At 76.1% G+C, this 55,030-nt stretch carries 61 protein-coding genes and 1 pseudogene (1 of these 62 cut by a window edge); 25 read left to right on the top strand and 37 right to left on the bottom strand.

Annotated features, from left to right (window positions below):
* The 6 genes and pseudogenes from KVT14_RS10955 to KVT14_RS10930 all read right to left on the bottom strand — a co-directional run.
* Positions 1-28: the 5' portion of a GNAT family N-acetyltransferase gene (locus KVT14_RS10955; protein WP_217615686.1), read on the bottom strand. Its footprint begins 551 nt before the window's first position; only the first 28 of its 579 coding nucleotides appear in the window; it begins with the start codon at positions 26-28; its stop codon lies off the left edge, out of view.
* Positions 29-243: 215 nt separating this feature from the next.
* A complete protein-coding gene (locus tag KVT14_RS10950) occupies positions 244-486 on the bottom strand; it encodes a hypothetical protein (RefSeq protein ID WP_306795768.1) in 243 nt (80 codons plus the stop codon).
* Positions 487-782: 296 nt separating this feature from the next.
* Positions 783-2,564, bottom strand: a complete 1,782-nt coding sequence (locus KVT14_RS10945; protein WP_217615685.1) for a DUF222 domain-containing protein — start codon at positions 2,562-2,564, stop codon at positions 783-785.
* 196 nt (positions 2,565-2,760) lie between these two features.
* Positions 2,761-3,168, bottom strand: a pseudogene (arr, locus tag KVT14_RS10940) (NAD(+)--rifampin ADP-ribosyltransferase); the annotation flags it as partial.
* 43 nt (positions 3,169-3,211) lie between these two features.
* A complete protein-coding gene (locus tag KVT14_RS10935) occupies positions 3,212-4,108 on the bottom strand; it encodes an oxidoreductase (protein WP_217615684.1) in 897 nt (298 codons plus the stop codon).
* A gap of 39 nt (positions 4,109-4,147) precedes the next feature.
* Positions 4,148-4,960, bottom strand: coding sequence for a DUF4184 family protein (locus KVT14_RS10930; protein WP_217615683.1), 813 nt, complete (start codon positions 4,958-4,960; stop codon positions 4,148-4,150).
* 177 nt (positions 4,961-5,137) lie between these two features.
* Here KVT14_RS10930 and KVT14_RS10925 point away from each other — a divergent pair, with 177 nt between their 5' ends.
* On the top strand, positions 5,138-5,734 hold the full coding sequence (locus KVT14_RS10925) for a VanZ family protein (protein WP_217615682.1): 597 nt from the start codon (positions 5,138-5,140) through the stop codon (positions 5,732-5,734).
* Positions 5,735-5,746: 12 nt separating this feature from the next.
* On the opposite strand, the gene KVT14_RS10920 is transcribed toward KVT14_RS10925, so the two are convergent.
* On the bottom strand, positions 5,747-6,148 hold the full coding sequence (locus KVT14_RS10920) for a VOC family protein (protein WP_217615681.1): 402 nt from the start codon (positions 6,146-6,148) through the stop codon (positions 5,747-5,749).
* Positions 6,149-6,265: 117 nt separating this feature from the next.
* Here KVT14_RS10920 and KVT14_RS10915 point away from each other — a divergent pair, with 117 nt between their 5' ends.
* From KVT14_RS10915 to KVT14_RS10905, 3 genes are read left to right on the top strand one after another with little or no spacing between them, the layout of a single operon-like run.
* Positions 6,266-7,249, top strand: coding sequence for an alpha/beta fold hydrolase (locus KVT14_RS10915; protein ID WP_308161027.1), 984 nt, complete (start codon positions 6,266-6,268; stop codon positions 7,247-7,249).
* Positions 7,250-7,258: 9 nt separating this feature from the next.
* A complete protein-coding gene (locus tag KVT14_RS10910) occupies positions 7,259-7,867 on the top strand; it encodes a dihydrofolate reductase family protein (RefSeq protein ID WP_308161026.1) in 609 nt (202 codons plus the stop codon).
* A gap of 10 nt (positions 7,868-7,877) precedes the next feature.
* Complete coding sequence (locus KVT14_RS10905; protein WP_217615679.1) at positions 7,878-8,330, top strand: hypothetical protein; 453 nt, start codon at positions 7,878-7,880, stop codon at positions 8,328-8,330.
* A gap of 145 nt (positions 8,331-8,475) precedes the next feature.
* On the opposite strand, the gene KVT14_RS10900 is transcribed toward KVT14_RS10905, so the two are convergent.
* Together KVT14_RS10900 and KVT14_RS10895 are read right to left on the bottom strand one after the other, a co-directional pair.
* Positions 8,476-8,646, bottom strand: coding sequence for a DUF1059 domain-containing protein (locus KVT14_RS10900; protein ID WP_217615678.1), 171 nt, complete (start codon positions 8,644-8,646; stop codon positions 8,476-8,478).
* 59 nt (positions 8,647-8,705) lie between these two features.
* Complete coding sequence (locus KVT14_RS10895) at positions 8,706-9,806, bottom strand: EAL domain-containing protein (RefSeq protein WP_217615677.1); 1,101 nt, start codon at positions 9,804-9,806, stop codon at positions 8,706-8,708.
* A gap of 227 nt (positions 9,807-10,033) precedes the next feature.
* Here KVT14_RS10895 and KVT14_RS10890 point away from each other — a divergent pair, with 227 nt between their 5' ends.
* Positions 10,034-10,939 (top strand): hypothetical protein, encoded by a 906-nt coding sequence (locus KVT14_RS10890; RefSeq protein ID WP_217615676.1) that lies wholly within the window; start codon positions 10,034-10,036, stop codon positions 10,937-10,939.
* Complete coding sequence (locus tag KVT14_RS10885; protein ID WP_217615675.1) at positions 10,936-11,340, top strand: GntR family transcriptional regulator; 405 nt, start codon at positions 10,936-10,938, stop codon at positions 11,338-11,340. The genes KVT14_RS10890 and KVT14_RS10885 overlap by 4 nt, the downstream gene beginning before the upstream one ends.
* Positions 11,341-11,351: 11 nt before the next feature.
* On the opposite strand, the gene KVT14_RS10880 is transcribed toward KVT14_RS10885, so the two are convergent.
* The 4 genes from KVT14_RS10880 to KVT14_RS10865 form a co-directional block, all read right to left on the bottom strand.
* Positions 11,352-11,714 carry a VOC family protein gene (locus tag KVT14_RS10880; RefSeq protein WP_308161025.1) on the bottom strand — a complete coding sequence of 121 codons (363 nt, stop codon included), beginning with the start codon at positions 11,712-11,714 and terminating at the stop codon, positions 11,352-11,354.
* Positions 11,711-11,899: a hypothetical protein gene (locus tag KVT14_RS10875; RefSeq protein WP_217615674.1), complete on the bottom strand. Its 189-nt coding sequence runs from the start codon at positions 11,897-11,899 to the stop codon at positions 11,711-11,713. Before KVT14_RS10875 ends, KVT14_RS10880 begins: the two co-directional genes overlap by 4 nt.
* 82 nt (positions 11,900-11,981) lie before the next feature.
* Positions 11,982-13,280: a DUF6596 domain-containing protein gene (locus KVT14_RS10870; protein WP_308161024.1), complete on the bottom strand. Its 1,299-nt coding sequence runs from the start codon at positions 13,278-13,280 to the stop codon at positions 11,982-11,984.
* Positions 13,253-13,666 (bottom strand): YciI family protein, encoded by a 414-nt coding sequence (locus KVT14_RS10865; RefSeq protein WP_217615699.1) that lies wholly within the window; start codon positions 13,664-13,666, stop codon positions 13,253-13,255. Before KVT14_RS10865 ends, KVT14_RS10870 begins: the two co-directional genes overlap by 28 nt.
* A 165-nt stretch (positions 13,667-13,831) precedes the next feature.
* On the opposite strand from KVT14_RS10865, the gene KVT14_RS10860 reads away from it, so the two are divergent.
* Complete coding sequence (locus KVT14_RS10860; RefSeq protein ID WP_217615673.1) at positions 13,832-14,095, top strand: hypothetical protein; 264 nt, start codon at positions 13,832-13,834, stop codon at positions 14,093-14,095.
* Positions 14,092-14,478 carry a PIN domain-containing protein gene (locus tag KVT14_RS10855; RefSeq protein ID WP_217615672.1) on the top strand — a complete coding sequence of 129 codons (387 nt, stop codon included), beginning with the start codon at positions 14,092-14,094 and terminating at the stop codon, positions 14,476-14,478. Before KVT14_RS10860 ends, KVT14_RS10855 begins: the two co-directional genes overlap by 4 nt.
* A 24-nt stretch (positions 14,479-14,502) precedes the next feature.
* Here the strand turns inward: KVT14_RS10855 and KVT14_RS10850 are convergent, their stop codons facing one another.
* The 3 genes from KVT14_RS10850 to KVT14_RS10840 form a co-directional block, all read right to left on the bottom strand.
* The gene (locus KVT14_RS10850) at positions 14,503-15,231 is read right to left on the bottom strand and encodes a bifunctional 2-polyprenyl-6-hydroxyphenol methylase/3-demethylubiquinol 3-O-methyltransferase UbiG (protein WP_217615671.1); all 729 of its coding nucleotides are present in this window, start codon (positions 15,229-15,231) and stop codon (positions 14,503-14,505) included.
* 64 nt (positions 15,232-15,295) lie between these two features.
* A complete protein-coding gene (locus KVT14_RS10845; RefSeq protein ID WP_217615670.1) occupies positions 15,296-15,613 on the bottom strand; it encodes a hypothetical protein in 318 nt (105 codons plus the stop codon).
* 102 nt (positions 15,614-15,715) lie between these two features.
* Positions 15,716-16,051: a cupin gene (locus tag KVT14_RS10840; protein ID WP_217615669.1), complete on the bottom strand. Its 336-nt coding sequence runs from the start codon at positions 16,049-16,051 to the stop codon at positions 15,716-15,718.
* Positions 16,052-16,162: 111 nt separating this feature from the next.
* Between KVT14_RS10840 and KVT14_RS10835 the strand changes: the two genes are divergently transcribed.
* On the top strand, positions 16,163-16,900 hold the full coding sequence (locus KVT14_RS10835; protein WP_308161023.1) for a class I SAM-dependent methyltransferase: 738 nt from the start codon (positions 16,163-16,165) through the stop codon (positions 16,898-16,900).
* Between the two features lie 32 nt (positions 16,901-16,932).
* Here KVT14_RS10835 and KVT14_RS10830 read toward each other — a convergent pair whose 3' ends face one another.
* The gene (locus KVT14_RS10830; RefSeq protein WP_217615668.1) at positions 16,933-18,114 is read right to left on the bottom strand and encodes an AI-2E family transporter; all 1,182 of its coding nucleotides are present in this window, start codon (positions 18,112-18,114) and stop codon (positions 16,933-16,935) included.
* 180 nt (positions 18,115-18,294) lie between these two features.
* Between KVT14_RS10830 and KVT14_RS10825 the strand changes: the two genes are divergently transcribed.
* A complete protein-coding gene (locus tag KVT14_RS10825; protein WP_217615667.1) occupies positions 18,295-18,462 on the top strand; it encodes a hypothetical protein in 168 nt (55 codons plus the stop codon).
* 67 nt (positions 18,463-18,529) lie between these two features.
* A complete protein-coding gene (locus KVT14_RS10820; protein ID WP_217615666.1) occupies positions 18,530-19,534 on the top strand; it encodes a LacI family DNA-binding transcriptional regulator in 1,005 nt (334 codons plus the stop codon).
* 12 nt (positions 19,535-19,546) lie between these two features.
* Here the strand turns inward: KVT14_RS10820 and KVT14_RS10815 are convergent, their stop codons facing one another.
* Positions 19,547-20,230 (bottom strand): MBL fold metallo-hydrolase, encoded by a 684-nt coding sequence (locus KVT14_RS10815; RefSeq protein ID WP_217615665.1) that lies wholly within the window; start codon positions 20,228-20,230, stop codon positions 19,547-19,549.
* A gap of 100 nt (positions 20,231-20,330) precedes the next feature.
* Here KVT14_RS10815 and KVT14_RS10810 point away from each other — a divergent pair, with 100 nt between their 5' ends.
* A complete protein-coding gene (locus KVT14_RS10810) occupies positions 20,331-21,101 on the top strand; it encodes a ParA family protein (protein WP_217615664.1) in 771 nt (256 codons plus the stop codon).
* A 24-nt stretch (positions 21,102-21,125) separates the two neighbouring features.
* Here KVT14_RS10810 and KVT14_RS23460 read toward each other — a convergent pair whose 3' ends face one another.
* Complete coding sequence (locus tag KVT14_RS23460) at positions 21,126-22,196, bottom strand: LacI family DNA-binding transcriptional regulator (protein WP_217615663.1); 1,071 nt, start codon at positions 22,194-22,196, stop codon at positions 21,126-21,128.
* A gap of 188 nt (positions 22,197-22,384) precedes the next feature.
* Between KVT14_RS23460 and KVT14_RS10800 the strand changes: the two genes are divergently transcribed.
* The 7 genes from KVT14_RS10800 to KVT14_RS10770 all read left to right on the top strand — a co-directional run bounded on the left by KVT14_RS10800 (position 22,385) and on the right by KVT14_RS10770 (position 32,900).
* Entirely contained in the window at positions 22,385-23,674 is a 1,290-nt protein-coding gene (locus KVT14_RS10800) for an extracellular solute-binding protein (protein ID WP_217615662.1), read from the top strand.
* Complete coding sequence (locus tag KVT14_RS10795; protein WP_147796757.1) at positions 23,671-24,621, top strand: carbohydrate ABC transporter permease; 951 nt, start codon at positions 23,671-23,673, stop codon at positions 24,619-24,621. The genes KVT14_RS10800 and KVT14_RS10795 overlap by 4 nt, the downstream gene beginning before the upstream one ends.
* A 2-nt stretch (positions 24,622-24,623) precedes the next feature.
* Entirely contained in the window at positions 24,624-25,526 is a 903-nt protein-coding gene (locus tag KVT14_RS10790) for a carbohydrate ABC transporter permease (RefSeq protein ID WP_254630748.1), read from the top strand.
* A gap of 67 nt (positions 25,527-25,593) precedes the next feature.
* Complete coding sequence (locus tag KVT14_RS10785) at positions 25,594-27,801, top strand: glycoside hydrolase family 3 N-terminal domain-containing protein (protein ID WP_217615696.1); 2,208 nt, start codon at positions 25,594-25,596, stop codon at positions 27,799-27,801.
* The gene (locus KVT14_RS10780) at positions 27,798-28,613 is read left to right on the top strand and encodes a hypothetical protein (protein ID WP_217615660.1); all 816 of its coding nucleotides are present in this window, start codon (positions 27,798-27,800) and stop codon (positions 28,611-28,613) included. Before KVT14_RS10785 ends, KVT14_RS10780 begins: the two co-directional genes overlap by 4 nt.
* A gap of 25 nt (positions 28,614-28,638) precedes the next feature.
* On the top strand, positions 28,639-32,043 hold the full coding sequence (locus tag KVT14_RS10775; RefSeq protein ID WP_217615659.1) for a hypothetical protein: 3,405 nt from the start codon (positions 28,639-28,641) through the stop codon (positions 32,041-32,043).
* Complete coding sequence (locus tag KVT14_RS10770; protein WP_217615658.1) at positions 32,040-32,900, top strand: endonuclease/exonuclease/phosphatase family protein; 861 nt, start codon at positions 32,040-32,042, stop codon at positions 32,898-32,900. Before KVT14_RS10775 ends, KVT14_RS10770 begins: the two co-directional genes overlap by 4 nt.
* Positions 32,901-33,069: 169 nt before the next feature.
* On the opposite strand, the gene KVT14_RS10765 is transcribed toward KVT14_RS10770, so the two are convergent.
* The 8 genes from KVT14_RS10765 to KVT14_RS10730 all read right to left on the bottom strand — a co-directional run bounded on the left by KVT14_RS10765 (position 33,070) and on the right by KVT14_RS10730 (position 38,558).
* Positions 33,070-33,654 carry a MerR family transcriptional regulator gene (locus tag KVT14_RS10765; protein WP_217615657.1) on the bottom strand — a complete coding sequence of 195 codons (585 nt, stop codon included), beginning with the start codon at positions 33,652-33,654 and terminating at the stop codon, positions 33,070-33,072.
* A 149-nt stretch (positions 33,655-33,803) separates the two neighbouring features.
* Positions 33,804-34,370 (bottom strand): bifunctional nuclease family protein, encoded by a 567-nt coding sequence (locus KVT14_RS10760; protein ID WP_217615656.1) that lies wholly within the window; start codon positions 34,368-34,370, stop codon positions 33,804-33,806.
* A 56-nt stretch (positions 34,371-34,426) separates the two neighbouring features.
* The gene (locus tag KVT14_RS10755) at positions 34,427-35,239 is read right to left on the bottom strand and encodes a MerR family transcriptional regulator (RefSeq protein ID WP_308161022.1); all 813 of its coding nucleotides are present in this window, start codon (positions 35,237-35,239) and stop codon (positions 34,427-34,429) included.
* On the bottom strand, positions 35,236-35,751 hold the full coding sequence (locus tag KVT14_RS10750; protein WP_217615655.1) for an FHA domain-containing protein: 516 nt from the start codon (positions 35,749-35,751) through the stop codon (positions 35,236-35,238). Before KVT14_RS10750 ends, KVT14_RS10755 begins: the two co-directional genes overlap by 4 nt.
* Before the next feature lie 120 nt (positions 35,752-35,871).
* On the bottom strand, positions 35,872-36,657 hold the full coding sequence (locus tag KVT14_RS10745) for a DUF881 domain-containing protein (protein WP_217615654.1): 786 nt from the start codon (positions 36,655-36,657) through the stop codon (positions 35,872-35,874).
* Positions 36,658-36,659: 2 nt separating this feature from the next.
* A complete protein-coding gene (locus KVT14_RS10740) occupies positions 36,660-36,992 on the bottom strand; it encodes a small basic family protein (RefSeq protein WP_217615653.1) in 333 nt (110 codons plus the stop codon).
* A 1-nt stretch (position 36,993) separates the two neighbouring features.
* Positions 36,994-37,950, bottom strand: a complete 957-nt coding sequence (locus tag KVT14_RS10735) for a DUF881 domain-containing protein (protein ID WP_308161021.1) — start codon at positions 37,948-37,950, stop codon at positions 36,994-36,996.
* On the bottom strand, positions 37,947-38,558 hold the full coding sequence (locus KVT14_RS10730; RefSeq protein ID WP_246855102.1) for a CDP-alcohol phosphatidyltransferase family protein: 612 nt from the start codon (positions 38,556-38,558) through the stop codon (positions 37,947-37,949). Before KVT14_RS10730 ends, KVT14_RS10735 begins: the two co-directional genes overlap by 4 nt.
* A gap of 132 nt (positions 38,559-38,690) precedes the next feature.
* Between KVT14_RS10730 and KVT14_RS10725 the strand changes: the two genes are divergently transcribed.
* Together KVT14_RS10725 and KVT14_RS10720 are read left to right on the top strand one after the other, a co-directional pair.
* A complete protein-coding gene (locus tag KVT14_RS10725; protein WP_217615652.1) occupies positions 38,691-39,107 on the top strand; it encodes a CoA-binding protein in 417 nt (138 codons plus the stop codon).
* A gap of 244 nt (positions 39,108-39,351) precedes the next feature.
* Complete coding sequence (locus KVT14_RS10720) at positions 39,352-41,253, top strand: DEAD/DEAH box helicase (protein WP_254630747.1); 1,902 nt, start codon at positions 39,352-39,354, stop codon at positions 41,251-41,253.
* A 190-nt stretch (positions 41,254-41,443) separates the two neighbouring features.
* Here the strand turns inward: KVT14_RS10720 and KVT14_RS10715 are convergent, their stop codons facing one another.
* The 5 genes from KVT14_RS10715 to KVT14_RS10695 form a co-directional block, all read right to left on the bottom strand.
* Positions 41,444-42,499, bottom strand: a complete 1,056-nt coding sequence (locus KVT14_RS10715) for a low specificity L-threonine aldolase (RefSeq protein ID WP_147796770.1) — start codon at positions 42,497-42,499, stop codon at positions 41,444-41,446.
* 35 nt (positions 42,500-42,534) lie between these two features.
* The gene (locus tag KVT14_RS10710; protein ID WP_217615651.1) at positions 42,535-42,957 is read right to left on the bottom strand and encodes a Fur family transcriptional regulator; all 423 of its coding nucleotides are present in this window, start codon (positions 42,955-42,957) and stop codon (positions 42,535-42,537) included.
* A 146-nt stretch (positions 42,958-43,103) separates the two neighbouring features.
* The gene (locus KVT14_RS10705; protein WP_147796772.1) at positions 43,104-43,385 is read right to left on the bottom strand and encodes an HU family DNA-binding protein; all 282 of its coding nucleotides are present in this window, start codon (positions 43,383-43,385) and stop codon (positions 43,104-43,106) included.
* A 140-nt stretch (positions 43,386-43,525) separates the two neighbouring features.
* Positions 43,526-44,590, bottom strand: a complete 1,065-nt coding sequence (locus KVT14_RS10700) for a PHP domain-containing protein (RefSeq protein ID WP_308161020.1) — start codon at positions 44,588-44,590, stop codon at positions 43,526-43,528.
* A 3-nt stretch (positions 44,591-44,593) separates the two neighbouring features.
* Positions 44,594-45,631 (bottom strand): Ku protein, encoded by a 1,038-nt coding sequence (locus KVT14_RS10695; protein WP_217615650.1) that lies wholly within the window; start codon positions 45,629-45,631, stop codon positions 44,594-44,596.
* Positions 45,632-45,709: 78 nt separating this feature from the next.
* On the opposite strand from KVT14_RS10695, the gene KVT14_RS10690 reads away from it, so the two are divergent.
* Both KVT14_RS10690 and KVT14_RS10685 read left to right on the top strand, forming a co-directional pair.
* A complete protein-coding gene (locus KVT14_RS10690) occupies positions 45,710-46,636 on the top strand; it encodes a DNA ligase (protein ID WP_254630751.1) in 927 nt (308 codons plus the stop codon).
* 133 nt (positions 46,637-46,769) lie between these two features.
* Positions 46,770-47,354 carry a Dps family protein gene (locus KVT14_RS10685; protein ID WP_217615648.1) on the top strand — a complete coding sequence of 195 codons (585 nt, stop codon included), beginning with the start codon at positions 46,770-46,772 and terminating at the stop codon, positions 47,352-47,354.
* Between the two features lie 97 nt (positions 47,355-47,451).
* Here KVT14_RS10685 and KVT14_RS10680 read toward each other — a convergent pair whose 3' ends face one another.
* The 3 genes from KVT14_RS10680 to KVT14_RS10670 are packed head-to-tail and all read right to left on the bottom strand — an operon-like array spanning position 47,452 to position 50,684.
* Complete coding sequence (locus KVT14_RS10680; RefSeq protein ID WP_217615647.1) at positions 47,452-47,661, bottom strand: hypothetical protein; 210 nt, start codon at positions 47,659-47,661, stop codon at positions 47,452-47,454.
* Between the two features lie 52 nt (positions 47,662-47,713).
* Positions 47,714-48,865, bottom strand: a complete 1,152-nt coding sequence (locus KVT14_RS10675; protein ID WP_217615646.1) for a hypothetical protein — start codon at positions 48,863-48,865, stop codon at positions 47,714-47,716.
* Complete coding sequence (locus KVT14_RS10670) at positions 48,810-50,684, bottom strand: glycosyltransferase (RefSeq protein WP_308161019.1); 1,875 nt, start codon at positions 50,682-50,684, stop codon at positions 48,810-48,812. Before KVT14_RS10670 ends, KVT14_RS10675 begins: the two co-directional genes overlap by 56 nt.
* A gap of 120 nt (positions 50,685-50,804) precedes the next feature.
* Here KVT14_RS10670 and KVT14_RS23150 point away from each other — a divergent pair, with 120 nt between their 5' ends.
* Both KVT14_RS23150 and KVT14_RS10660 read left to right on the top strand, forming a co-directional pair.
* A complete protein-coding gene (locus tag KVT14_RS23150) occupies positions 50,805-52,112 on the top strand; it encodes an EAL domain-containing protein (RefSeq protein ID WP_217615645.1) in 1,308 nt (435 codons plus the stop codon).
* A gap of 74 nt (positions 52,113-52,186) precedes the next feature.
* Positions 52,187-53,344, top strand: a complete 1,158-nt coding sequence (locus tag KVT14_RS10660) for a M20/M25/M40 family metallo-hydrolase (RefSeq protein ID WP_217615644.1) — start codon at positions 52,187-52,189, stop codon at positions 53,342-53,344.
* 12 nt (positions 53,345-53,356) lie between these two features.
* On the opposite strand, the gene KVT14_RS10655 is transcribed toward KVT14_RS10660, so the two are convergent.
* Both KVT14_RS10655 and KVT14_RS10650 read right to left on the bottom strand, forming a co-directional pair.
* Positions 53,357-54,211: an aminotransferase class IV gene (locus KVT14_RS10655; RefSeq protein ID WP_308161018.1), complete on the bottom strand. Its 855-nt coding sequence runs from the start codon at positions 54,209-54,211 to the stop codon at positions 53,357-53,359.
* 92 nt (positions 54,212-54,303) lie between these two features.
* Positions 54,304-54,861 carry a hypothetical protein gene (locus KVT14_RS10650; protein ID WP_217615643.1) on the bottom strand — a complete coding sequence of 186 codons (558 nt, stop codon included), beginning with the start codon at positions 54,859-54,861 and terminating at the stop codon, positions 54,304-54,306.
* Positions 54,862-55,030 lie beyond the last annotated feature (169 nt).

Below are 55,030 nucleotides of genomic sequence, written 5' to 3'. Positions count from 1 at the left end.
ACAGCGGCTTCACGACGTGTGCGGCCATGGGGTGATCCTGCTCCCGGGACGCTGCGGACGGAAGGCCTGGCGGCCCGGTGTCCGGCGGTGGATGCCGGGGCGGACGGGGGCGGACGGGCACTGGTCGGGGCGGCGGCTGCGAGCGTGTCGTCGGACGGTGGCTCCGGGCGGCAGCGGCCGCCGTCGCGCGATCCGCGGACGCGGCACCGATGACCCTCGATCGTCGCGCGCGGTCGGGCGTGGTCAGTGCTCGCCGAGCCGCGCGACGACGGCGCCGTGCGGCCGGTGCTCGCGCCCGGTGCGGCGATGCTGCTCGACGACGTCGAACCCGTGGTCACCGAGCAGCGCCCGCAGGGCCGGTGCGGGCCACCGGTAGGCCGGGGCCACCGCGTGGTCGAACCGGTCGACCGTCGACTCCGAGTCGAAGTACGCCAAGAGCAGCGACCCCCCGGGCCGCAGGGTCCGCCCGAACTCGGCGAGCGGCACCCCGATGCGGTCCGGAGCATGGTGGATCGTCGAGGACGGGTCCGACCACCCCGTCGGCCCAGGTCTCCACGAGCTGCCTGTCCGAGGGGTGCACCGCGGACATCGAGCCGAAGAGGTCGACGTACTCACCCGCTCTCCGGGGGTAGGCGTCGGCGACGGTGGTCACGCGGCCGACGCTAGCGCGACACGCTCCGTCCGGGTGCGGGGCTGCCGATCTTCCTGCTCGCGATCACCCCGGATCCGGAACGCAGGCACGCCGGCGCGCTGCGGGGGGTGGCGCACCGCACCGGCCGATCTCAGAACGGGGGTGGTGCGTCGTACGGGTCGGCGGTGGCGTCGTGGGTCTGCCCCGTCCCCGGCCGGGTGAGGTACCGGTGCCCGGTGGGAGTGATCCACTCGAACAGCCCGGGACTGATCTGGCGCAGCCGGAAGCCGCCGTCGGTCTTCAACCGGTGGTGCCGGTGGCACACGGGCCCGAGGTTGTCGGCGTCGGTGCGGCCCAGGGGCGCGTCGAGGTCACCGCCCGGCTGGGGGTGGAACTCCTGGGTGTCGTCGAGCTCGCAGGCGCAGGCCGGGACCCTGCAGCCGGGTGCGGCGCAGGTCTTGTCGCGGATCCGGATGAGGTCTGCGAGGGCGGCGGGTGGTCGGTAGCGTTCCCGGCCGACGTCCAGGACCCGGTCGGCGAGGGGGTCGGTGACGACCCGCTGCCAGACCCCGCCGATCGCCAGGGCCCGGGCCTGGACCGCGTCGATGGGTCCGTGCCCGTCGAGGTGGGCGGGCTGGTCGTCCAGGCCGAGGAGCGTGGAGGCGGGGATGGTGATCCGGACCTCGGCGCCCGGGCGACCCGAGCAGCGGGTGCAGCCGCGGCGGGCAGTCGTGGTCGCGACGGTGCTGGTCCTGATCGCGGTCTCGGTCCCGGCCTCGGTGCCGGTCGCGGTCCCGGTCGGTGCATCCGGAGCGCCGGGCAGCGAAGCGCGGCTGTCCTGGTCGCTCGCGGGGTGCGTAGCGGTGTCGTCGAGCGGGGTGAGGGTGGCGATCGGGATCGGCTCGACCGGGCGCGTGAGTAGCACACCGTCCCGGTCGGTGGAGGTCTCCCCGTTCCACGACCGCTTCGGCTCCGGTGGCACCGGCAGACCCGGAGACAGGTGGACCTCGAACGCCGGCCCGTCCGACTCCGGCACGTCCCCGACGACCAGGTCCCGCAGTCCGTCGGCGCGCAGCTGGTCCAACGTCCGGTCGTCGCCGAGCGCTTTGGCGGTCTTCGCGGCGTGCGTGAGCACTCCGTCGACCCGGAGCGCGTCCGCCGCGTCGAGCACCAGCCACATCGAGGCCATCCCGTCCGGCTGCGGCCGGGGGTGGGACACCTTCCTCGTGCAGCGGGCGCGTTCGCGGCGGGCGGCGGCGCCCTCGGGGTCGACCAACCGGATCTCCCGCGCCATCCGCTGCCGGAGTTCGGCGACGGAGCACTGGTCGGCCTCGGGCAGCACCGCGTCCTCCACCGCATGGGCGACCTGGAAGGACAGGTCCGCCAGCTCGGCGGTCAGGACCTGGGCCTTGGCGGGGTCGAGGTGCCCGACCTCCAGGGCCTCGCGGGTCGCGCCGAGCATCCCGTCCAGCACCAGCGCCCGGTGCACGGTCTTCATCGCAGAGACCCGCGGCCAGCCCAGCCGCATCACCAGCTCGTCACCCGCGACGCACGCCTGCGTCGGCGGCGCTCCCGCGAGCGGGGACCACTCCGGGCTCATCTCCTCCCGGGAGGCGAGCTCGGCGACCATGGCCAGCTTGCGGGCGTGCTGATGACTCTCGACCCGGTCCTGCGCGGCGATCACCTCGACCAGCACCATCGAGGACAGCACCTGCAGGTCCAGCCCTCGCAGCCAGGCGTCGAGCTCGGGCCCCGGCGGGCACGTCGCGATCGCCTCGACCTGCCGCTGCTCGCTGGTCCGCGGCGCCACACCGGCCGCCACGACCGGGTCCGGGTCGAAGTCCGTCAGGCACGTCCCGTCGGGCCCGTAGACCGGCAGCACCGGGACAGCGACCGGGTCGCCGTCGGGGTGTTCCTGCAGGTCAGATGCCATGGAACGACACTACCGACGCCCACCGACACGACCCCGGCGACCGACCCTCGCCCTGGGGACGGAGCACGACCACCGCACCTGTGGACGACTCGGCGCCCGCGCGACGAGCCGCCGCCGAGCCCGCCATGACCCCGAGCCGTCAGCCGCGGGCGTCTCCGGTGCGACCCGTCGGCGGTGGGTGTGGCGTGTCCCGACCTCAGTTGATGATCTCGCCCTGTTCGTCGGCCGCCAGCGCGGCGATGCGCTCGCGCCAGGACGCCAGGTCCCCGGGGCTGAGTCGCGGCCAGTCGGCGACCTCGCGCACCACGCGGAGCGGCGCGCCGCTGCGGTACGACCGCGTGGGGTTGCCGGGGAACTTCTTGTCGGTGACTCTGGGGTCGTCCTCGTACGGACCGGTCGGCTCGACCTCGTAGACCCGCGGCTCGGCCTCCCCCGCCGCCAGCTCGGCGGCCAGGCCGGCGCCGCCGACGAGCGCGGTGAAGTAGACGTGGTTCATCGTGATCTCGGGCCGGTAGTTCGAGCGGAAGCCCGCGGTCAGCAGGTCGCCGACGCGGAGGTCGGCCTTGGTGCCGTGGAAGAACGGGCCGTCGTCGAGCTCCTGGTTCGCGCGTCCAGGGTAGGCCGGGCGCCGCGCCGCCCCGGCGGGTTCAGCCCGGACCGTCGCTCGTCGCCGCGAGGAGCGGCACGAGGACGTCGCTGATCGGCGTGGCGATGCCGTGGGCCCGGCCGCGCCGTCGGACGACGTCGTTCCGGACGTCCCACTCGAGTCGTCGCCCGGCCTCGCGGTCGGCGAGGATCGAGGTCCCCCGGTCGACGGGCGCCGCCCGGAACGCGTCCAGGAGCCGCTGGGGCTCGTCGTCCGGCAGGTCCGCGCCCTCGGCCCGCGCGACCGCCAGGCACTCGGCGAGGTACGCGAGGGCCAGCGCTCCGACGTCCTCGCGCCGGAACACCCCCGACCGCCGGCCCGTCAGCGCCATGAGTCCGGCCGCCGCATTCTGCAGGAGCTTGCGCCAGGCCTGGGTCGTGAAGTCCGCGGAGACGTCGACCGCGCAGCGGCTCCCCCGCAGGGCCGCGACGACCGCCGCGGACCCCGGCGCGTCCGGGACGGTGAGGCGGGGGTCGGCGAGGAGCCGGACCGACCCGTCGTCGCCGTGCACCGCCGGGAACCAGACGACCGCCGGGACGACCTCGCGGCCCGGGACGAGGGGCGCGACGTCCTCGCGCTGCTGGACGCCGTTCTGGAGCACGCACACGACGGTGCCCGGCCCGCACAGCGCGCGCAGCCACGGCGCGGCCGCCACGGTCTGGGTGGTCTTCACCGCGAGGAGCACGACGTCGACCGGCTCCCGGATCGCGCCGGGGTCGGTCAGCACGGGACCCGGGACGTCGACCGTGCCGCGGTCGGAGTGCAGCCGGAGCCCGGCGCGTGCCCGGCGCCCGGCGAGCACCGGGGTCCGGCCGGCCTCGTGGAGCAGGGCGGCGACCGACGTCCCGATCGCCCCCGGGCCGACGACCGCGATCCGGGGGACGTGCGTGGGGGTCATCATGGCTCTCCTGGCGGGCGACGAGATCTCCCGCCGACGCTAGCGCGCGCCGACCGGCCGCGCCGTCCTCGCCCGGACGACGCGACCCAGCCACCACGCCGCTGACACCACGAGGCCGACCAGGACGAACGCCGTGCCTCCGTCCTTCGCCGCCGCGGACAGGACGGCCTCGGCGCCCGACCCCGTCGCACCGAGGGCACCGACGACGGCGCCCGCGGTCCCTGCCGTGGCGACGGCGCCGACCCCGACCACCTGGAGGCGTCCGAGCACCGGGCGGCCGCCGGCGCGCCGCCACGCGAGGAGCCGTCGTCCCGCCCAGAGCGCGAGCACGAGGAGCCCGGCGGCGGTGCTGAGGTGCTGCAGCACCCGTGCGGCGGGAACCCCGGAGACGAGCGGCTCGCGCAACCAGGCCACCCGCTGCACCAGGGCTCCGTCGCCGTGGGTGACCGCGTCCCAGACCACGTGCGTGAGGACGCCGAGGACCAGGGACACGACCACCCAGGCGGCGGTGCGCGTCGTGGACCCCGACGCCGCTCCGGGCGGTGCACCCGCCCCGCCGCGCTCCCCCGGCTTCGCCGTGCCGCTCGCGACCAGCGCCCGCAGCGGCACGCGCACCAGCCACCACAGCCCGAGCAGCAGCGCGGCCGTCGGGACGGCCACCGTGAGCGCGCCGGGCCAGGCGTGCGTCGTCGTCGCGTTGACGAACGGCTCGTACCAGGATCCCGCCGACCGCGGCAGGGGCAGGAAGTACGGCACGTCGGGGGCCAGCGCGCCGGCGACCAGCGCGGCCGGGACGAACGGGGGCCGGGCGAACGGGAGCACCGCGGCGGGGTGGGCGAGCGTGAAGGGCACCGGAGCAGCGTGCCCGCCCGGTCACGCCCTGGCGTCCACCCGGGGTCGGACCCACGACGGTGCTGGTCTCCGGCCCGTCCGACCCCGGGTGGACGCGGCGGGCCGCGCTCCGTGCCACGGTGGCGAGGGCCGGTCCCGCCGACCGCGCCCGTCCACCGAGCAGGAAGATCCGCACCCGTGTTCCGCCAGGTCCCCGTCCTCCCCGTCGTCCTCCCCCTGGCCGCGGCTGCGCTCGCCGCGCTGCTCGGGTCGCTGCACCGCCGCGGACGGCTCACCGCGCCGCGCGCGCTCGTCGCGCTGGCGCTCTGCGTCTACCTCGCCGGAGTCGTGGCGAACACGGTCTTCCCGATCTACCTGGACAAGCCGGTGGGCGACGCGCCGTGGACCAGCCAGGCCGTGCTGGTCCCGTTCGCCGACTACGAGGTCGCCGACGCCCTGATGAACGTGGCGGTCTTCGTGCCGCTCGGGATCCTGCTGGCGCTGGTCCTCCGGCGGTCGTCGTGGTGGCGCCCTGTCGTCGCGGCCGCGGGTGTGAGCCTCGTGATCGAGGTCGTCCAGCTGCTCTCCACCCACTTCCTGGGGAGCGGCCACGTCGCCGACGTGAACGACCTCGTGTGGAACGTCGTCGGCGGAGCCGCGGGCGTCGCCCTCCTGGCCGTCGCCGCCCGCCTCCCGATCACCCGCGGGCACGTCGAGCGGTTCCGCTGGGACGTCGCCCCGGCCCCCGCCGCGGACGCCGATCCGAGCCGCCGGGTCGTGGCCGACGCGGCCTGACTCCCGCCGCACTCACCACGCGGCTCCGGGCTCGTACGTGCCGACGGTCCACTCGCGTCCCTGCGGGTCGAGCACGCGCGCCCGGCGGCTCCCCCACGGCGTGTCCTCGGGCTCGACGACCACCCGGGCGCCGGCGACGCGTGCGCGCTCCGCGAATGAATCCACCTCCGCCGGCTCGTCGACCAGCAGGTAGACCCCGCTGCCCGTCGACCTGCCCACGAGCGGCGGCCGATGGTAGGCGGCGTCGTCGCTCGCCACCATCACGACGGCGTCGCCGAGCCGGAGCTCGGCGTGCACCACGGCGCCCGTGGCGTCGTCCTGGCGGCGGACCTCGACGAAGCCGACCGCAGCGAGCCAGTCCAGCGCCGCGGGCCCGTCGGGGTAGCTCACGTACGCGAACAGCCGAGCGCCCATCGCACCCACCTCCCGGGGACCCACCTGCCGCTCCAGGGTCTGCCGCCGGTCCGCGCCACACAAGACCCCGGCGCGCGTCGACGCCACGAACCGCCCGGTGCTCGTACCGTGTCGAGGGTGCACCCGCCCACGGAACCGTCCGACTCCGGCTGGCTCGACCGCCCCGGCGGCGTCCGGCTGTACTGGGAGGAGTCCGGCGACCGGGCGGGCCTCCCCGCGCTGTACCTGCACGGCGGACCGGGCAGCGGGCTCGGGCGCGGGGGCTACCGCCGGCGGTTCGACCCGGCGCGCCACCGCGTGGTGGGCCTGGACCAGCGCGGCTGCGGTCGCAGCACCCCGTGGGCGGTCGACGACCTCGACCACCTGGACGAGATCACCACCGGCACGCTCGTCGAGGACATCGAGGCGCTCCGCGAGCACCTCGGGATCGACGCGTGGCTGGTGCACGGCGTGTCGTGGGGGTCCACGCTCGCCCTGGCGTACGCCCTCGCGCACCGGGACCGCGTCACCGCGCTCGTTCTCACGGCCGTGACCACCGGCGGGCGCGACGAGATCGACTGGATCACCGAGGGGGTGGGCCGCCTCTTCCCCGAGGCCTGGCACCGGTTCGCCGCCGACGTCCCCGACGGCGTGCGCGTCGTCGAGCACTACGCGCGCCGGCTCCGCGACCCCGACCCGGACGTGCGGGCGGCCGCCGCCGACGCGTGGGACGCCTGGGAGTCGACGCACGTGTCGCTCGACCCGGGCTGGGCGCCGGGCCCGCTGCACGACGACCCTCGGGAGCGCGCCAACTTCGCGACGCTCGTGACGCACTTCTGGGCCCACGACTGCTTCCTCGAGGACGAGCAGGCGGTGCTGGCCCGCGTGCACCAGCTCGCCGGCGTCCCGGGTGTGCTCGTCCACGGCCGGCGGGACGTCAGCGGTCCCGCGATCACGCCGTGGCGGCTGCACCGGGCGTGGCCCGGCAGCGAGCTGCACGTCGTCGAGTCCGAGGGGCACGGCGGTGACGTCGAGATGGAGCTCACCCGGCGCGCGATCGACGGGCTCGCCGACCGGGGTCGGCGCGGTGGGCAGCCGCTGCGCCGGGAGGACCGGACCTAGGCTCGGCGCGTGCTGATCTACTCGATGAGCGTCACGCTGGACGGCTTCGTCACCGACCGCACCGGCGGGTTCGCGTGGAGCGCGCCGTCCGAGGACCAGTTCCGGTTCAGCCTGGCGCAGGTCGGCGAGCTCGGCGCGTACCTGTGCGGCCGGCGGCTCTACGAGACGATGCTGCCCTGGGAGACCGATCCGCTGATGCGCGCCACGGACCTGGGTGACGCGTTCGCCGACGTCTGGGCCGCGCTGCCCAAGGTGGTGTTCAGCCGCACGCTCGACCGGGTCGAGGGCAACGCGCGGCTCGCGACGGGGTCGGTGGCCGAGGAGGTCGCCGCCGCGCTCGCGCGCACGGACCGGGACGTGTCCGTCGGCGGGGCGGACCTGGCGGCGCAAGCGATCGCGCTCGGCCTGCTGGACGAGGTGCGGGGGTTCCGGAACCCGCTGGTGGTCGGGGGCGGGACGCCGTTCCTGCCGCCAGTGGCGGAACCGCTCCACCTGGAGCTCGTGGAGACGCGGACGTTCGGGTCGCGCGTGGTCTACGAGCGCTACCGCCGCGCCGCGCCGCGTGCCCGCCACCGACGCGGCGTGAGTACCCGGGCGCAGCCGCGCGCGCCCCGCTAGCGTGCCGGGCGTGGATCACCCCGCGACCTGGTTCGACGGCGACGCCCCGCGGTCCCCCGACGAGGCGCGGTTCCTCGTGGCGCTGCGGGAGCACCACGACGTGTGGGAGCGGGCGGGCCTCGACCCGTCCGGCACCCGCGTCCGGACCGTCCTGCGTCCGCTGCACCTCCAGGTGGACGTCCCCGGTCTCCCGCCCCGGCACGTCAACCTCCAGGTCGGGTTCTGGACGTCGGGGCCGCGCGGGACGGGTGTCGAGGGCGGGTGGGGCGGCAGCCACCTCCTCGACGGCGGCCCCGCCGGGGCGCTGGAGCTCTTCGGCCTGCCCGCCACGCCCGGGGAGCTCGCGGACTCACGGCGCGGTGGCTCGCGACGGCGCTCGCCGCACCGGTCGAGCGGGCCGACTGGCTCGACCCCGCGGGCGACGTCGTGGCGAGCCGGTGGACGCTGCCGGGATCAGGGGTGATCGGGGCGCGGGGTCGTCGTCCCGCGCGATGGCGGCGACGCCCGCCGGACCGCGTCGAACGGGTGCGCTGACGCCCCCACGTCCGGGACGACGGAGCCCGGCCCCGCCGGGCGGCAGGACCGGGCTCCGCTGCGCACGGCGTGCGTCAGGCCGGGACCATCGCCCCGCGGACCTGCGCCACGAGCTCGGCGGGGACCTCCGTGAGGCCGTGGTCCTGCTGCGCGTGCTGGGCCACCTGGGCGAGGATCTCGTCCTCGGTGCCGGTGAACGCGCGGGCGCAGCCCGGGACGACGTCCCCGCAGCGGAATGCCTTCATGGTGGAGTCCTCTTCCTGGATCTCGGGCCCCGGCGGGGTCCCTCGTCTATCGGCGTGGATCAGGTCCCTGATGAGTCGCAGAGCGCGAGCAGCAGGGCGTCGATCGGCACGGTCCCGAGGACCTCGCCGTTGGCCGCGGTGCACACCAGCGGGTCCCACCGTCGGGGCTCGGGGCGGAGCATCGCCCGCCGCGCCACCTCCGCGAGCGACGCGCTCGGGGCGACCGTGATGGCCGGCACCCACTCACCCGACCCGTCACGCACCCCGGCGACCAGCCCGCTGTCCGCGAGCAGCACGTCGTCCCGGTCGCGGTCCGCCCCGGCCCGGGCGGGGCGCACGAGGCTCGCCACGTTGCCGGTGAGCGAGACCCGCGAGGCGGTGGCGCGGATGTGCGCGGCGTCCTCGTCGGGCAGCGTCGGGAGCATCCGCGGCTGCGGGCGGCCGAGTGCCCAGCCCTGCCCCAGCGGCACGCCGAGGCCGATCAGGGCCTCCAGCTCGCCGCGCGTCTCGACCCCCTCGGCGAGGATCCACCCGTCCATCCGGCCGACCAGGTCGCCGAACACCTCGGCGAGCGCCCGCTTCACCGGGTCGGTGTCGATGCCGGTCACCAGGGCGCGGTCGAGCTTGACGATGTCGGGACGCAGGGCGAGAAGCAGCTCGAGGCCTGCGTAACCGGTCCCGGCGTCGTCCATGGCGACGAGCGCACCCGCGGACCTGGCCCGGTCGAGCACCGCCATGGCGTGGCCGGCCTCGTCGACCCGGGTGTGCTCCGTGAGCTCCAGGACGACGCGGGACAGGTCGCCGTGCCGGAGCAGGGCGTCTGCGACGAGGTCGTCGGCGAGCAGGTGGGGGTCGACGTTGACGGTGAGGAACGTGTTGGGCGGCAGGTCGGCCCGCGTGGCGACGGCCCGCTCCAGCACGCGCGCCTGGAGCGTCGGGTTCACTCCCCAGCGCTGCGCGGCCGCGAACCACACGTCCGGGGTCGCGCGCCACGGGCCGTCGAACCGGGACAGGAGCTCGTAGCCGGCGACGGATCCCGTGGTGAGGTCCACGATCGGCTGCGCGTGCAGGGCGTGCGCGGCGGGTTCGTCGAGGACGGACCGCAGGGCGTCCCGCCAGCGGGGGTCGTCGACCGGCGGCGCCGTGGGCACGGCATCCATGGCGGCTCCCCTCTCGGACCTCGCGCGCGGACGGGGCGGCGGCGGCCGGCCCGGGGGGGTCGACGGTACGGGGCCGACTCCCCCGGGACGCGCTCCCCGGCGGCAGCGACCAGGGGTTTCACCCCCTGCGGGACGGGGTTCACCCGGCGCCACCCCGACGCGGGGTGCTGGACGCGGGAAGGGCCCACTGCTTCAATGAATCACGTCAACGACTCAATGGAGGTCTCGTGGCCGCGCTCGTGCTCCTCGTCCCGCTCGCGGTGCTCACCGGAGCGGTGGTGCTCGCCGTGCACGTCGTCGTCGCGCGGCGAGCCGGCCCCGACTCCGCAGCGCCGTCCGTCGCGCTCGCCGCGCGACGGCACGAGACGTTCGTCTCGGTCGTCGCCGCGCTCGCCAGCGCGGGCGCCACGGTCGCCTTCCTCATGCTGCCGTCGCTGCCGCTCTCGCCTGCGGGCGGCCACCGCGGAGCGGGCTACGCGCTGGGCGCCGCCACCGCGCCCTACGTCGGGGCCGTCGCGCTCTGCCTCGTCCGGGCGGTGGGCGAGCGCACGTGGCCCCGGCCGCGCGGCACGGTGCGCACGGCCCCGTTGACCAGGCGGACGGTGAGGAGCATCGGCGGCTGGCGGCTGGCCGTCCTGGCAGCCACGCTCGGCACCGGCGCCCTCGCGGTCCTGCTCTACGGCGCGACCGCGACGCCCGACGGCCAGCGGGTCGCGCACACCGTCGTGGAGGACGGCGGCCCGGTCACGTGGGGAGCCCGCGGCCCCTACCCGGGCTGGTACTACGGCGGCCCGATCCTCGTCGGGCTCGCCGCGGTGGCGGTGGCGACGCTGCTCGCCCTGCGCGTGCTGACCCGGCGTCCGCCGCTCCCACTCGTCACGACCGAGCACGACGACGCGGTCCGCCGGCTCGCCGCCGCACGCCTGCTCGCGGGAGCGCAGCTCTGGGCAGGGGCGGGCGTGGGTCTCACCATGCTGTTCGCCGCCCTGGCGCTGCAGCACACGCCAGTGGCCGCCGCTCTCTCGGCACTGGGAGGCTCCGCCGTCCTGATCGGCTCGATGGTCGTCGCCGGTACCGCGGTGGCTGCGCGCCACGTCCCGCGTCCGCGCCCGCTGGCCGGGATCGCCGCGTGACCGAGCTCCGCGTCGACCTGACGGCCGCGACCCCCGTCTACGAGCAGATCCGCTCCCAGCTCGCGGCGCTCGTGGCCGTGGGCGCACTCGGGCCGGGCGAGCGACTGCCCGCCTCCCGCGACCTGGCACGCGACCTCGGCGTCGCGGTCGGGACCGTGCAGCGCGCGTACCGGGAGCTGGAGGCCGCCGGTGTCGTGCACGCCCGCCGGCGGACCGGGACCGTCGTGGCCGGGGACGTGCCACGTCTGCCGCGGTCGGGTCCGGACCCCACCGCGGACCGCGCCGACCTGCTGACCGACGTGCGCGCCCTGGTCGCGCGCGCCCGCGCGGCGGGCCTGGACGACGGCGAGCTCCTGCTGCTGGTGCGCGGCGCGCAGGCCGAGCTCCGCGTCGGCGGCTGAGCCCGCCGCCGTCACTCCGGCTGCCAGAGCTCGACCCGGTTCCCCTCCGGGTCGGTGACCCAACCGAACCGCCCGACCCCCTCCATGTCCTGCGTCTCCGCGGCGACGTCGGCGCCTCGCTCCCGCAGCTGCTGGAGCATCGCGTCGAGGTCCCGGACCCGGAAGTTCAGCATCGTCTGCTGCTGCGGCGACCCGAAGTAGTCGGTGTCCGGGTCGAACGCCGCGAAGACCGTCGGGCCGGCCTCCTGGTGCCACAGGCCGTGGGCGTCGTCCTCGATCCCGAGCAGGTCCCGGTACCAGACCGTCAGGGCCTCGGGGTCACGCGCCCGCAGGAAGTAGCCGCCGATGCCGAGCACCCGCTCCGGGCCGGTCACCGGCCGGCCACCACGAGCACGACCACGGCGGCGAGCAGCAGGAACGGGACCGCCTCGGCCAGGACCGCCGCGGCCGACCTCGGGGTGCGGGGCGGCCCGTCGCGGAACGACGGGCCGAGCGGGGCGTCGTTCGTGCCGGGACGCTCGCCGAGCGTCCGCGTGTCGGTCCGGTCGTCGTCGGGCACGGCTCCCCCGTCCGGGTCGGGTGGTCTCGGGCTCGAGCCTGCCAGCGCGGCGACGTCCGTGTACAGGGCCGGCGCGGTGGTCTCACCCGGCCGGCAGCGCCGCGATCTTGCCCTGCAGCACCCGGCGCTCCCGCGGGTTCGGGCACAGCGCCGCCGCGCGGGCGAGGTCGTCGCGCGCCTCGGCGCCCCGGCCGAGCCGCCGGAGCAGCTCCCCGCGCACCGACGGCAGCAGGTGCGACCCGGCCAGCGCACCGGAGTCCGCCAGCCGCTCGACGAGCGCGAGCCCCGCCGCCGGGCCGTGCGCCATCGCGACGGCCACCGCACGGTTCAGGTCGACGACCGGCGAGGGCGCGAGCCGGCCGAGCGCGTCGTAGAGCAGCACGACGCGCTCCCAGTCGGTCGCCGCGACCGAGGGCGCGACCGCGTGGCACTCGGCGATCGCCGCCTGCAGCCCGTAGGCGCCCAGCCCGTTCCCCGCCCGGCCCGCCGCCGCCAGCGCGGCCCGGCCCCGGCGGATCGCCGCCCGGTCCCACCGGCGCCGGTCCTGGTCCTCGAGCAGGACCGCCGAGCCGTCGTCGGCCACCCGCGCGGGGAACCGCGCGGCGGTGAGCTCCAGGAGCGCGAGCAGACCCAGCACCTCCGGCTCGTCGGGCGCCAGGTGCGCGAGCACCCGCGCCAGCCGGACACCCTCCCGCGCGAGGTCGGGTCGCAGCAGGTCGTCCCCGGAGGTGGCCGTCGAGCCCTCGGTGAACACGAGGTACACCACCGCGAGCACGGACGCCAGACGCTCGCGGCGCTCCGGCCCCGACGGCACCGCGAACGGGACCCGGGCGGCGCTGAGCGTCTTCTTGGCGCGGGTGATGCGCGCCTGCACGGTCGCGGTCGGCACCAGGAACGCACGCCCGATCTCCTCGGTGGTCAGGCCGCCGACGACCCGGAGGGTGAGCGCCACCTGCGCCTCGCGGGACAGCACGGGGTGGCAGGCGACGAACATGAGGGCGAGGACGTCGTCACCGACCGCGTCCGGGTCGTGCAGCAGGTCGGCGTCGCCGGCCGGCCCGGCGGGGTGCCCCGCGTCCCGCGCGAGCGCGGCGTACCGGTCGTCGAGCGCCGCCCGCCGCCGGAACGCGTCCACGGCGCGCCGCCGCCCCGAGGTCACGAGCCAGCCGGCGGGGTTCGCGGGCACGCCGTCCCGCGGCCAGGCGACCAGCGCCTCGGCGAGCGCCTCCTGCGCCACGTCCTCCGCCAGGGCGAGGTCACCGGTGGACCGCGCCAGGGTCGCCACGATCCGGGCGGCGCTCGTCCGCCAGACCGCCTCGACCGCGGCGCGGCCCTCCCCCGGCGCGTCCGGGCTCAGAGCTGACCCGTGGCCTCGCGCCACGCCCGCTCCCGCTGGATCCACGGGTTGTCCTGGGGGAACTCGTCGATGCTCGCGATCCGCCGGATCTCCACCTTGGCCGCCGGGAAGGTGAGCGGCGCGCGCTTCGCCCACTCGACCGCCTCGGCCTGCGACCCGACGTCGAGGATCCAGTAGCCGCCGAACAGCTCCTTCACCTCCCCGTACGGGCCGTCCGTAGCGACCGGCGGGGTCTGCGCGTAGTCGACGACGACACTCTCCGCCGGGTCGTCGGACAGGCCCTCCATCGCCACGAGCACGCCGGCCGCGACCAGCTCCTCGTTGTACCGGCTCATCGTCTCGATCGAGTCCTCGTACGAGCTCGCGTCGCCGACGGGCGCCGCCTCCCCCGACGAGCGCATGATCAGCATGTACTTCACGGTCGTGCCTCCCTGGTGCCGGGTCCTCGTCCGGACCCTCTCACCCAGGAGTCGAACGGGGAACCCGCGGATCGACACGGACGCCGTACGTTCGCTCAGGGGCTGAGCACACGCGACCGGGTGTACCACCTGGGAGGGCGGAGGTACACTGGGCCCATGCCGACCGCGCTCCCCCGGACCCAGGTCACGCACACCGCCTCGGTGCAGCACGCCCTCGACGTCGCGCGCCGGAGGTGGCCGGGCCAGCGCCCGGGTGCGTTGCTCGCGCACCTCATCGAGGAGGGCGCGCGGGCCCTCGAGCAGGACCAGCGATCGGACGACGCCGAGCGGCGCCGGCGGGTCCACGCCGTCTCGCAGAAGTACGCGGGCACGTACGGAGCGGGCTACCTCGACGACCTCCGCCAGGACTGGGACGCGTGATCGTCCTCGACGCGGGTGTGCTCATCGGGTTCCTCGAGCCCGCGGACGCGCACCACGAGCGTGCTGTCGACCTCCTCGCGGAGGCGCTTGAGCCGCTGGTCGCGCATCCCCTCACGCTCGCGGAGGTCCTGGTCGGTCCCGCCCGCGTGCACCGGGAGCGCGAGATGCACGACGACCTCCGCGGGCTCGGCGTCCGGACCGCGGCTCTCGGCGACGACGAACCCGTGCTGCTCGCCCGGCTCCGCGCGGACACGCGTCTCGAGATGCCCGATGTCTGCGTGCTGGCGACCGCGGTCGGACTCGACCTCACGCTCGCGACGTTCGACGCCCGGCTCGCCACGGCGGCCCGGGCCTACGGCGTGCTCCACGAGGCCCGCGGCTGACGACGCGCGGCGTGCGATCCTCCCTCAGCCCGGCGGGCGCCGGGCCAGGACGACGTGCTCCCGGCCCGGCCGGTCGGGCGCGTCCCGGACGTCGACGACGTCGAGGCCCGCCGCGGCCAGCGACGCGCGCACCTCGTCCAGCGACCGGAACCGCAGCGTCGACGTCGACGCGACCTCGTCGCCGTCCGGGAACCGGAACACCGAGCGGAACGACACCAGCGGCAGCGCGACCTCGGTCACGGCGAACTCCTCCACCACTCGCCCGACGCCGGGCACCTCCCGCGCCCCGGCGCCGTCATCCGCGGCCCAGTCCTCCCACGCCCGGGCCTCGGGGCGGCGGGTCTCCAGGACCAGGTGGCCGCCCGGGACGAGCGCGTCCCGGATGCCGCGCAGGGTGGCGGACCAGTCGTCGTCGGCCAGGAAGACCTGGGCGACGTTCCCGGTCATCGTGGCGAGGTCGACCGCCAGCGGCGGCAGCGTCGTGGCGTCCCCGTGCAACCAGGTGACGCGGTCGGCGCCGGGCTTGGCGCGCGCCACGTCGAGCGACGCCCCGGCCGGGTCGACGCCGACGACGTCCAGGCCGTCGCGGGCGAGCAGCAGCGCGAGCGTGCCGGTGCCGCAGCCGACGTCGAGGACCCGGCGCGCCCCGACCTCGCGCGCGACGGCCCGGTACAGGTCGAGGTCGGAGCGGTCGTCGTCGAAGACGTCGTAGAGCGGGGCAAGGCGCGGGTCGGCGAAGATCGGGTCGGGCACGGGCGCCACGCTACGGACGGGCGGCGGGGTCGCGCGACGGGTTTCCGCCGGGCGCCGCCCGTTCCTACCCAGGGTCGGCGGGCGTCCGGTGCCGGAGCAGCGCCGCGCCGAGGGCGACGGCCAGCAGAGCCGGGCCGAGCACCGTCAGCGTCGTCGAGAGGTGGCTCAGCAGGGTCGCGAGCCACTGCGCGACGCGGACGCCCGAGCTGGTGTAGATCCGCAGCAGCGCCAGGTCGAACAGCGCCCCGAGCACGACCACCGACGCCCCGAGCCACGCCACCCGCCCCGGGGTCCAGCGGAGGCGCGCGAGACGGTCGCCGAGCGTCGGGCCCGGTGGCGGCTCGTCCTCGGTGGTCGCCGGGTCATCGGGCCGGATCGTCACGGCGGGCCTCCTGGGGTCGGGCGCGCCTCGCTGCGCGCCCTCCCGACCGTAGCCAGCGGCGGGACGCCGCCACAACGTCAGCTGCGCGGCGCGCCGCGCGCGTCAGCCGTGCGAGGCCTCCCCCGTCCCCGTCACGGTGGTGAGCAGGATCGCCGCGTCGCTCAGCGCCTCGACGCCGTGCCGGTCGTGCGTGAGCGTCGCGAGGAACCCGGTCGGCAGCGTGTCCACGCGCTCGGCGCTGGACACGGCCACGGTGCCGCGGAGCACGAGGATGCTGCCCGCGGGCGGCGAGTTGTGCTCGGCGAGCCGGGTGCCGGTGCGCAGCGCGATGACGGTCTGCCGGAGCGGGCCGTCGTGCACCACGATCTGGGCGCTCCGGCCGTGCGGGTCCTGGTGGGCGAGGTCGATCTGCTCCTGCGCGAGCTGGTGCACGTCCATGCGGGGCTCCTCCCGGCGTCGTCGTCGGCTGACGCGTCCTACTCAACACGGCCGCGCGCCGGTCCGCTATTCCCTGGCCCGGCACGTCGCGGCGGTGGGAGCCTCGACGGCGTGACGGACGAGGACATCTGGACCGAGCAGGTCGCCGCGCGCTACGACGAGTCGAGCGCCGCGATGTTCGCCCCCGACGTGCTGGGTCCGACGGTGGACTTCCTGGCGGCGCGCGCCGACGGCGGGCGTGCGCTGGAGCTCGCGGTCGGCACCGGGCGCGTCGCGCTGGCGCTGGCCGACCGCGGGGTGCCGGTCGCCGGGATCGAGCTGTCCGAGCCGATGGCCGCCCGGCTCGCCGCCAAGCCCGGGGCGGAGCGGGTGCCGGTGACGATCGGCGACATGACGACGGCGACGGCGCCCGGGCGGTTCCGGCTCGTGTACCTGGTGTTCAACGGGATCACGAACCTGATGACCCAGGACGCCCAGGTCGCGTGCTTCGAGAACGCCGCCCGGCACCTGGAGCCCGGCGGGGCGTTCGTGTGCGAGGTGTTCGTGCCGCAGCTGCGCCGGCTCCCGCCGGGCGAGGTGGCGCTGCCGTTCGACGTGAGCGACGCGCACCTCGGGTTCGACCGGTACGACGTGGCCGAGCAGCGGCTGGTGTCGCACCACTACACGGTCGAGCCCGACGGGTCGGTGAGCACCGGACGGTCGCCGCACCGGTACGTCTGGCCGGCGGAGCTCGACCTGATGGCGCGGATCGCGGGCATGCGGCCGACGGAGCGCTGGGCGGACTTCACGGAGGCGCCGTTCACCGCGGAGAGCACGTCTCACGTCTCGGTCTGGCGCACCCCGGCCTGACCCGGCGCCCGGGCCGCGCCCTGCCCTCCGCCTCAGCGCCCCTCGGTGACCTCGCGGCGCTTCTGCTGCGCCGGCCGCGCCGGCTCGTGCGGGCCGTTCCACACCTGGATCGCGCCCCAGATCGACGCGGCGATCGGCACGGCCAGCACCGCGCCGGTGATGCCCGCGAGGACGGTGCCGATGGTCAGGGCGACCAGGATGACCAGCGGGTGCAGCGCCAGCGACCGGGCCATGACGACCGGCTGCAGGAAGTTGCCCTCCAGCTGGTTCACCAGGATGACGATGCCGACCACGATCAGCGCCTCGACCGGCCCGAGCGCGACCAGCGTCACGAGCGCGGCCAGCGCGCCGGCCAGGGTCGCGCCCACGAGCGGGATGAACGCCAGCAGGAACACGAGCACCGACAGCGGGATCGCCAGCGGGACGCCCATGATCACCAGGCCGACGCCGATGCCGATGGCGTCGACCGCGGCGACGATGGCCGTGCCGCGCACGTAGCCGCCCATGGTCTGCACCACGCGCCCGCCGACGCGCTGCCCGCGCCGGTAGCGCTCGCCCTCGAAGGGCCGGAGCAGGAACTCCCAGATGGTCGGCCCGTCCTTGAGGAAGAAGAACAGCACGACGACCATCAGCACGAAGCCGGTGAGGAAGTTCGCCGTGGCGGACACGCCCGCGATGGCGCCCGCACCGAAGCTGCTCGACGTGAGGAAGTCGGTCACCGCGGTGCGCGCGTCGGCGATCTGCTCGTCGGTGATCTGGATCGGCAGCCCGGTGAGCGAGTCCTGCAGCTCCCCGAAGCCGGCGACCGCCTGGTCCGCGAGGTCGTCCCACTGGTGGATCACCGAGTAGACGACCGCGGTGATCACGCCGCCGAGGACGCCGACGATCAGCACCAGCGCGATCCAGGTCGCGGCGATCGACGGCAGCCGGTGCCGGCGCAGCCAGGACACCAGCGGGTGGATCGCGGAGGCCAGCACGAGCGCGATGAGCACCGGCACGACGACGAGGGTCAGCCGGGTGACCGCGAACACCGCGACGGTGACCAGGGCCAGCAGCGCCAGGACCTGCACGGATCGCGTGCCGATCCGGCCGAAGCCGTCCGCCCACAGCGCGCCGGCGCCCGGTCCGCGTCCGGCGTCGTCGCGGGCGACCTCCGCCGCGCGCACGGCGTCCCCGCCGCTCGGCGCCGTCGTCCTCCGTCGTCGGAACCACATGTGCCCGCCCCACCCCTTCCCGGTGTCCGTCTGCCGGGGACGGTACGGGGCGCCGACCAGGGCCGCGACCGGGCGCGCCGTCCGCGCCGTGGACCGTCGGCCGGGTCCACCGTCCGGCGTACGCGGATCTCCACCCCGGGGCCGATGCCGCGGGCGGGCGCCCCGGGGCAGGGTGGGGGCATGGCCCAGGACCGACCGCACCGCCTCGACGACGCGCGCGCCCGGCAGCGCGCGGCGCTCCTCGCGCGGCGCAGCCGGGCCCGCACCCGCCTCCCGCTGGACGTCGCGCTGCGGCTCGCGATGGACCCCGCGGTGCACGCGGCGGCGGGCGCCGACCGTCGCCGCTGACCCCGGTCCGCCGGCGGGCGCCGGGATCGCGCCTGGGCGCACCCCGCGCGCGGCTACGATCCCCGGCATGGGGCAGCGAGTGACCATCACCGACGTGGCGCGGGACGCGGGCGTCTCCGTCGCGACGGTGTCGAAGGTCATCAACGGCCGGTACGGCGTCGCGCAGGCGACCTCGACCCGGGTCATGGAGGTCATCGACCGGCTCGGCTACGAGTCGAGCCTGGTCGCGCGCAGCCTCCGGTCGCACCGCACGCACGTGCTCGGCATCCTCGTCGCGGAGTTCGAGCCGTTCTCCGCCGAGATCCTCAAGGGGGCGGCGACGGCGCTCGCGGACTCCGACTCCGGGTACGAGCTGCTCGCCTACACCGGCGGACTGCACGGCCGCGGCGCCGGCTGGGAGCGGCGGTACCTGTCGCGGCTCAGCGGCACGCTGATCGACGGGGCCGTGCTGGTGACCCCGACGGTGGTCGAGGCCGACGCCGGGGTGCCGGTCGTCGCGATCGACCCGCACACCGGCCCGACCGGCCTGCCCACCGTCGACTCGGACAACCTCGCCGGCGCGGTGCTCGGGACGGAGCACCTGCTGGGGCTCGGGCACCGGCGGATCGCGTTCGTCGGGGGCCGGCCGGACCTGGAGTCGTCGCGCCTGCGCGAGCAGGGCTTCCGCCGGGCGATGGCCGACGCGGGGGCCGCCGTCGACGAGGCGCTCGTCCGGGAGGGCGACTACCGCAAGGAGCCGACGCGGGAGCCGGTGCGCGAGCTGCTCAGCCTGCCGGACCGCCCGACCGCGGTGTTCGCGGCGAACGACCTCTCGGCGATCGCGACGATCGAGGTCGCCCGCGAGCTCGGGCTGCACGTGCCGCGCGACCTGTCCGTGATCGGGTTCGACGACATCCCGGAGTCGGCGCAGACGGAGCCGCCGCTCACGACGGTGCACCAGCCGATCCAGCGCATGGGCGCGGCCGCGATCGCGCTGCTCACGGCGCTGCTCGACGGCGGCGAGGCGCCGAACCCGCACGTGCGGCTGCCGACGTCCCTGGTCCGCCGCGGCTCGACCGCGCCGCCGGCCTGAACCGGGCGCCGGTCAGGCGCCCGGGGTCCAGGAGTACGGAGCGCCTGCGGCGATGCGCACGTACTCCGCGCCGCCCATGCCCCCCACGAGACGGTCGGCCAGCGCCCGGCCCGGGTCCGACAGGATCGCGTCGTGGATCGGTGCGGCCACCCGCGGGCGCACGGCCCGGACGTAGTCGATCGCCTCGGCGAGCTTCATCCACGGCCCGGCGACGGGGACGAGCAGCAGGTCGACGGCGGTCCCGGCGGGCGGCGGCGTGAACGAGTCGCCCGGGTGCAGCAGCGCCCCGTCCACCAGGTACGCGACGTTGTGCGCGCGGGGCACGTCGGGGTGGATCACGGCGTGCCACTCGCCCACCGCCCGGACGGCGAACCCGGCCGCGTCGAACGCGTCGCCGTCGGCCGCGGCGTGCACCCGGTCCGCGGGCGCGCCGGCCTCGGTGAGCTGCGCGACCACGCCCGCGGGCGCCCACACGTCGAACCCGGTGCGGGCGCCGAGCGCGGCTGCGAGGCGCGCGACGTCCACGTGGTCGACGTGCTCGTGGGTGATCAGCACGGCGTCGGCGTCGTCGAGGGCGGTCGGGTCGCTGAACGAGCCCGGGTCGAGCACCAGGCGGCTGCCGTCGCGCTCCAGGCGGACGCAGGCGTGGCCCCAGTGGGTGATCTCGGTGGCGCGGGCGGGGGTGCTGTCGGTCATGGGGCCAGCATCGCCCCAGGTGGGCGCGGCGTCGACCCGGGCGGCCCGGCGGGGCGGACGTGATTCCGCGAACGGCGGGCGGCCCGTTACCGTGTGCCCCGTGCTGGTGCTGGGAGTGTGCTCGCTCAAGGGCGGCGTGGGGAAGACATCGGTGACGCTCGGGCTGGCGTCCGCCGCGCTGGAGCGCGGGCTCCGCACGCTGGTGGTCGACCTCGACCCGCAGGGCGACAGCACGCTCGCGCTGGCGACCGCCGGTGCCGAGGCCGACGTCGCGGGCGTGCTCGACTCCCCCACGGCGGAGTCGATCGCCGCCGCCACCTCGCCCAGCGCCTGGGCCGAGGCCGGCCTGGACGTGCTGGTCGGCTCGGCCGCGTCCTCGCGGCACGACGCCTACGACGGCGCGGACGCGGACGTCGACCGGCTGCGGTTCGCCCTGGCCTGGGTGCACGACTACGACCTGGTCCTGGTCGACTGCCCGCCGTCGCTCGGCGGCCTGACCCGCACCGGCCTGACGGCCTGCGACCGCGCGGTCGTGGTGACCGAACCCGGGCTCTTCTCGGTCACGGCGGTCGGGCGCGCGATGAAGACCATCGACGACCTCCGCCGCGGTCCCGCGGGCCAGCTCCAGCCCCTGGGCGTGGTCGTGAACCGGGTCAAGGCGCGGTCCGTGGAGCAGGCGTTCCGGCTCGACGAGCTCCGCGGGCTGTACGGCCCGCTGGTGCTGACCCCGTTCGTCCCCGAGCGCGCCGCGCTGCAGCAGGCGCAGGGCGCGGCGCAGCCGGTGCACGCGTGGCCGGGCGCCGGCGCGCGCGAGGTCGCGGGCGCGTTCGAGGAGCTGCTGGACCGCGCGCTGCGGGCCCCGCGCACCTGACGACCAGAGCCCGCCGGGGCGGCGTCAGCCCGCGCAGCCGCAGCTCGCGCGCGGGATCAGCCGGGTCGGCAGCGTCCGGAACTGCGACGCCGCACCCGGGTCCGCGACCCGCTCCTGCAGCAGCTGCACGGCGGTCCGCCCCATGTGCTCGAACGGCTGCCGCACCGTCGTGAGGGCCGGCGTCGTGAGCCGCCCGGCGAGGATGCCGTCGAAGCCCGTCACCCGGACCCGCCCCGGGACGTCGACGCCGTGCTCCGCGAGCACGTCGAGCACCACGAGCGCAGCCTGGTCGCTCTGGCAGACCAGCGCCTCGGGGAGCCGGTCGGCCGCGGCCAGGTCGGTGAGCGCGGCGAGCCACTCGGTGGACGCCAGCCCCTCGTGCCCGGGGCCGGGCGCGGGACGGTCCGGCAGCAGCGCCGCCACGGCGTCCCGGAACCCCGCGAGCCGCTCGGCGAAGTCGTACATCGACCCCTCCCCGACGAACGCCGGGTCCCGCACCCCGTGCACGCCGACCAGGTGCTCGACCAGGCCGGTCATCGCCGCGCGGTTGTCGACCGAGACGTGGCTGAACGACGCGTCCGTGCCGGGGGTGTTGAACGCGACCAGCGGCACCGACTGCGCGATGGCGTGCACCGCGTCCAGGCTGTGCGTGCCCGGGAAGATCGCGAGGCCGTCCACGCGCCCGGCGATGTCGTACATCGCGGCCCCGCTCGGCGCGCCGGACGCCAGCAGCAGCGCGCGCCCGTTCTCCCGGCACTCCAGGGCGAACCCCCGCTCGACCTCGTCGACGTAGAGCGGGAACACCCGCGGGTCGCCCTCCGGGACCGCCGCGGCCTCGAGCGGTACCGGGGCGGCGGCACCGTCGGCGTCGGCCAGCATCATGTCGAACGAGTACAGCCCGAACGCCCCCGTCGCCCCGCGGGCGAGGCCCCGGGCGCTGGCGGACGGGACGTAGCCGAGCTCGCGGGCGGCGTCCATCACGGCCTGCCGGGTCGCGGCGGCGACGCGCCCGGGCTGCCGGAACGCGAACGAGACGGTCGTGATCGACACCCCGGCGCGCTCGGCGACGTCGTACACGGTGGGTCGGCGGGCCACGCAGGAACTCCTCGACGGCGAGTGGCGGCGAGCGGCGGGCCGCGCCCCAGGACCGGGTTGACAGCGCCACTCTACACGCTTAGATTCCGGTTCTTGTAATGCGCATTACACCGCATTGCAGCCAGCGCTGGCGCAGGCCGACCCGCGCGCCGTGGCGCGGGCGCAGACGCCCGTTCAAGGAGGAACACATGACCCGACGTACCGTGCGGCGCGCCCTCGTCGCCGCCACCGTCACCACCCTGGCGCTCGCGCCGGTCGCGGCCTGCGGCCGGTCGGACGACGCCGGCAGCGGCGGCTCCGCCGAGGCCGGCTCGATCGCCGAGGAGGCGACGGGCGAGATCGAGATCTGGGCCGCGGCCGGCAACGGCGACGCGCTGCGCACCCTCGGCGAGCAGTTCACCGAGGACAACCCGGAGGCCTCGATCAAGGTCACCGAGGTGCCCTGGGGCGAGATCATCACCATGAACCAGACCGCCGTGGCCTCGGGCACCGGCCCGGACATCGTGATGACCGGCGCGGACCAGACCGCCTCGGTCATCGCGATGGGCGGCCTCGCACCGGTCCCCGAGGGCGTGTACGACGAGGACGACTTCTACCCCGCCGCCGTCGCCTCGGTGACCGGCGAGGACGCGCAGTACTCGGTGCCCTGGTACGTCGAGACCCGGTTCCTGTTCTACCGCGCCGACCTGGCCGCCGAGCTCGGCTACGACGCCCCGACCACCTGGGACGAGCTCGAGGAGCTCAGCGGCGCCCTCGCCGCGCGCCCCGGCGGCGAGTACGGCCTGAGCCTGCCCCGCCCGATCGAGAACCCGGCGCAGGTCATCGTGCCCTTCGTGTCGCAGGCCGGCGGCGAGGTCAGCGACGGCGACTCCTGGACGTTCGACACCCCGGAGTTCGTCGAGGCGCTCGACTTCTACAAGGGCTTCTTCGACCGCGGCGAGGCCCCGCTGTCCGAGACCGAGGCGACGTTCGAGAACGGCGGCTCCCCGCTGCTGATCTCGGGCCCGTGGATGGTCGGCACCTACCAGGACCTGATCGACACCGGCGCGGCGCCCGAGGGCTTCACCGAGGACTCGATCGGCTACGTCCCGCTGCCCGCCGGCTCCGCCAACAACGACTCGTACATCGGCGGCGGCAACCTCGGCGTGTTCGCCTCGTCGGACAACCAGGACTCCTCCTGGCTCTTCCTGCAGTGGCTGCTCGAGGACGCGCAGCAGAAGACGCTGTTCGACCTCGCGGGCTCGTTCCCGTCGCGCGTCGAGTCGGCCGAGTACGCGCCGATCGACGACAGCCCGGTGATGTCGGTGCTCAAGGAGCAGATGCCGAACACCGTCGAGACCCCGAGCTACCCGTCGTGGTCGCAGATCGCCGAGCAGATCGGCATCTACGCCGAGCGCGTGGCGCACGGCGAGGTCACGTCGGAGGAGGCCGCGAAGGCCATCCAGGACCAGGCCGACCAGATCGGCTTCGGCTGGTGACCAGCACCACCACCGCACGGCGCACGCCGCCGTCGACGTCGCGGCGGCCGGGGAAGTCCGTGTCCCTGGCCGCCCGGCGCCGCCGGACCGCCGTCGTCGCCTGGCTGTTCGCCGCGCCGTTCGTCCTGTCGTTCGGCGTGTTCGGGCTCGTCCCGCTGCTCAGCTCGTTCGGGATGGCGTTCACCGACCTGCGGGTCAACGACATCCGCACCCCGTTCGCCGTGGACTTCGTGGGTCTCGGGAACTTCGCCGAGGTGCTGTCCGACACGACGTTCCTGCGGGCGCTGCGGAACACGCTCGGCTTCGTGGTCGTCGGCGTCCCGCTGTCGCTGTTCTCGGCGCTGGTGCTCGCGGTCATGCTGAACGCGCTCGGTCGCCGCGCCGCGACGTTCTTCCGGGTCGGCTACTACACCCCCGTGGTGACGACCATCGTCGCCGTCGCGGTGGTGTGGCGGATCATGTACCAGCCGAACGGCCTCATCAACTCGCTGCTCGCGGACATCGGGATCGACGGCCCGAACTGGCTGGGCGACACCCGCACCGCACTGCCGGCGCTGACGCTCATGGCCGTCTGGCGCAGCATCGGGTCGAGCATGGTGATCTTCCTCGCCGGCCTGCAGGCCATCCCCTCCGACGTCAAGGAGGCGGCGATGATGGACGGCGCGTCGACGGTCCAGCGGTTCTTCCGCATCACGATCCCGATGATGATGCCGACGATCCTGCTCAACGCGATCCTCACGACCACCGGCTTCATGCAGTTCTTCGACGAGCCGTTCGTCATGACCAACGGCGGTCCCCTGCAGTCGACGACGTCCATCGCCCTGTACGTGTTCAACCAGTTCCAGTGGGGCAACTACTCGGTGGGCGCGGCCGGCGCGTACGTGCTGTTCGCGATCATCAGCATCTTCGCCATCATCCAGTTCCGGTTCTTCCGGCAGAGGACATGACCATGAGCACCTCGACCCCCCTCGCGCCGGCCACGACCGCCGTGCCGCTCGCGCCCGTCGTCCGGCAGCGCCGTCGCCGCCGCCCCACGCCGGGCCGGATCGCCCTGCTCGCCGTCCTGTCGGTCGGCCTCGCCGGGACGCTGTTGCCGTTCGTCTGGATGATCCTCGGCGCGTTCAAGACCAACGCCGAGATCATGCGCCGCCCCATCACCTGGTGGCCGCAGGCGCCGACGCTCGACAACTTCCGCGCGTGGTTCTTCGAGTTCGACATGACGCGGTACTTCCTGAACTCGGTCTTCCTGGCCGTGGTCTCGGTCGCCACCACGCTGCTGTTCTGCTCGATGGTCGGCTGGGCGCTCGCCAAGCTGGAGTTCCCGGGCAAGAAGGTCCTCATCACCGTCGTCCTCGGGACCATGTTCGTGCCGGGCATCGTGACGCTGATCCCGCAGTTCGTGCTCGTCGCGAACCTCAACATGGTCGGCACCTACTGGGGCATGATCCTGCCCGGCATGGTGGGCGCGTTCGGCGTCTTCCTCATGCGGCAGTTCATGCTGGAGCTCCCCGACTCCCTGCTCGACGCGGCGCGCATCGACGGCGCCGGCGAGTTCCGGATCTTCGCGCGGATCGTGATGCCGCTGTGCCGCGCCCCGCTCGCGACGCTCGCGATCTTCACGTTCATGGGCTCGTGGAACGGCTTCCTGTGGCCGCTCATCGTGTCCCAGCGCGACTCGCTGTACACCCTGCCCGTGGCGCTGGCGCTGTACACCAGCCCGACCGGCGACAAGGGCGCCGAGTTCGGCCTCCAGATGGCCGGCTCGGTCCTCATCATCGTGCCGGTCCTCGCGGTGTTCATCGCCATGCAGAAGCACTTCGTGCAGGGCATCGCCATGACCGGCATCAAGTAGGAGCACCGTGGACTACCTGGACCCCGCCCTGCCCGTCGCCGACCGCGTCGCCGATCTGCTCGCGCGCATGACCCTCGCGGAGAAGGTCGGGCAGATGACGCAGCTGTCGGCCCCGGACGGCCTGAAGGAGCAGGTGCTGGAGAAGCACGTCGGCTCGATCCTGCACCCGACGCCGGAGCTCGTGCTCGAAGCGCACGACCTGACCGAGCAGACCCGGCTGCGGATCCCGCTGCTGGTCGGCGACGACGCGATCCACGGCCACTCGTTCTGCGACGGCGCGACCATCTTCCCGACCCAGCTCGGGATGGCGGCCACGTGGTCGCCGGAGCTCGTCGAGCGGATGGCGCGCGCCACCGCGGTCGAGGCCGCGGCGACCGGCCTGCACTGGACCTTCTCCCCCGTGCTGTGCGTCGCCCGCGACCTGCGCTGGGGACGTGTGAACGAGACCTTCGGCGAGGACCCGTTCCTCATCGGCGAGCTCGGCAGCGCGGCGGTCAGGGGGTACCAGGGCACCGGCCTCGCCGACCCGACGGCGGTGCTCGCCACCGCGAAGCACTTCGCCGGGTACTCCGAGACGCAGGGCGGCCGGGACGCGTCCGAGGCGGACCTGTCGCCCCGGAAGCTGCGGTCCTGGTTCCTCCCGCCGTTCGAGCGGGTGGCCCGCGAGGGCTGCGGCACGTTCATGCTCGGCTACCAGACGATCGACGGGGTCCCGATCACCGTCAACGACTGGCTGCTCTCCGACGTGCTGCGCGGCGAGTGGGGCTACACCGGCATGCTCGTCACCGACTGGGACAACGTCGGCCGCATGGTCTGGGAGCAGCAGGTGCAGCCCGACCACGTGCACGCGTCCGCCGCGGCGGTGCGGTCCGGCAACGACATGATCATGACGACGGCGGGCTTCTTCGACGGCGCGCAGGAGGCGGTGGCGCGCGGGCTCATCGCGGAGTCCGATCTCGACGCGGCCGTGTCCCGGATCCTGACGCTCAAGTTCGAGCTCGGGCTGTTCGAGGACCGCCGCCGGCCCGACCCCGCCACGATGGGCGCGGTCGTCGGGTCGCACCAGGACCTCAACCTGGAGCTGACGCGGCGGTCGCTCGTGCTGCTGCGGAACTCCGGCGTGCTGCCGCTGGCCGGGGGCACCCCCGAGGCCGGCGCCTCGAACCAGCCCCCGCTGCGGGTCGCCGTCGTCGGCCCGCTCGCGGACGACCCGCAGACCCAGCTCGGCGACTGGGCCGGGTCCTCGGGCCAGGTCGCGTGGATGGCGCACGGGCAGCCGCGCGACATGATCACCACGGTGCTCGACGGGCTCCGCGACGGGGTGCCGGACGGCTGGACGGTCACGTACTCCCCCGGCGCCGCGATCCTCACCCACGAGGACGACCCCGAGGGACCGTACTTCCCCGACGGCCAGCCGCGGCCGCAGGTCGTGGCGTCGGCGCCGGTGGACCCCGAGCAGCTCGAGGCCGCCGTCGCGGCGGCGCGGGACGCCGACGTCGTCGTGGCCGTGGTCGGCGACCGGATCGAGCTGGTCGGCGAGGGCACCTCGACCGCCACGCTGGAGCTGCTGGGCGGCCAGGTCGCGCTGCTGGAGGCCGTCGCGGCCACCGGCACCCCGCTGGTCGTCGTGCTGCAGGCCTCCAAGCCGATGGTGCTGCCGCCCGCCGCCCTCGCGGCGGACGCGCTGGTCTGGGCGGCCCACCCCGGCATGACCGGCGGGCGTGCGCTCGCGGACCTGCTGCTCGGGCGGATCGAGCCCAGCGGGCGGCTGCCGATCTCGTTCGCGCGGCACGTGGGGCAGCAGCCGATCTACTACAACCAGGTCCGGGGCCAGCACGGCGTGCGGTACGCCGACCTCACGCAGGACCCGGCGTTCGCGTTCGGCGAGGGCCTCTCGTACACCACCGTCGAGTACGGCGACCTCGTGGTCGACACCGCCGAGGTGGCCGCGGACGGCACCGTGCGGGCGCACGTGACGGTGACCAACACCGGGGCGCGCCCCGCGCTGGAGACCGTGCAGGTGTACGTCCGGGACCTGGTCACGTCCGCGTCCTGGGCGGACCGGGAGCTGAAGGCGTTCACCCAGGTGCCGCTCGCGCCCGGGGAGTCGGTCACGGTGCCGCTGGTGCTGCCCGCCGCGGACTGCTCGATCGTGGACGCCGCCGGGCGCCGCGTGGTGGAGCCCGGCGACTTCGAGCTGCTCGTCGGCCCGAGCAGCCGGCCGCGGGACCTGCTGCGCGCGGCGTTCCGGGTGGCGGACGGGGCGGACGCGTGAGCGCCGGGGACGCGGTCGCCGGCTGGTCCGACGACCCGGCACCGGCCGACGACCTCGCGCGCCCCGCCGACCCGGCAGCCTTCCCGGTCACGCCCCGCGACCGCGACGACGCCCACCCGGGCCGCCGCCGCGGCGACGAGGTCGGCGACGGACCGTTCGGCCGCGCGGTGGCCGCGTTCGCGTGGGGCGCCGGGCTGACGGCGCTGCTCGCCGCGGCGAACCTTCCGCTGGTCGCGCTCGCGCTGCTGCTGCGCCCGGACCCGTCGCTCGTCTGGCTCGTGGCCCTCGCGGCCGTCCCGGCGGGACCGGCGCTGTCGGCCGGGCTGTACGCGGTGCGCGAGCACTACGTCGACCCCGGAGTCGCCGTGGCCCGGGCCTTCGGCCGCGGCTACCGGCTCGGCTGGCGCGAGGCGCTCGCCGTCTCGGCGCCGGTCTGCCTGGTCGCCGGCCTGGTCGCGGTCGTCGGCGCGGGCGCCCGGTCCTCCGGCGTCCCCGCGCTCGTCGCCGGGCTGGCTCCCGGCGCCGCCGTGCTGCTGGTGCTCGTGGCGCTGCACGCGCTCGCGCTGCGCACCTTCTTCCGCCTCCCGCTCGCCGCCGCCTGGCAGGCGGGCGCCTACTACCTCGTCGCGCGGTGGCGCGCCTCGCTGGGGACGCTCGCGCTCCTGGCCGGGGCGGTCGCCGTCGCGGCCGCGGCCTCCGACCTGCTCCTCGTCCTGCTCGGGGGCGTGTGGGTGTGGCTCTGGTACCGCACCACCGCGGGGATGCTGCGCGACGCGGTCGCGCGGTTCCTGCGCCCGACGACGACCACCTGACCGCCCGACCCCGGGGACTGACACCATGCCTGACACCCTGACCCGCCTGCACCGGGACCGCACCGACCGCACCCGCACCGTCGACGCCGGGGGCGGCCTCGCCGTCCGGCTGACCCCGGCCGGCGACGTCGCCGGGATCGCCGCGCCCGGCGACCGCCTCGTGAACCAGTACCGGATCGGCGCGCACGACGCCGGGATCGCCGGGCCGTTCCTGCGCCGCACCGCCGCGGACGGGACCGTCGACCACGTCCCGCTGACCGGCAGCCGGTCGGGCGCGTCCTGGCAGGCCGGCGAGGGCGCGGTGCGGTGGACGGGCGCGGGGCTCGGCGCGGCGTGGACCGTCGACCTGGTGCTCGACCCCGCGCGGACGGCGCTGGTGTGGCGGATCGCGCTCTCGCGCTCCGAGCGCGGTGCCGAGGGCGCGACGTGGGACGTCGCGGCCACGCAGGACCTGTCGCTCGCGCCGGAGCAGGCCGCGTCGTCGTCCGAGCCGTACGTCTCGCAGTACGTCGCGCACCGGCTCGCCGACTCCGCGGACCTGGGCACGGTGGTGCTGTCCCGGCAGACGATGACCTCGGCGCCCGCGCTGCCGCTGTTCGCGCTCGCGATCGCCGAGGGGTCGGTCGCCGCCGGGACGGACGGCTTCGACCTGTACGGGCCGCCGGCGCGCGCGGGCGTCACCCCGGCGTTCCTGTCCGGCGCCCCGTGGCCCGACCGCGTCCGCCAGCACGAGATGGCGATGGCGGGGCTGCTGTCGCGGGCGTCGACGCTCGCCGAACCGCTGGTCCTGCACGTCGTCGGGCGGTACTGGGACGACCGGCGGGGCGCCGTGCTCGACGCGCTGCCGGACGTCGAGGCCGAGGTGCCGGGCCTGGTGGCGCTGGCCGACGCGGCGGCCGCGGCCGGCCCCGGCGGCGCCCCGGTCGACTCCGTGGCCGCGCGCTCCCTGCTGGCCACCGCGCCGCTGCTCGGCGGCGCGCCGCTCGCGGACGCCGAGCTGCTCGCGCTCGGAGGGGCCTCGGGCGACGCACGGCACGTGGAGCGCGACGCCGACGGCCGCCTGCTGTCGTGCTTCGCCCCCGGGGGCGCCCACGTGGTCCGCGGCGACAAGGACCTCGACCTGCTCCGCCCGCACGGCCACGTGCTGCTCGCCGGCGACTCGCTCAGCCCCGACCGCGCCGTGCTGTCGACGACCGTCTTCGCCCACGGCGTGTTCGGCTCGCACACGGTGCTCGGCAACACGAGCTTCGACACGCTCACGACCGTGCACCGGAACCACCTCAACCTGCTGCGGGCCAACGGCGTCCGGGTGCTGGTCGACGTCGACGGCGCGTGGCGCCTGCTCGGCGCGCCTTCGGCGTTCGTGCTCGACGTCGGGGAGGCGCGCTGGGTCTACGACCTGCCGGGCGTCCGGCTCGAGGTGCGGACGGTGGCGGACGCGTCGCGGGACGCGCTGCTGCTCGAGGTGGTCGCCTCGGCGCGCGTCGACGTGCTCGTCACCACCGAGGTCGAGCTCGGGGGCGGCGCCTGGCAGGCCCGCGACGAGGACGACACGGTCGTGCTCGTCGCCGACGACGACACCGCCACCCGCCGGCACCACCCCGGCCTCGCCTACGTGCTCGCGGCGACCGCGGGCGCGGACATCGCCGGCGACGACCCGCTGTACGCGGACGGGGCGCCGCGCGGGACCTCGGTGGTCACCGTGCGCGGCACCGCCGGCGCGGGCGCGGCGCTGCGGATCGCGACCACGGCCGACCGGGACGGCGGGCGGGCCGCCGCGGACCTGGCCCGGGACGTCGTGGCGCGCGGGCTCGACGCCGAGCGCGAGGCGGCGGGCCACCGCGCCACCCTCGCCCGGCTGACCCGCGGGCTGTCCGTGGCGGAGGACTCCCGGCTCGCCGAGCTCGAGACGCTGCTGCCGTGGTGGGCGAACGACGCGCGCGTGCACTACCTGGTGCCGCACGGCCTCGAGCAGTACCAGGGCGCCGCCTGGGGCACCCGGGACGTCTGCCAGGGGCCGTTCGAGCTGCTGCTCGCCGCGGGCCGCCTCGACGGCTGCCGCGACGTGGTGCTGCGGGTGCTCGGGTCGCAGGCCGTCGACGGCACGTTCCCGCAGTGGTTCATGTTCGACGCCTACGCCGAGATCCTCCAGGAGCACGCGCACGGCGACGTCGTGCACTGGCCGCTGTTCGCGCTGGGCCAGTACCTGCGGGCGTCGGGCGACGTCGCGGTGCTGGACGCGCCCGTGCCGTTCCGCACGGGCGAGCCCGCGACCGTGGCGGACCACCTCGACGCGCTCGTCCGGCACCTGGAGACCGACCTGGTGCCGGGGACGTCGCTGCCCGCGTACGGCGACGGCGACTGGGACGACACGCTCCAGCCCGCCCGCTCGGAGATGCGCGCCTCGATGGCCTCGACGTGGACCACCGCGCTGGCCGTCCAGGCGCTGGAGCTCGCCGCCGAGCAGCTGCGCACCGCCCCCGCCGCGGCGGGCCTGGTCGCCCGCATGGACGCGCTCGGGTCCGCGATCACGGCGGACCTGCGGCGGCACATGCTGCCGGACGGGGTCGCGGCCGGGTTCGTCACGGTCGTGGACGGTGTGGCGACCCCGGTCATCCACCCGCGCGACACGTCCACCGGCCTGACCTACCGGCTCATCCCGATGACCCAGCTCGTGCTGGCCGGGGTGCTCGACCAGGAGGAGGCCGACCGGCACGAGGCGATCGTCCGGGAGCACCTGCTGTTCCCCGACGGCGTGCGGCTGACGGACCGGCCGACCCGGTTCGCGGACGGCGAGACCGAGTCGTTCCGGCGCGCCGAGCAGGCGGCGTTCTTCGGGCGCGAGGTCGGCCTCATGTACGCGCACGCGCACATCCGGTGGGCCGAGGCCCTGGCCGCGCTCGGACGGGCCGACGTCGCGGACGAGCTGCTCCGGCTGTCCCCGATCGGCATGCGCGAGCGGGTGCCCAGCGCCCTGCCCCGGCAGCGCACCTGCTACACCTCGTCGTCGGACGCCGCGTTCCCCGACCGGTACACCGCCGCGCGGGACTTCGAGCTGCTCCGCACCGGCGAGGTGCCCACGGCCGACGGCTGGCGCGTGTACTCCTCCGGCCCCGGGATCTACCTGCGGCAGGTGCTGCACGGGCTGCTCGGCCTGGACGAGCGCCGCGGCGTTCTCGTCGTCGGCCCGACGCTGGCGGCGGAGGACGACGGGCTGGAGGTCGCGCTCGACCTGGCGGGCGCCCGGCGGACGGTGCGGTACCGGGTCGACCCGGCCGCGACGGCGGTGACGGTCCGCGTCGACGGGCGGGACGTCCCGACGACACCCGTGGCGCACCCGTACCGGTGGGCGAGCGCCGCGCTCGACCTGGCGCTGCTGGACGGCGCGTCGGTCGTCGAGGTGACCACGCCGGCCGGCACGCGGTCGTGACGGACGCGCTGCGCGTCGGCACGTACAACCTGTGGGTCGCGCACTGGCCGGCCACCCGGACGTACGACCGTGCGCCGCTCGTCCGCGCGGCGCTGGACCACGTCGACGTCCTCGGCACCCAGGAGGGCACCACCGCCCACCTCGCGGCGCTGACGCACGGCACGGGGTTCGCCGCCGTCGGGCGGTCGCGGGACGGCGGGACCACCGGGGAGCACGCGGCGGTCCTGTACCGGACCGCGCGCCTGGGGGTGCTGGCGACCGGGGACTTCTGGCTCTCCCCCACGCCCGAGGTGCCCAGCACCGGCTGGGACGCGAGGTACCGCCGGCTGTGCACCTGGGCCCGGTTCCGGGACCTCGCGACCGGGGCGACGTTCGCGCTGCTCAACGCGCACCTCGACCACGAGGGGGCGCGGGCCCGGATCGAGTCGGCGCGGCTGCTGCTCGAGCGGGCCGCGGAGGTCGCGGAGGGCGGGCCGGTCGTGCTCACCGGCGACCTCAACGCGGAGCCGGGGTCCGAGCCGCTCCGGGTGCTGCTGGGCGGGGGCTCCTCCGCGCCGGCCCCGCCCGTCGTCGGGGCCGGTGGCTGGGCCGTCGACGCCGCGCCGGGACCGGCCCTGCTGGACGCCCGCGCGGCGAGCGCGACGCCGCCCGCGGGTCCGCCGACCACGTTCACCCAGGTGCTCGACCCGGACGCGCCGGTCCCCGGGTCCGCGCTGCGGCAGCGGATCGACCACGTCCTGGTGAGCCCGGACGTGGCGGTCGAGTCGTACGCGGTGCTCGACGCCCGCCCGGACGGCCGGCACCCGTCGGACCACGACCCGGTCGTGGCGACACTGCGGTTCCCGCCCCCGGCCTGACCCCTGAACCTCCCCGAGGCACCCGACTGGAGCTGAGTGGAGCGTCCTGCCCGACACGCGCCGGCGTGTCGGGCAGAACGCTCCACTCGACCCCACTCGATGCCCCCGGGGACGCAGGACGGCCCGGACCCCCGTGGGGCCCGGGCCGTCCCGGTGTCGTGCGTGGGGGTCAGCCGGCGTTGCGCGCCCGGCGCCGCTCCGCGAGCTCGTCGTGCGCGTGGGCGGCGACGCCCTCGTCCTCGGCGCGCTCGGTCGGCAGCTCGGCGAGCGTGCCCTCGACCTCGCGCCACACCCGGCCGACCGCGATGCCGAACACGCCCTGACCGCCCTGGACCAGGTCGATGACCTCGTCGGCGGAGGTGCACTCGTAGACGCTCGCGCCGTCGGACATGAGGGTGATCTGGGCGAGGTCGTCCACGCCGCGCTCGCGCAGGTGGCCGACCGCCGCGCGGATCTGCTGCAGCGAGACTCCGGTGTCGAGCAGCCGCTTGACGACCTTGAGCACGAGGATGTCGCGGAACGAGTACAGCCGCTGCGTGCCGGAGCCGGTGGCCGGGCGGACGGACGGCTCGACCAGGCCGGTGCGGGCCCAGTAGTCGAGCTGCCGGTACGTGATGCCGGCCGCGCGGCAGGCGGTCGGGCCGCGGTACCCGGTGGTGGTGTCGAGGTCCGGGAGGTCGTCGCCGAACAGGAGTCCCTGCGCCCGCTGCGGGACGGCGCCCGCCGCCTCCGCTGTCTGCTCGGTGCCGGTCACGGGGTCCTCCACTCGTCGCGCCCGCGCGCCGGGGCGGCGTGTCGGGAGATGCAGTGCTGTGCTGTTCTGGGTGCAACGCTAGGGCCGCCGCCGGGGGCGGTCAACGACCGCCACGCCCGCGGCTCTCGGCGTGTCGCGCACGGCGTGTCTTACCCTCCACCTGAGGTTGAACCTCGGTCCTTCCCGCCCGGCTCGCCGCGCTCGAAGTCGTCGGGCGAGACGTGGTCGAGGAACTCCCGGAACTGCGCCACCTGCTCGTCCGGGGTGGTGCTCGCGGCCGCCTCGTCCGCCTCCTCCGGGGACACCGGCGCGGCCTCGACGCCGACCTCCGCGAGCACGTCGGTCGCGCACAGCACCGGGCAGCCCACCCGCACCGCCAGCGCGATCGCGTCCGAGGCGCGGGCGTCGACGCGGACCTGCTGCTCCCCCAGCACCAGCGCCGCGTGGAACACGCCGCCGACCAGCTCGGTGATCTCCACCTGCACCACACGGGTGTCGAGGGCGCTGAGCACGTCCCGGAGCAGGTCGTGCGTCATCGGCCGCGGCGGCACGACGCCGGCCTGCGCGGTCGCGATCGCGCCCGCCTCGGTCGGACCGATCGCGATGGGCACGATCAGCTCCCCCACGGGCTCGAGCAGCAGCACGACGAGCTCGTCGTCGCCCGGGTGACGACGCACGCCGAGCACCTCGAGCTGGACCAGGTCGTCCTCGTGCATGCGTCCACGCTACGACGCGCCGTCGGAGAGCGCACCGGGCGCGCGGGCCGGGCGGCTCAGGGAGCCAGGTCGGCGACGCCCGCGCGCACCAGCGCGGTGTTCAGGCGGGCGCAGAGCTCGCCCACCTCGGCGGCCACGGTGCTCGCGCGGCCCCGCGCCGACGCCGACGTCTGCCCGCGCCAGGGGGCGACCACCGCCTCGACCATGTCGAGCTGCCGGTCGGCCGCGCTGCGGAACGCGCGCAGGTGCCGGGCCTCCAGGCCGTGCTCGGCGAGCGCGGCCGCGGCCAGCACGACCTCCTTGGCCCACGCGTCCAGGTGGCCCGACGCCGACGGGCGCAGCACCCCGGCCTGGACCAGGTCGGCGACCAGCTGCTCCTCGACCCCCGCCTCCCGGGCCAGCGCGGCGGTGGTGTACCGCGCGTCGGCGGTGCCCGAGCGCGGCACGCCGTCCTCGGTCACCACGAGCGAGACCGGCTCGGACTCGTCGCCGGCGTCGAGCGCGGCCAGGCGCTCGCCGATCACCTTGAGCGGCACGTAGCGGTCCCGCTGCTCGCGCAGCACGTACCGCAGCCGCTCGAGGTCCGCCGGGCTGTACTGCCGGTAGCCGGCCGGCGTGCGGACCGGCTCGACCAGGCCCTGCTCCTCGAGGAACCGGAGCTTGGAGTTCGTGACCGCGGGGAACTCGATGCGCAGCGCGGCGAGCACGTCGGAGATCCGCATGCTCGCCTCGCGGGACAGCCCGCGCGGCCAGGGACCGGGCGCGTCGCCGCCCTGCTGCGCCGCGGCGTCGGGCGCGGCGGGACGCGCGGCGGCGACGCCGTCGTCCGGGCCCGCGTCCGCGTGCCGGGCGGACCGGGCGGGGCTCACTGCGCGGGGCCGGCGGGCTGCGCGCCGGGCCGCGCGGCGGGACTCGGGTGGAAGGTCATCCGGAACTTGCCGATCTGCACCTCGTCGCCGGCGCGGAGCACCGCGGAGTCGATCCGCTCCCGGTTCACGTACGTGCCGTTGAGGGAGCCGACGTCGCGGACGACGAAGTCGTCGAGCTCGCGCACGAACTCGGCGTGCTTGCGGGACACCGTGACGTCGTCGAGGAAGATGTCCGCGTTCGGGCTGCGGCCCGCGACCGTGCGGTCGGCGTCCAGCAGGAACCGCGCGCCCGAGCTCGGGCCGCGCTGCATGACGAGCAGTGCCGAGGTGCGCGGCAGCGCCTGGACCGCCGCCGCCTGCTCCGCGGTGAGGCCGACGGGGCCCGCCGGCTCGACCTCGAGCCCGCCGAGCGAGCCGAAGCTGATCGTGGTGTCGGGAGCCGCCGAGATGGGCGCCCCGTCGGGCGCGGCCGGACGCGGCTCGCCGCCCGGCACCTGCTGCTCGTCGCTCATGACACCCTCCCAGACCTGCTGACGCGCGCCCCCGACCTGCACCGGGGTCCCCGACAGCCTAAGCGCCCGGAGGACCTGAGCACACCCCGCCGACCGGGTGTCGCGCCCGCCGGGGCGGTGTCACCCGCCGCCGGAGGTCTCCGGCTCGGCGTACTGCGGGTCGGGCACGTCCCGGGTGGCGGTGACCTCGACGCGGTCCTCGGTCGACACGGTCGCCGTGCCGCCGTCGATCTGCACCTTGGCGACCGCGCCGCCCGGGATCGCGAGGGCGGTCGACATCGTGCCGGGGTCGCCGATCGCGACCCACCGGTACGGCGGCGCGACCGGCTTCCCGTCGACCTCGATCCCGTCGTCCGTCCCGAGCACGTAGGACGACGCGGTCAGGCGCTGGTCGTTCAGCTGGACCGCCTCGGCGCCGGAGTTGCGCAGCTCCTCGAGCAGGTTGAGCAGCGTCAGCGCGGACACCGACCGGGTCGGGTCGGACACCGTCACCGTGATCCCGGGCCCCTCGGCCGGCAGCCGGCCCGACAGGATGCCCTGCGCGGCCGCGCTGCGGGTCGCCGCCTCCAGCGCCGCCTCGCGGCTCGAGCCCGCGGACTGCAGCTCGGTGCGGGTGCGCTCGAGCTCGGCCACCTGCTGCTGGAGGTCGTCGGCCTGGCGCGTCGTCTGGTCGAGCAGCGACACCAGCTCGGACTCCCGCATGACCGTGAGGCTCTCGGTGTCGGTCTGGCGGACCTGCACGGCGATCGCGAACCCGAGCAGCACGCACAGGACCCCGGTGAGGGCCTGGGCACGGGTGGCCCGGGGACGCAGGGCTCGGCCGAGCGCCCGCCAGCCGCGCACGGGTCGGGGCCCGGCCGCGGCGGCGGGCTCGGGCCGGGCGGGCTGCGCGGGGTCCTCGGGCACGGTCACGCCTTGAACAGGTGCCGCCGGATCGCGGCCACGTTGGAGAAGATCCTGATGCCGAGCACGACGACGACGCCGGTCGACAGCTGCGAGCCGACGCCGAGCTGGTCGCCCAGGAACACGATCAGCGCGGCCACGACGACGTTCGACAGGAACGACACCAGGAACACCCGGTCGTCGAACAGCCCGTCGAGGACCGCCCGGAAGCCGCCGAACAGCGCGTCGAGGGCCGCCACCACCGCGATCGGCAGGTAGGGCTGCAGTGCCGCCGGCACCGTGGGTTCGAGCACCAGGCCCGCCACCACGCCGACGACAAGGCCGATCACCGCGATCAACTCAGTCCCCCTCGCTCTCGTCCCCGGACAGTGTGCCCGACGGCGCGGTCGAACCCGCGGGACCCGGCGTCGCGCCGGGCAGGACCGGCACGCCCTCGGGCAGCTCGGCGGACCGCAACGTCACGGTGCCCGCCGCGGGCAGGTGCAGGTCCCGCTGCGACGACACGCGGGTCGGGATGCCGTACGTCGACTGCAGGACGGCGAGCAGCTGGCCGCCCGACGTACGGGCCAAGCCGGTCTGCATGCCCTGCGGGTCGCCGATCGCCTCGATCGCGTACGGCCCCACCAGCGGCACGACGTCGACCAGGATCGCGTCGCCCGCCGTGCGGATCGCCGTCGTGGGGCCCAGCCGCTCGCCGTTCACCGCGATCGCCTCCGCGCCCGAGGCCCACAGCCCGTTGACCACGAGCTGCAGGTCGGAGTCCCGGACCCGCCCGTTCGGGTCGTCGTCGTCCGCGTCGGCGTCCTGCAGCGTGATCCGCAGCCCGTCCCCGGTGACGGCCGTCGCGCCGGACGCGACGGAGTCGACCGCCAGCTGGTCGAGCAGCGGCGAGTCCGCGCCGGACAACGCCTGCTCCTGGAGCAGGGCGATCTCGTCCGACAGCGCCGCGCTCCGGTCCCGCAGCCGGTCGAGCTCGGCGCTGCGCTCGGTGATCTGCCCGGCGAGCACCTCGCGCGCGGCGATCGCGGACGGCTGCGGGGCGCGCAGCGCGAGCACGGACCAGGTCGTGGCCGCGCCCAGCACGACCGCCAGCACGGCCACCGCGACGGTGCCGCGCCCGCCCCGGCGCCGCGGCTTGCCGGCCGCGGCGCGCCGCTCGGCCGCCTCGCGGTACTCGGGGTCGAGCGGGTGCTGGGTGACCTCGGTCAGCAGCGACATCGAGGCGTCGAGGCGACGCCGCACCGGGCCCCCCGCGGGGTCGCGGCCGGCTCGGTCCCCCGGGCGGGGGTCCGTCACACGGCCACCGTGCGGGCCTCACCCGCGTCCGCGCCGCCGCGCCGGCCGACGAGCTGCCACGCCTGACGCACGTACAGGAGGCCGGCGAACCAGTACAGGGCGACGCCCCACCACGCGCAGGCCCAGCCGAGCACGGACGCCAGGTCGCCCACGATGCCGCCCCAGTGCGCGAGCAGCAGCAGCGGGAACGCGTACAGCAGGGCGAACGTGCCGGCCTTGCCCGCGAGGTGCACCTGCAGCGGGCCGTAGCCGTGCCGCGCGAGCACCACCAGCATGACCACCAGCATCGCCTCGCGGGCGAGCAGCACGACCACGAGCCACCACGGCACGACACCGCGGGCCGCGAGGCCGAGCAGCGTGACGAAGATGAACAGCCGGTCCGCCGCCGGGTCGAGGACCTGGCCGAGCCGCGACACCTGCCCGAGGCGGCGCGCCAGCACGCCGTCGAGCCAGTCGCTGGCGCCGGACACCGCGAGGACCCCGAGGGCCCAGCCGTCGTGCCCGGCGACGATGAGCACCGCGAACACCGGCACCATCAGCAGCCGGATCAGGCTGATCACGTTCGGCACGGTGAGGACGCGGTCGCTCACCACGTCCCGCTCCGCCACAGCTCTCCCGCCTCGTACGCCCTGATCGACGCCGCTCATCCTACGCAGGTGGGGACCGCTCTCCGGCCACCTCGGCGCCCCGGCCGCGTCGGGTCCCGCGCGGCGGTCGTCCCGCCGTGGTTCGCTGGCCGCATGGCCCACGTCAACGACCCCGCCGTCATCGACCGCCTGCTCCGCGCGCCCGGCACCTGGGCGGTCGTCGGGCTGTCCACCAACCGGGCGCGCGCGGCGTACGGGGTGGCGGCCTACCTGCAGGACCTCGGGCAGACGATCGTCCCCGTGCACCCGCGGGCGGAGACGGTGCACGGCGCCCCCGGGGTGCGGACCCTGGCGGAGGCGGGCGGGCCGGTCGACGTGGTGGACGTGTTCGTGAACTCCGGGCTGGCGGGCGACGTCGTCGACCAGGCGGTCGCCGTCGGGGCGCGGGCGGTGTGGCTGCAGCTGGGCGTGGTCGACGAGGCGGCGGCGGAGCGGGCCGCGGCGGCGGGGCTCGACGTCGTGATGGACACCTGCCCGGCGATCGAGGGCCGGCGGCTCGGGCTGGGCTGAGCCGCCGCGCCGCGCCGGACGGCGCTGTGCCCGAGGTCACCGCCGCCCTCCCCCGCGTCCGGCGGTCCGGGCCGGTAGACTGGTGGAACTCGGAGTCAGTCGCAGTGTCCCGTGATGTGCGTGCCGAGGCCCCCCTCTCCTGACGTGGCGGCCTCGTGATGTGTGGGTGTGGGAGTGCGACCGCGTGGCCGACCGGAACCCGGGCGGCGCACAGCTCCCCCCAGCGACACGAAACGGTGCTGCCTTGACGTCCCTGCTCGACCCTGCCCTGCCCGCGTCCGACGAGACCGTCGCGACCGGCCCCACCTTCGCCGACCTCGACCTGCCCGCGCCGCTGCGCGAGGCCGTCCTGGAGCTCGGCTTCACCACGCCGACCGCGATCCAGGCGGAGGCCATCCCGGCCCTGCTGTCGGGCCGCGACATCACCGGCGTCGCCCAGACCGGCACCGGCAAGACCGCCGCGTTCGGCCTGCCGCTGCTCGCCGCCGTCGACCCGGAGCTCCGCGAGGTGCAGGCGATCGTCCTGGCCCCGACGCGCGAGCTCGCCATGCAGGTCGCCGAGGCGCTGGAGTCCTTCGCCTCGAAGATGCCGGGGCTCGAGGTCGTCCCGGTCTACGGCGGCTCGCCGTACCTGCCCCAGCAGCGCGCCCTGCGCGGCGGCGCCCAGGTCGTCGTCGGCACGCCCGGCCGCGTCATCGACCACCTCGACCGCGGCTCCCTGAAGCTCGACGCGGTGCGGTTCCTCGCGCTCGACGAGGCCGACGAGATGCTGCGGATGGGCTTCGTCGACGACGTCGACCGCATCGCCTCCGCGACGCCCGCCTCCAAGCAGGTGGCGCTGTTCTCCGCGACCATGCCGCCGGCCATCCGCCGCGTCGCCGCGCAGCACCTCACCGACCCGGTCGAGATCACCGTCGCCCGCCAGTCGTCCACGGTGTCGAGCGTCCGGCAGACCTACGCCGTCGTCCCGTTCCGGCACAAGGCCGGCGCGCTGGCCCGCGTGCTCGCGGTGTCCGACGCCGACGCGGCGATCGTGTTCGTCCGCACCCGCAGCGCCGCCGAGGACGTGGCCGTCTCGCTCGTCGAGCGCGGCGTCGCCGCCGCCTACATCTCCGGCGACGTGGCGCAGGGCGACCGGGAGAAGATCGTCGAGCGCGTCCGCTCCGGCGCGATCAACGTCCTCGTGGCCACCGACGTCGCGGCGCGCGGCCTCGACATCGACCGCATCGGGCTCGTCGTGAACTTCGACGTCCCGGGCGAGCCCGAGGCCTACGTGCACCGCATCGGCCGCACCGGCCGCGCGGGCCGCACCGGCGAGGCGCTGACCTTCGTCACCCCGAACGAGAACGGCAAGCTCCGGGCGATCGAGCGGACCACCCGCCAGCAGCTCGAGCAGATCCAGATCCCGTCGCCCGCGGACGTGTCGGCGCACCGCGTCGCCGCGCTGCTCGGGCGGGTCCCCGCCCGGCGCGAGGTCGGCCGCCTGGACCTGTACCGCACCGCCGCCGCCGAGTTCCTCGCCGCGCACCCGGAGACGGACGCCGCCGAGCTGGTCGCCGTGCTCGCCGCCCTGGCCGTCGGCGACGAGGGCCCGGCACCGCGTCCGACCGAGGGCGACGACCTCGACGACGCGCTGTCCCGCGCGCACCTCGCTCCCGAGCGCGGCCCGCGCCGCGACGGCGCCGAGGGCGGACGCCCGCGCAGCGCGGCCCGCCCGAGCAGCGGTGGCCCGCGCTACCGCCTCGCGGTCGGCTCGAAGGACGGCGTGCAGCCCGGCGGCATCGTCGGCGCGCTGACGAACGAGGGCGGCCTGACCGGCAAGGACCTCGGGAAGATCGACATCTTCTCGACCTTCTCGCTCGTCGAGATCCCCGCGGGCCTGTCCCCCGAGGCCTTCGACCGCATCGGCCGCGCCCGCGTCGCCGGCCGCCCGCTGCGGATCCGCGTGGACGAGGGCCCGCGCGGCGCGGGTCGCCCGGACCGCGGCGCCTCCCGCGGCCCGGCGCACCACGGCCCGCGCACCGGCCGGGACGGCGCCCGCGAGGGCGGCTACGGCTCCCGCGGCGAGGGCTACGGCTCGCGCGACGGCGGCCGGGACTTCGGCGGCCGGGACGCGCGCCCGCGTCGCTCGACCACCCCGCGCTGACCCGCGGCGCGCCGCTGAGGCGCGCCCGACGCGCGAAGGGGCCCGGCACCGACCACGGTGCCGAGCCCCTTCGTGTGTCGACCCCGGGGTCAGCGCGCCGGCGCCGGCGACGAGTTCGGTGTTCCCAGCCGAGTTCGGTGCTCCCGAGCACCGAACTCGGCGGGAACCACCGAACCGGCGGACCCCCGGGTCAGGCCGCCGCGGCCGCCGCGCGGCCGACCGCCGCGACGAACGCGTCCACGTCCGCCTCGGTGGTGTCGAACGCGCACATCCAGCGCACCTCGCCCGTGGCGCGGTTCCAGTCGTAGAACCGCCGCACCTCGCGGAGCGCGTCCGCCACCCCGGCCGGGAGCGCGGCGAACACGGCGTTGGCGTCGGTGGCCTGGGTGACACGCACGCCCGGCACCGCCTCGACGCCGGCCCGCAGCCGCTGCGCCATCGCGTTGGCGTGCCGCGCGGACCGGAGCCACAGGTCGCCCTCGTACAGGGCGATCAGCTGCGCCGACACGAACCGCATCTTGGACGCGAGCTGCATGTCGACCTTGCGCTGGAACGCGATGCCCGGCGTCGACCCCGGGGTCAGCTCGAGGACCGCCTCGCCGAACAGGATGCCGTTCTTGGTGCCGCCGAGGGACACGACGTCGACGCCGACGTCGGTGGTCAGCGCGCGCATCGGCAGGTCGAGCGCCGCGGCCGCGTTGCCGAGCCGGGAGCCGTCCAGGTGCACCCGCAGGCCGAGGGCGTGCGCGTGCGTGGTGATCGCGAGGATCTCGTCGGGCGTGTAGACGGTGCCGAGCTCGGTCGCCTGGGTGATGGAGACGACCCCGGGCTGGGCGCGGTGCTGGTCGCCGAAGCCGTGCGCGTGCCGGTCGACGAGCTCCGGGGTGAGCTTGCCGTCGGGGGTCGGCACGGTCAGCAGCTTGATGCCGCCGACGCGCTCGGGGGCGGCGTTCTCGTCCGTGTTGATGTGGGCGGTCTCGGCGCAGATGACGGCGCCCCAGCGGGGCAGCATCGTCTGGAGGGCGACCACGTTCGCGCCGGTGCCGTTGAACACCGGGTACGCGGTCGCGTCGGCGCCGAAGTGGCCGCGGAGCACGTCCTGGAGGTGCTCGGTGTACGGGTCGGCGCCGTAGCCGGGGACGTGCCCGTCGTTGGCGGCGGCGAGGGCCGCGAGCACCTCGGGGTGCACCCCCGCGTAGTTGTCGGAGGCGAAGTCGTGCCGGGCGGGGTCGTGCAGTCTGTCCACCCGCCCATCCTCCCCCACGCGGGGAGGTGCGCCGGTCAGCGCGTCGCCGCCGCCTCGGCCGCGTGCCGGGCGCGGCACTCCGCGCAGGTGCCGAGCAGCTCGATGGTGTGCTCGACGTCGGAGAAGTCGTGCGCGGCGCCCACCTGCTCGGCCCACGCCTCGGCCCCGGGGCCGTCGATCTCGACCGCCTTGCCGCAGGACCGGCAGACCAGGTGGTGGTGGTGGCTGCGCCGCACGCACCGGCGGTAGACCGCCTCCCCGTCGGGCGACCGCAGCACGTCGACCTCGCCGGCGTCGGCGAGCGTCTGGACGGCGCGGTACACGGTCGCGAGCCCCGTGGTGGAGCCCTGGGACCGCAGCAGGTCGTGCAGCTGCTGGGCGGAGCGGAACTCGTCGAGGTCGTCGAGCAGCCCCAGGATCTCGGTGCGCTGCTTCGTGGTGCGCTGCGTGACGGCCATCGGTGCGTGCTCCCTCCTCCGGGCGTCCCTCGGCGGGACGGCCGACCATGCTACTCAACGCCGGCGGGCACGTGATCCGTTCCCGGGCGCGCCGCGAGCCGGGAACCCGACGGGTCCCCGGCTCGCGTGCGGTGGTGCGGGGTCGCTCAGTTGGCGACGGCGCGCTTGAGGGCGCTGCCGGCGGTCAGCTTCACGCGGAAGCCGGCCGGGATGTCCAGCTTCTCGCCGGTCTGCGGGTTGATGCCGGTGCGCGCGGCACGGTCGGCACGGGACACCGCGAGCAGACCCGGGATGGTCACGGACTCGCCGGCGCTGAGCTGCTCGACCAGGACCTCCTGGAAGGCCTTGAGGGCCGCGTCGGCGGCGGTGTTGGTGAGCCCGGCCTTGGCGGCGATGGCCTGGACGAGCTCGGTGCGGTTCACGCTCACGGATGTGCTCCTATGTGTTCGAACTGGGTGCGCGGGCCGCTCGGCGCCTGCGTGGGGCGTCAGCTTCCGGCGGACCGACGCGGACGACCATAACGGCAGGCAGGGCGCTTCCGCGCATCGCCACGCGGGCGGTGTGTCGCTCAGGCAGCGACCTTCCGGCCCGCGAGGTGCTCCAAGAGGCGGTCGAGGGGCCACGCGTCGAGCACGCGGTCGGGCCCGATGCCGTGCGCGGCGGCGCGGTCGCAGCCCACCGGCTGCCACGACAGCTGCCCCGGCGCGTGCGCGTCGGTGTCGACCGTGAACAGGCAGCCGGCGTCGACCGCGACGTCGAGCAGCGCGTGCGGCGGGTCCAGCCGGTCGGGCCGGCAGTTCACCTCGACGGCCACCCCGTGCTCGGCGCAGTCGGCGAACACCGCGGCCGCGTCGAACTCGCTCGGCGGGCGCTGCCGCTTCCCGGTGAGCTGCCGCCCGGTGCAGTGGCCGAGCACGTCGACCCGCGGGTTCGCGACGGCCGCGCGCATCCGCCGGGTCATCGCGGCGGAGTCCATCCGGAGCTTGGAGTGCACGGACGCCACGACGACGTCGAGCCGGTCCAGCAGCTCGGGCTCCTGGTCGATCGACCCGTCGTCGAGGACGTCGACCTCGATGCCGGTGAGCACCCGGAACGGCGCGATCGCCCGGTTCAGCGCCTCGATCTGCTCGATCTGCGCCCGCAGCCGCGCCGGGGACAGGCCGTTGGCCACGGTGAGCCGCGGCGAGTGGTCCGTGATCGCGAGGTACTCGTGCCCGAGCTCCATCGCGGCCAGCACCATCTCCTGCGCGGTGGTGGACCCGTCGCTCGCCTCGGTGTGCGCGTGCAGGTCGCCGCGCAGCGCCGCCCGGAGCGCGGCGCCGTCGCCCGTGGCCTCCGCGGACGGGAACTTCTGCTCCAGGTCCAGCAGGTACGGCACCGGCCCGCCCGCCGCGGCGTCCGCGGCCACCTCGGCGGTGCGGGCGCCCACGCCCGGCAGGTCGGTCAGCGTGCCCGCCGCGAGCCGCGCCCGGACCTCGTCGGGGCCGGTGCGCTCGAGCGAGCGGACGGCCGCCCGGAAGGCGTCCGCGCGGTACGACGTCGCGCCCCCGCGCTCGAGCAGGAACGCGGCGCGCCGGAGGGCGGCCACGACGGCCTCGTGCACGGACGCGGCGTCCCCGGGTGCGCTCGCCACGCGTCAGGACGCCCGCTTGCGCCGGGTGCGCGCGGGCTTCTCGTCGGCCGCCTTGTCCTCGGCCGGCTTCTCGTCGTCGGCCTTCTTGGCGCGCGAGCGGGTCGACGTCGACTTCCGGGCGGGCTTCTCCTCGGCGTCGTCGGCGGCCGCCGCCTTCGCGCGGGACGACGACTTCCGGGCCGGCGCCTTCTTCTCCGCCTTCTCCTCGGCCGCGGCGGGCTCCGCGTCCTTCCCCGACGACGCGCCGCCCCCGCCGCGCGCCTTCTCCACGCTGCGCTGCAGCGCCGCCAGCAGGTCGACGACCTCGCCCGCGGGCTGGCCGCCCTCGCCGACCTCCTCGGCCTGCGGCACCGCCTGCGTGCGGCCCGACGACACCTTCGCCTCGATCACCTGCTCCAGCGCGGCGCGGTACCGGTCCTCGAAGCCGGACGGGTCGAAGTCGCCGGCCAGGGACTCCACGAGCGACGACGCCATCGCGAGCTCCTGCGGCTTGACGGTGACGTCCTGGTCGAGGATCGGGAAGTCCGCCTCGCGCACCTCGTCCGGCCAGAGCAGCGTCTGCAGGCAGATCACGTCGTCCCGCACGCGCAGCACCGCCATCGACTCGCGCTGCCGCAGGGCGACCTTGACGACGGCCATCCGGTCGGTGCTGGTCAGCGCCTCGCGGAGCAGCGCGTACGGCTTCGCGGCCGTGCGGTCCGGCTCCAGGTAGTAGGTCTTGGCGAGCAGGATCGGGTCCACCTGGTCGGCGGGGACGAACTCGATGACCTCGATCTCGCGCTCGGTGGCGAGCGGCAGCTGGTCGAGGTCCTCGTCGGTGAGGACCACGAGCTGCCCGTCGTCGGTCTCGTAGCCCTTGGCGATCTCGCTGTACTCGACCGGCTCGTCCTCGATCGAGCACACCTTGCGGTACCGGATCCGGCCGCCGTCCTTCTTGTGCACCTGGTGCAGCGGCACCTCGTGCTCCCCCGTGGCCGCGTAGAGCTTGACCGGCACGTTGACCAGCCCGAACGCGACGGCGCCCTTCCAGATCGCGCGCATCGTGACCACCCTCCCCGGCGCGGAGCACTCCCCCGCGACGACTCCGCGTGCTGTGGGCAGGATGGACCCGTGCAGCCCATGCTCGCCACCCCTGTCCCCGTCCCGGGCCGCCTGCCCGCAGGTCCGGGCTGGCGGTTCGAGGTGAAGTGGGACGGTGTCCGCATCCTCGCCGACACCACGGGAGACCGCCTCCGGATGCTCGGCCGCAACGGCCGGGACGCCGCGCCCGCGTACCCCGAGCTCGCGGGGCTGGCGGGCCTGCCGCCGGGCACCGTGCTCGACGGCGAGGTGGTCGCGATGCGGGACGGGGTGCCGTCGTTCCCGGCCCTGGCGGAGCGGATGCACGTCCGGGACCCCGCGCGCGCCGCCGCCCTCGCCCGCCGGGTGCCCGTGAGCTACCTCGTGTTCGACGTGCCGGTCCTGGCGGGCGAGGACCTCACCCGGCGGCCGTTCGACGAGCGGCGCGCCGCCATGGAGACGGTCCCGCTGCCCGAGCGCGTCCAGCTGTCCCCCGTGTACTCCGACGGCGACGTGATCTGGTCCGCCACCCGGGCGCAGGGCCTGGAGGGCGTGGTGGCCAAGCGCGCCGGCTCGACGTACCAGCCCGGCCGCCGGTCCGGCGACTGGCTCAAGGCGGTGCACCACACCACCCGCACCGCGCTGGTCGGCGGCTGGCGCCCCGAGACGACCGGGAGCGGCCGCATGGGGGCGGTGCTGCTGGGCGCCCCGGACGCGGCGGGCGGCCTCCGCTTCCTGTGCCGCGCCGGCAGCGGGCTGGCCGGGACGCTGGCCCGGGACCTCACCGCGGCGCTGCGGCCGCTGGAGCGGGCGACGTCGCCGTTCGCCGAGCGGCTGGAGCCCGTCGACGCCCGGGGCACCGTCTGGGTGGAGCCGGTGGTGCTGCTCGACGTCCGCTACCTCACCCGGACGCCGTCGGGGCGGCTGCGGCAGCCGGTGCTCCGCGGGCGCCGGGACGACACCGCGCCCGACCCGTGGGAGGCGTGACACCCGGGCGCCCGCGCGGGCGCGACGACGGCCGCCCGCACCCGTCCCACCTGCGATTGCGCGACCCCGGAGGTTGCGGCAGCGTGGGTGCCAGCCGGCGCCGTCGGGCGCCGAGGACGCAAGGAGGAGACTGATGGTTCGCCGCACGGAGCTGCCGAAGTACACCGTCCCGTCGCTCACGGTCGAGGACGGCCGGACGGTCGCCGCGATCCTGCAGCAGCGCCTCAACGCGCTGAACGACCTGGCGCTCACGCTCAAGCACATCCACTGGAACGTCACCGGCCCGCACTTCATCGCGGTGCACGAGATGATCGACCCGCAGGTCGACGCCGTGCGCGCCATGGTGGACGCCATCGCCGAGCGCATCGCGACCCTCGGCGTCGCCCCGGTGGGCACCCCCGGCGCGCTGGTGCAGGACCGCAGCTGGGACGACTACTCGATCGGCCGGGCCGGCGCGATCGAGCACCTGGGCGCCCTGGACGAGGTCTACGTGGGCGTCGTCACCGACCACCGCGAGGCCGCGGCCGCGACCGAGGACCTCGACACGGTCACGAACGACATGCTGGTCGGCCACCTGCACGAGCTGGAGCTGTTCCACTGGTTCGTGCGGGCGCACCTCGAGAACGCGGGCGGCGAGCTGAGCACCGCGGACGCCGAGGGCGAGCAGGAGTCGGCGCAGGACGCCGGCGCCGCCGCCAAGGACCCGTCCTCCGTCTGACGGCGCGCCGGTCGCGCGGCCCACGCCCGCGACCCCCGGAGCGCCGAGGCCCCGGTCACCCGAGGGTGGCCGGGGCCTCGTGCTGCGCGGGCGGGGGTCAGAGCCGCTCGGGGTCGTCCCAGTCGTCCGACGCCGCGATCGCCTCGTCGTCGGGGAGCAGCTCGCTGTCCCGCAGGGTGCGCGGCGCACGGGCCGGGTCTCCGCCCGAGCGGACGTCGGTGGCGCGGAGCTCGGCCTCGGACGGCAGGGCCTCGGCGCGGTGGTTCGCGGCGGTCTCGGAGGTGAGGTCACGGGGGCGGGTCGTCATGCCTCGGTTGTACCGCGTCGCGGCGGCGGCCACCAGCCCGGGCGGCGCGGGGTCAGCCCCCCAGCACCGCCCGCGCCCACACCCCGAGCGTCCCGCCCGACGTCAGCACGACGAGCCAGCCGATCGCGACCTGCGCGACGGACGCCACCACGATCGCGACCCGCCGCCGCGGACCGGGGTTCCGCGGCGCGAGCAGCAGCACGTACAGCGCGGTCAGCACGATCCACGTCTGGCCCGCGGCCTCGCGCAGCCCGAGCCACAGCGACAGGTACAGCCCGACGACGGCGATGCCCGGCGCGATGAGCGACCACGGGTCCCGGACGGCGCGCACGGTGGACGCGACCAGGACCAGCGGCGCGGCGAGCAGCGCGAGGGCGATCTGCCGGAGCGCCTCCGCCGCCGAGGCGCCCGCGCCGCCCGGGAGCCAGCCGGCGGGCGTCGCCGCCTCCATGCCCCCGAGCGGGTCGGACGAGAACCACCACGACGCGTACAGCCAGAACGCGACCGCGGCGAGGGCGGGGAACAGCAGCACCGCGACGGTCGCCTCGTGCGCCCGCCGCCCCGACCGGCCGGCGCGCCGCGCGAAGAACGGCGCGACGGCCGCGAGCGTGAGCGCGTACAGCCACGCGCCCGGGTCGAGCATGACGGCGACACCCAGCGCGAGCCCGGCCCGGAAGCCCGCCTCGGTGGAGCGCTGCTCGACGAACGCGCCGATGCCGTCCAGCGCGAGCACGAGCAGCGCGACGCCCAGGAGCGACACCAGGTCGTTCGACGCCAGGTAGTACAGGGGCGGGGTCAGCACCAGCGTCCCGAGGACCGCCGCGGTCGCCCACGGGCCGAGGCCCTCGCGGACGAGCACCGCCGCGAGCCGCTGCAGCGTGAAGCCGAGCACGGCGGCGGCGAGCAGGCTCATCGCCAGGGTGCTGCCGCCGAGCAGGGCCGACACCGCGGCCGACAGCGGCGGGAACACGCTCGCGATCCAGGACAGCCCGCTGTCGCCCCACTGCACGAGCGCGCCCCGGTCGGCCAGCGCCTCGTTCGCCGCGGGCACCCACCCGGCGGCCCGGGAGAGGAGCGCGACCGCGACGAACGGCAGCGCCAGGGCGACCCGCAGCCCCCAGCGCGCGGCGGGGCGGACCGGCCAGGTGTCAGCCGCGTACCGACGCGGGGACGTGCGCGGCAGCGGCGACGCCAGTGAGGCCATGTGCGGTCTTCTCCCAGTAGTGCGGCTTCGTGATGAGCTGCCAGAGCGCCTTGTACGCGGCGACGGAGTGCAGCAGCCAGTACGCCGGGTTCGCCAGGCCCCACAGCACGAGGCCGTACCGGCGGCGCTTGAAGGCGCCCATCATCGAGACGTAGATCATGAGCGCGCTGCCGACGCCCAGGTTGAACAGCGAGAGCCAGAGCACCCAGCCGGGGAACAGGAACGCCAGCTGGTCCGGGTCGAGGAGCAGCGACGCGAGGAACACCGCGTACAGCAGCGGCACCGCGAGGAAGGTCGCGGGCGTGCCGCCGACGAGGAACAGGAACGACAGCGTCTGCCGGAGACCGGCCACCTTCACGAGCCGGAACGGCTGCCGCAGGTGCACCAGCGTCGTCTGCATGTAGCCCTTGATCCACCGGGAGCGCTGCCGCACGAAGTTCGGGTAGGAGGTGTTGGCCTCCTCGTACGTGGTCGAGTCGATGACCCCGACCCGCATCCCCTCGGCCGACGCCCGGATGCCCAGGTCCGCGTCCTCGGTGACGTTGTACGGGTCCCAGCCGCCGAGCCGGCGCAGGCCGCTGACCCGGAAGTGGTTCGACGTGCCGCCGAGCGGGATCGCGAGCTTCCCGTACTCCAGCCCGGGCAGCATGTAGTCGAACCAGAACGAGTACTCCAGCGTGAACATCCGGGTCAGCGGGTTCTCGTCGGCGTTGAAGTAGTTGAGCGCGGCCTGCACGCAGACCAGCTCCTCCCCCGCCTGCCGGAACGCGAGCACGGCCTTCTTGAGCTGGTCGGGCTCGGGCTTGTCCTCGGCGTCGTAGATCACGAGGTACTCGCCGGTCGCGAACTCCAGGCCGACGTTGCACGCCTTGGGCTTGGTCTGCGGGGCGCCGGCCGGGACGGTGATGAACCGGAAGTGCGCCGGCGGGTGCGCGGCCTCCGCCGCGGCGCGGGTCTCGGTGTCGTCCTCCTCGACCAGGATCAGCACCTCGAGCAGGTGCGCCGGGTAGTCCAGCGCGCCGAGGTTGCCGATGAGGTTGGCGACGATGTTCGCCTCCTTGTACACGGGCACCAGGACCGTGTACCGCGGCAGCTCGTGGTCGGGGAGGGCGGCCAGCTCGGCGGGGTCGGTGCGCGTCACGTGCTCCATCCGCGCGCCGCGCAGCGACGCCCAGAACTTGAACCCCGTCCCCACCAGGAACGCCAGGCCCACCACGACCGACAGCGTGACGACGACCGCGCGCAGGTCCGCGACCGCCGCGAGCACGACCAGGACCAGCGCGACGACCAGCGCGACCCGCTGCCACGGCACGAGGACGGTCCGTGCGGACTGCGCCGGCGAGCGGCCCCACAGCCCGAGGCTCGCGCGCTCGCGCAGGTCCGGCCCGTAGCGGTCGAGGACGGCCTGCTGGAAGTCCCACCGGTCGGCGAGCACGAGGAACGGCTCCTCGCCCAGCGCGCCCGCGATCGCGGCGCGGCGCTCGGGCGTCGGCTCGTCGACCACCGCCACCACCAGGGTGCCGTCGCCGCGGCGCTCCAGCGGCAGCCACTGCTCCGCGAGCACGCGGCCGACGTCGGCGCCCTGCGCGTCGAGCGCCTCCGTGATCCGGGTCGGCACGACGTACGGCAGGCCCCACAGGTCGGCGAGCGCACGGGTCAGGGACTCCGAGTCGATCGCGCCGATCGCGATCAGCACCTGCCCGATGTAGGCGCCGGACTCCGCGGCGACCCGCTCCGCGGCGTCCAGCGTCGCCTTGCTGACCAGGCCCCGGTCGACGAGGTGGTCCCCCACCCGCCGGTCCTGCTGATGTCGCGCCACGCCGCCCCCGTCCCGTCCTGACCCGCGGCCACGCTAGCCCGAGCGGGCGCCCGGTGCCGCTCCGCACACGCCGACGTCCAGGACCTTCAACATCGCCGCGCGCCTACCGATCAGGACGAGGTGACCCTCCTGTCCGCTCCGGAGCACCCCGGCCGGCTGCCCGTGCCGGAGCTGCTCCGCACCGGCGGGGTGCACTGCGCGTACCAGCCGGTCGTCGAGCTCGCGACGGGCGAGGTGCTCGGCCGCGAGGCGCTGCTGCGGACGCCCGCGGACTCCGGCTGGCGGTCGCCGCTGGAGGTGCTGGACGCGGCGGAGCAGGCCGGCCTCCTCGGCGAGCTGGAGCGGGCGGCGATGTCGCGCGCGCTCGCGGACGCCGAGGCGGCGGCGGGCGGGGCCTCCCACACCCTGTTCCTCAACATCGAGCCCCGGACGCTGTCCCGGCACCTGCCGCTCGTGCTCGAGACGCTCGCGCGGCGCGGCCCGCAGGTGCGCGTGGTCGTCGAGATCACCGAGCGCGCGCTCGCCCTCGACCCGGCCGGGATGCTCGACGCGGCGGCCCGGCTGCGCGCGGCCGGGTGCGCCATCGCCCTGGACGACGTCGGGGCGGTCCCGGAGTCGCTCGCGTTCATCCCGCTGCTCGCGCCCGAGATCATCAAGCTCGACCTGCAGCTGCTCCGCACGCTCGAGGACCCCGAGACCATCACGGTCGCGGGCGCGGTCCGGGCACGCGCCGAGGCGACCGGTGCCCGGGTCGTCGCCGAGGGCATCGAGACCCAGGACGACCTGACGCGGGCGCTCGTGCTCGGCGCCGACCTCGGCCAGGGCTGGTTCCTCGGGCGGCCGCACCGGACGCTGCCCGCCGGCGAGCGGCACGCCGGGCGGCTCCCGCGCCCCCACGCGCCGCTCGGGGGCGCCGCCACGCCGTTCGAGGTCATCGGGACGCGCCGGGCCGTCCGCCTGGCGCCCAAGCGCCTCCTGCTCCCGCTGTCCCGCACCCTCGAGGCCGCGGCCGTCGCGCACCGGGTCCCCCCGGTGGTGCTCGGCGCGTTCCAGGACGAGCGGTTCTTCACCGGCCGGTCCGCGCGGCGCTACGAGCGGCTCGCCGGGGCGCTGCCGTTCGTCGGGGCGCTCGGCACCGGCCGCCCGGCCGCGCTGCCGGCCGACGTGCGGTGGGCGTCGCTCGACCCCGCCGAGCCGCTCGCCCAGGAGTGGACGGTGGTGGTCCTGGGGGCGCACGAGTCGGTGGCGCTCGTCGGGCGCGAGATCGACGGGCCGCGGTCCCGGCACTCGGCGGCCCTCGGCGCTCCCGTGGGGTCGCCCGAGGACGACGAGCGGGAGTTCGCGTTCGCGGTGACGCACGACCACGGGCTCGTGGCGGAGGCGGCGCAGAGCCTCCTGCGCCGGTTCCGGGCGGACTCCCCGGCCTGACGAGGCGGGCGTCCCGCGGGCGGGGCGGACGTCCCGCGGGCGGGGCGGACGCGACAGGCCTAGGTTCGGGGGGCATGAGGGGCGACGCCGCGGCCCTGGACGGGCTCGACGAGGCCGCCCGGCGCCGGCTGCCCGCGGACGCCGGGCGCCTGGAGCGGTACGTGCGCCTCGAGACCCCCACCGGTGCGGCCGCCGCGCTGGACGCGCTGGCGGACCTCGTGGTGGCGGACGCGCGCGCCGCCGGGTTCCGCGGCGACCGGGTGCCGACCGCGGACCCGGCATCGGGCGACGCCGTCGTCCTCGACCTGCCCGGCCGGGGACCGCGCGCGGGCGACGCCCCCGCGCTGCTGCTCGCCCACCACGACACCGTGCACGCCGTCGGCTCGGTCCCGGTCCGGCGGGACGGCGACGTGCTGCACGGGCCGGGGACCTACGACATGAAGGGCGGCCTCGTCGTCGCGCTGGCGGCGGCGGAGCTGCTGAGGGCCGCCGGGCTCGGGCACCGCCCGGTGCGGCTGCTGGTCACCCCGGACGAGGAGGTCGGCTCCCCCGCCACGGCGGGCCTGATCCGGGACGCCGCGCGCGGCGCCGCCTACGCCCTGGGCCTGGAGGCGCCGGGCGCGCACGGCGGGCTCAAGACCGCCCGGCGCGGCTCGACCCGCCTCCGGCTGCACGTCACCGGGCTGGCCGCGCACGCCGCGGTCGACCCGGACGCGGGCGTGTCGGCGACCGACGAGCTGCTCGACCAGCTCCTGGCCGCGCGGCGGTTCCTCGCCGAGCACCCGTCGGTGCTCGCGAACGTCGGCGTCGTCGCGGGCGGCACCCGGACGAACGTCGTGGCCGAGAGCGCCCGCGCCGACCTGGGTCTGCGGTTCGTCACCCACGCGAGCGAGCGCGCGGTGCTGGCGCGCCTCACCGAGCCCGTCCCGGTCCGGCCCGGGGCGGACGTCCGCGCGGAGGTGCTCTCCCGGCGGCCCGCGTGGGAGCCCGGCGCCGCGTCGCAGGGACTCCTCGCGGCGGTGGCCGCCGCGGCCGGCAGGATCGGGCAGGACGTCACCGGCGCGCCCGCGCCCGGGGCCGCCGACACGAACCTCACCGGGGCCGCGGGGCTGCCCACCCTCGACGGCTTCGGCCCGGGCGGCGGCGGGGCGCACGCGGCCACGGAGCACGTCCGGCTGCCCGCCCTCGCATCACGCGCCGCGCTGCTGGCCGCGACGCTGCACGGCGTCTGAGCGGGCGCCCCGTCAGGGGTCGAGGTGCTCGAGCTGCCGCTCCGCGAACACCCGGGCGACCGCGCGCGTCACCGGCCCGGGCGCGCCGCCGCCCACGGGCGCGCCGTCGACCGCGACCACGGGCTGCACGTCCCGGGCGGTCGACGTGAGGAACACCTCGTCCGAGCTGGTGAGCGCGTCGTAGGGCAGGTCGACCTCGCGGGCGCCGTGCCACTCGAGCACCAGGGCGCGGGTGACCCCCGCGAGGCAGCCGGAGGACAGCGGGGGCGTGAGCAGCTCCCCGTCCCGCACCACGAACACGTTCGTGCCCGTGCCCTCGCAGAGCTGCCCGCGGGTGTTGGCGAACACCGCCTCGCTCGCGCCGGCGGCCCGCGCCTGCGCGAGCGCCAGCACGTTCTCGCCGTACGAGGTCGTCTTGAGCCCGGTCAGCGCCCCGACGTCGTTGCGGCGGTAGGGCACGGTGACCACGCCGGTCTCGGGGTCCGGCTCGTGGCCCGGGGTGACGCCGAGCACCAGCGTCGGCGGTCCGTCGACCCGGCCGCTGCCCAGGACGCCCGGACCGCCGGTGAACGTGATGCGGAGCAGGTCGTAGGCGCTGGTGAGCAGGTCCGCGTTCGCCTCGACGACCTCGTGGGCCGCCCGCCGGACGAGCTCCGGGTCGAAGCCCGGCAGGCCGATGCCCGCGGCGGACCGCGTCATGCGCGCGACGTGCCGGGACAGCGCGAAGATCCGGCCGCGGTCGACCTTGACCGCCTCGAACACGCCGTCGCCCACGACGAACCCGTGGTCCCGCGCCGAGGTCGTCGCCTCCGCCTCGGGCAGCAGGCGCCCGTTGACCCAGAACACCGTCGACGTCACGTCCGCCACCGCCGCGCTCCTCGCGTCCCCGCGCCCGCGCCGGACCGCGGGTCGTCCCGCCGCAGCCTAGCCGCGCGCCGCCGCGGCGCCCGGGGACGCCGTCAGGCCGGGTCGGGCGCGCCGGCGAGCCCGGCGGCGCGGGCGACCTCCCCCGCCCAGGCGGTCGCCCGCTCGAGCTCGCCGTCGACGAGCGGCCCGTGCATGCCGGCGACGTGGAACCCGGCCGGCGGGAGCACCACCCGGCAACCGGCGCGGCGCAGCCGCTTGGCCATGCCCGCGGAGGCGCGCTTCGGGACGGGCCGGTCGACCCGGGTGTCGTAGGCCGCCGCGGGCGTGCCCTCGGGCGCCTCGAGCGCCTCGAGCCACTCGCGGACGCCCCGCCCCGTGTCGGCCCCCGGCTCCGCGTCCGCGCGCCGGCGCGCCTCGGGGTCGTCGAGGTGGTCCGGCCGGCTGCGCCGGGTCTCGGGGCGGCTCAGGGAGAACGCGTGCGTCGGGCCGCCGACGACCACGAGGTCGGTGCGGAGCGCGTCGGGCGCCGCCAGCACGTTCACCACCGAGACGTCCGCGCCGGGCGCGGCCGCGCGCAGCCCGGCCGCCACCGCCTCCGCGACGGCGTGGCTGTTCCCGAACAGGCTCTCGTAGACGACGTGCGCGCGCATGGCTGCCTCCCCTGGCTCCGCGGCGGGCGGGGCGACCCTGCGTCGCCCGTGCCGGCCACGCTAGGCGCGCCGCGGCGGGCCGGGATGGGCCGACGGTCCCGGGTGGGCCGCGGGACGGTGCGCGGCCGCGAGGCGGTGCGCGGCCGCGGCCGCGGCGGCTCGGGCGCGG

It is taken from the genome of Cellulomonas sp. GbtcB1, assembly GCF_019091725.1.
GTDB lineage: Bacteria > Actinomycetota > Actinomycetes > Actinomycetales > Cellulomonadaceae > Cellulomonas.
This window is presented reverse-complemented; position numbering and strand designations above follow the sequence as displayed.

Excerpts from the sequence above, each read along its gene's own strand:
- KVT14_RS10695 (WP_217615650.1), bottom strand. The coding sequence starts at position 45,631 with ATGCGCGCGATCTGGAAGGGCGCCGTCGCGTTCGGGCTGGTCAACGTG.
- KVT14_RS10660 (WP_217615644.1), top strand. The coding sequence starts at position 52,187 with ATGAGGGGCGACGCCGCGGCCCTGGACGGGCTCGACGAGGCCGCCCGG.
- KVT14_RS10895 (WP_217615677.1), bottom strand. The coding sequence starts at position 9,806 with ATGGATGCCGTGCCCACGGCGCCGCCGGTCGACGACCCCCGCTGGCGG.
- KVT14_RS10840 (WP_217615669.1), bottom strand. The coding sequence starts at position 16,051 with ATGGACGTGCACCAGCTCGCGCAGGAGCAGATCGACCTCGCCCACCAG.
- KVT14_RS10680 (WP_217615647.1), bottom strand. The coding sequence starts at position 47,661 with ATGACGACCCGCCCCCGTGACCTCACCTCCGAGACCGCCGCGAACCAC.
- KVT14_RS10820 (WP_217615666.1), top strand. The coding sequence starts at position 18,530 with ATGGGGCAGCGAGTGACCATCACCGACGTGGCGCGGGACGCGGGCGTC.
- KVT14_RS10685 (WP_217615648.1), top strand. The coding sequence starts at position 46,770 with ATGGTTCGCCGCACGGAGCTGCCGAAGTACACCGTCCCGTCGCTCACG.
- KVT14_RS10775 (WP_217615659.1), top strand. The coding sequence starts at position 28,639 with ATGCCTGACACCCTGACCCGCCTGCACCGGGACCGCACCGACCGCACC.
- KVT14_RS10935 (WP_217615684.1), bottom strand. The coding sequence starts at position 4,108 with ATGACCCCCACGCACGTCCCCCGGATCGCGGTCGTCGGCCCGGGGGCG.
- KVT14_RS10920 (WP_217615681.1), bottom strand. The coding sequence starts at position 6,148 with ATGGGCGCTCGGCTGTTCGCGTACGTGAGCTACCCCGACGGGCCCGCG.
- KVT14_RS10690 (WP_254630751.1), top strand. The coding sequence starts at position 45,710 with ATGCTCGCCACCCCTGTCCCCGTCCCGGGCCGCCTGCCCGCAGGTCCG.
- KVT14_RS10650 (WP_217615643.1), bottom strand. The coding sequence starts at position 54,861 with ATGCGCGCGCACGTCGTCTACGAGAGCCTGTTCGGGAACAGCCACGCC.
- KVT14_RS10865 (WP_217615699.1), bottom strand. The coding sequence starts at position 13,666 with ATGCTGATCATGCGCTCGTCGGGGGAGGCGGCGCCCGTCGGCGACGCG.
- KVT14_RS10945 (WP_217615685.1), bottom strand. The coding sequence starts at position 2,564 with ATGGCATCTGACCTGCAGGAACACCCCGACGGCGACCCGGTCGCTGTC.
- KVT14_RS10750 (WP_217615655.1), bottom strand. The coding sequence starts at position 35,751 with ATGAGCGACGAGCAGCAGGTGCCGGGCGGCGAGCCGCGTCCGGCCGCG.
- KVT14_RS10900 (WP_217615678.1), bottom strand. The coding sequence starts at position 8,646 with ATGAAGGCATTCCGCTGCGGGGACGTCGTCCCGGGCTGCGCCCGCGCG.
- KVT14_RS10675 (WP_217615646.1), bottom strand. The coding sequence starts at position 48,865 with ATGGCCTCACTGGCGTCGCCGCTGCCGCGCACGTCCCCGCGTCGGTAC.
- KVT14_RS10860 (WP_217615673.1), top strand. The coding sequence starts at position 13,832 with ATGCCGACCGCGCTCCCCCGGACCCAGGTCACGCACACCGCCTCGGTG.
- KVT14_RS10800 (WP_217615662.1), top strand. The coding sequence starts at position 22,385 with ATGACCCGACGTACCGTGCGGCGCGCCCTCGTCGCCGCCACCGTCACC.
- KVT14_RS10815 (WP_217615665.1), bottom strand. The coding sequence starts at position 20,230 with ATGACCGACAGCACCCCCGCCCGCGCCACCGAGATCACCCACTGGGGC.
- KVT14_RS10725 (WP_217615652.1), top strand. The coding sequence starts at position 38,691 with ATGGCCCACGTCAACGACCCCGCCGTCATCGACCGCCTGCTCCGCGCG.
- KVT14_RS10830 (WP_217615668.1), bottom strand. The coding sequence starts at position 18,114 with ATGTGGTTCCGACGACGGAGGACGACGGCGCCGAGCGGCGGGGACGCC.
- KVT14_RS10760 (WP_217615656.1), bottom strand. The coding sequence starts at position 34,370 with ATGCACGAGGACGACCTGGTCCAGCTCGAGGTGCTCGGCGTGCGTCGT.
- KVT14_RS10790 (WP_254630748.1), top strand. The coding sequence starts at position 24,624 with ATGAGCACCTCGACCCCCCTCGCGCCGGCCACGACCGCCGTGCCGCTC.
- KVT14_RS10710 (WP_217615651.1), bottom strand. The coding sequence starts at position 42,957 with ATGGCCGTCACGCAGCGCACCACGAAGCAGCGCACCGAGATCCTGGGG.
- KVT14_RS10785 (WP_217615696.1), top strand. The coding sequence starts at position 25,594 with ATGACCCTCGCGGAGAAGGTCGGGCAGATGACGCAGCTGTCGGCCCCG.
- KVT14_RS10825 (WP_217615667.1), top strand. The coding sequence starts at position 18,295 with ATGGCCCAGGACCGACCGCACCGCCTCGACGACGCGCGCGCCCGGCAG.